This is a genomic window from Moraxella sp. CTOTU46934 (assembly GCF_031979465.1).
GTDB classification, from domain to species: Bacteria; Pseudomonadota; Gammaproteobacteria; order Pseudomonadales; family Moraxellaceae; genus Faucicola; species Faucicola tetraodonis.
On the sequence record NZ_DALZEG010000001.1, the window covers coordinates 519,043 to 566,345 of the forward strand.

Below are 47,303 nucleotides of genomic sequence, written 5' to 3' on the forward strand. Positions count from 1 at the left end.
AAGTGTCGAGGCTAACGGCAGAGTGACGTGCTGGGTCGTCTGAGTGGGGTGCTCTAATAAATCGTCGCTGCGTTCAGATAAATTTTTGTTTTGGTGGGGTGGCGTCATAACCAAAAACCTCGCTATCACGATTTGAAAGAGTTGTATCAGATCGAATAAATGTGTCCAGTCGTTATCAAAGTACTAAAAGGTAGCAACCACAAAACAGCAAGTAAACATCAAAATAGGCAAATGCGCCTGTGTGTTCTTGCTATTTTGTAATTCTCAGTGATTTTTAAACGAATAAAAAAAGAAGTCATGCATTGACAATGCAATCATACGGCTAAAATTAGATGGATAATGATAACAGTGAAAAATGACAATCTCAAGATAATTATACGTGACAAGACCGCTAAAACCTAGTTGAATCTAGTTAACCATGCACTTAGCAACGGGCATTTTTTCACTATCGCCTTAAATAGCGTACTGCTGCAGTATCTCTATATTTACTAACTCTAAGAGGCTCTCATGGCATGCGGCAAGCTTAAGCGGCGGCGCAACCCCTGCATCCAATGCTTCCACCCAGCGCAGGGCGCACACGCACCAAAAATCATTGGGCTGCAGCCCTGGAAAACCAAATTCGGGTAAAGGGGTCACCAAATCATTGCCCTTGGCAACAGAAAATTCCAAGAATTCTCGGGTCATTTTGGCGCAAACCGTGTGTAAACCGACGTCACCAGCGCCGGTATGGCAAAAACCATTTCGATAATAACCTGTTAATGGGTCAAAACAGCAACTCGCTAGTGCGGTACCCAGTACATTGGTTTGGTTTAATTCAGCTTTTGGATGATAGGACATAGTGAGCTCTTTTGACGTTTTGATTGGGTTATATCGATGATTGGCTAAAGTTGAGAGATAGATGTTGGTAGTTTTTCTAAAGCAGTACTCTGAGTTTTTTGCATAAAATCTCGCTGATAGAATTGCTCAAGTGCTGATTTATTGGCCTCACTTACTGCCTTGTCAAACACCTCAGCCAAACGTAATTTTAAATGCCCTAAGGCAATGCCAAAGAAGATTTGGCCGAGCGCATCGCTTTGGGCATCGAGCTGTGGTGCATTGGGAAGTAAATTCGACAATAGACTGGTTGAGCGCTCAATAAATGGATGTGGGGTAGCACTTGATGGCTGAAAGCGCTCGGTAGCAAAGGCGCGAACAGTTTGGTTGATAATGCCGAGGCTCAGGCTTATTAAAGCAGCAGATTTTTCATCAGCGAAAATTTGCGGCATCAGGTGCGCCAAAATCACACTGCTTTCTGTGATGAGTAATTGCTTATCGGTGAGCAGGGCAGGTACTTGGCTAAAAGGGTTGACCGCTAATAATTCTTGTGGGTTTTCCCAAGGCATGACAAATATAAGCTCGGCATCGATTTGCTGGCGTAAACAGGCGACCATCACGAGACGGGCGAAAGGGGAAGTAGTTGAGACAAAGAGTTTCATGGGTGAATTGGATTTCCCTATACTGGTTGCATGGCTGTAAGTTTTAATAAATAAGTTTCAATAAATAAGTTTCAATAAAATTTTATAGGAGTGTAGCATAAAAAATTGGGCAATAAAAAAATGCCTAACCCCAGTGAAGCTATGATACAATGAAAAGGAAAAGTGCCCTTATTTTATTCTTTGCTTATTTTATTTTTGTAAGTGCCCTTCTCATCGATTATTCTATGATTTTACATGGTAATTCATGGTCTATGTTTTCATATGGCCGCTTGTTGTCATGTCTAGTGATATATCATTTAATCATCCTTAGGATTTATTGTGTCAAATTTAGCATCAAATTCCACAAATGTGGCAAATCAGTCTGCTTTTTATCTTAATACAAAAAATACTTGGCTATTACCTGATGGGGTTGTCGATTTACTATCAACCGAAGCGGTAAAGCAAGAAACCCTGCGTTATCAATTGACCCGTATTTTAATCAGCCATGGCTATGAATTTATTAGCCCGCCTATGATTGAATATACCGAAAGCTTGCTCGGCTATGCGTCTGAAGATGTTAAATTACAAACTTTTAAAATCATTGATCAGCTAACCGGTCGGCTCATGGGGGTACGCGCAGATATCACCCCACAAATTGCGCGGATTGATGCGCGTCTTCACAATAATCAAGACACTAGTAACCCATCAAAATCAATTTCTCGCTATTGTTATGCAGGGCATGTAATCTATACCATGCCAAAAGGCTTATTTGGTTCGCGCACCCCACTACAGTTGGGCGCTGAGATTTTTGGTACCGACTCACTAGCCAGTGAAGTGGAACTATTAGATGTGCTATTTACCTTGTTAGATAGCACGGATGTGATTGCACGCTCGCATATTGATATTGGGCATGTGGCGATTTTTCAGCAGCTTTGCCAGCTTGCCAGTGTACCTACGCATCTGCAAGAAAAACTAATTGAGCTTTACGCTAATAAAGCGTTACCTGAGCTGAAACTTTTGACCAGCAAAATGAGCCAGTTTGGCGAACTTGCCAACGATTTTTATGTGCTTGGCGAGGCAGGTAATGACTTGCAAAAACTGAGCGAACGACTCTCAACTCAAGCCAAACACGATGCTATCATTGCCAAAGCCTTGTCTGATTTGACTTATTTGGTGAGCCATCTTGAAGAGCACTGGGATGCCAATGTCAGTGTCGATGTCACAGGATTGGGATATCACTATCATACAGGCGTTGTCTTTAATGTGTACGTGGCAGATGAGTCATTGCCGCTGATTCGTGGTGGTCGTTTTAGCAATCATTTTCATCATGAAGTTGATAATACCGATGCCGTGCGTTCGGGCGTTGGCTTTAGCTGCGAGCTAAACCGTTGGCAAAATCATATCCAGGTACATGAGCAGCCTTTTACCGTGGTGCCTTATAGCCATGTACAAACTATTTTACATGTACCCAATCATCCTGATGCGCCAGCGCTCAAACAAGCGATTGACTCACTACGCCAAGAAGGGCATCGGGTGATGATTGCGCTGGATGAGACCGATGAACCTGAGCAAACCACCCATCGCTTGCAAGTAGCGAATGGGGTTTGGTACTTAGAGCATTTGGCAGAGAATTAATTTTTAAGCTGTTGTAAACTTGTTTTTAGCAATTACTTTGATAAAAGGTGACTTATCATGAAACATACGGGAAAAAACGTCGTTGTCCTTGGTAGCCAGTGGGGCGATGAGGGTAAAGGCAAAATCGTTGACTTATTGACTGAAAAAGCCAGTGCGGTGGCGCGCTATCAAGGCGGTCATAATGCCGGTCACACTTTGGTCGTTGGCGGTAAAAAAACCGTATTACATTTGATTCCATCAGGTATTCTACGTGAAGGGGTTACTTGCTACATCGGTAATGGCGTGGTGCTAGCCCCAGACGCGCTATTAAAAGAAATGCAATCACTGGTTGAAGCAGGCGTGCCTGTGCGTGAGCGACTTCGTATTTCACCCAACTGCCCACTGATCATGCCACAGCATGTAGCGCTTGACCAAGCCCGTGAAGTCAAACGTGGTAACAACAAAATTGGCACAACCGGTCGTGGTATCGGCCCTGCCTACGAAGATAAAGTAGCGCGCCGTGCGTTGCGTTTTGCTGACTTGTTGCGAGCTGACTTTGCCGATAAACTAAAAACTAACCTTGAGTTTCATAACTTTGCCTTGACCCAATATTATGGGGTGGACGCAGTTGATTTTGAGGCGACCTTAAAGCTGGCAGAAGAATGGCGTGATGCGCTAAAAGACTTGGTAGCTGATGTGACGGGCGAGCTTGACAAGCTATGCAAAGAAGGCAAAAACTTAATGTTTGAAGGTGCGCAAGGTACGTTGCTTGACGTTGACCACGGCACTTATCCCTTCGTTACCAGCTCAAACACCACAGCTGGCGGCGTGGCGACGGGCACCGGTCTTGGACCCTTGTACTTTGACTATGTATTGGGCATCACCAAAGCTTACACCACGCGCGTGGGGGCGGGTCCCTTCCCAACTGAGTTATTTGATGATATCGGTGAGCACATCGGTACTGTGGGTCAAGAATTTGGTGCTACCACGGGCCGCGCCCGTCGTTGTGGTTGGTTTGATGCAGCGATTCTACGCCGTGCTGTGGTACTAAACTCCCTATCTGGTATCTGCTTGACCAAGCTTGATGTGTTAGATGACCTTGAACAGCTCAATATCTGCACAGGTTATGAGTTACCAAGTGGGGAAGTTTGCGGCTCTAGCGATGCGGAGTTTTACGAGAATGTCAAACCCATCTACGAAACATTGCCAGGTTGGAAAACTAGCACTGTGGGTGTGACAGAGTATGACAAGCTACCTGAAAATGCCAAAGCTTACATCAAACGCATTGAGCAGCTTATCGAGTGTCCCGTTGACATTATCTCAACAGGTCCTGACCGTGCCGAAACCATCGTACTACGCGACCCGTACGATGCCTAACCCTTATTCATCAAAAAACCCGATGTGACGTCGGGTTTTTTATCGCGCGCTTGGTTTGGTCGGGATGCCTTAGACTTTACCTATTTTTGGCAATTTTTGGTAGGCTCATGGCTTGGTACCCGACTGCGCCATAAAATCCGTTTAGACTGGCTAGAAAAAATCCTGCCGTATCTACTCACCCTCATAGCGCTCAAATTGATTGTCGATATCGCCCGTCGCTATTTTTTTTGAACCGCTAATGCCAAAAAATCTCAGTAATAAGCGCGATGGCAATGATGATAAATATCAAGCCACATAATCGATTGAGCCACATCAAGCGATTGCCCAATTGCAGCCAATCCGACAGTTTTTTGCCGCTCATGGTATAAACCAGCTGCCACGTTATCTCAATCATAAAAAACCCCACCGTGAGCATGAGGTATTGCGGCAATAAAGGCGCGGAAAAATTGATAAATTTGGGGAAAAATGCGGCAAAAAACAAAATCGCCTTGGGGTTGGACAACGACACCCAAACCCCTGTTTTAAAAAGTTGCGCGGGGGGTCGGTATGACCTGTAACTGGTCACTGTGCAATTCGCTGTCAGCTTCGCGCCAAGATTTTATCCCAAGATAGGCTAAATACAGCGCGCCCACGACTTTGATAATGGTCAGCAAAAAAGGCGCATTGGTACTGATAAGTCCTAGCCCTAACAGTGACGTTGTCAGTAATATAAATAAACCCATGCTCAGCCCTGCTAACGTCCACAGGGTTTTTTTGATGCCATAATTGACACCAAATTGGAACGCTAACAGCATATTAGAGCCAGGCGCTGCAGAGATAAGGCAAGTACTGATTAAAAAAAATAAGAAATTTTGCAGGGTCATTAGAATTTTTAGTAAATAAGTGAAAGATAGCCAATCAACGGTTAGTCAGATGCCTTGGCAGACGGTGGAATGACAAACTGCCATTGCGGGTTAAAAAACCGTCGAAACATCAGCAAAGTCGCTATTGTACACCCTAAGGTACTGCTGGTGGCAATTAAAAATAGGGTAATAATTTGATAAAGCACGGCTTGGTGCGGGTCTGCGCCTGCCAAAATTTGTCCTGTCATCATACCCGGCAAGCTCACTACCCCCACCACCATCATGCTGTTAATCGTCGGTGTGATGCCATTTTGAATGGCAGCAATGACGTAGGGTTTTGCAGTTTCCCAAGGCGTGGCGGACAATGCCAAATAAGTATTAATCATACTTTGTTCGCGATGAAAACTGCTGACAAGTTGGTTCATAGAGAGTGAGACAGCGGTCAATGAATTACCTAAAATCAGCCCCAATAACGGTATCATCACTTGCGGGCGAAACCATGTAGCAGCGTTGTCTGACAGCACCCACCCACCACCAAATATAACTACCACCCAACTACTGACAAACACCGCCAATGCCGTATCCCAAAATAAACCTTGATAAGGCTTTTTAACCCGATTTTTGGCAGCGATAGTGGCGACAATCGACATAAAAGTCAAAATCGCCAACACTTCATACCATTGCTCTCTGGCAAAAATCCACGCAAGTACCAGTCCAATTAGGCTTAGTTGAACCATCGTGCGAAAACTTGCAATGAGCAGGGGTTTGACGATACCCAATTTTAACCAAACACTGATTGCCATTACCAGTAATAATGCCAGGCTTGCCAGCGCCACTTGTAGGTAGGAGATAGCGGGCATGGTGCTAGCTAACATCATCATCGCTGATTCCCTTGTGCTACGGATGCGGGTACTTTGCTATCCACCGTTAACTTGTGATTGCTCAATTGACCATTAGCCATCGTCCAGTGGCTAGTGCCAATCGCCAATAAGCGCTGAATTTGGGTCGGTTCATGGCTGATCCACACGACGGTAGCATTGGGGGTGGATTGATACCAGTGGTTAATCAATGTTTCGACTTGGTGGGTGGTGGTGGTATCAAGGGAGGCGGTAGGCTCATCGAGTAATAAAATGGTCGGGTGCAACTGTAGCGTGCGTAATAAATTAACAAGTTGTTTTTCGCCACCCGATAAGCTGCGGCTATCTTGCTGTAAAAACTGGGGTGATTTGCCAAGGTTAACTAGGTGCTGCTCGTGCCAAGATACATCGAATTTTTTGTCTTTATAAAGTGCAAAGCTAAAGGGCAGGCTCAAGTTGTCTAAGACGCTGCCCTCAATCATCTCACTTAGTTGCGCAATATAGGCAACCTGTGAGCGCCAAATAGCCGGCGTCAAATCGGTCAAATTTTTTCCGTTTAACGTGATGTGACCTGCTGACATAGGTAGTAGGCTTGCTAGTAGCTTTAGCAGTAACGATTTGCCACTGCCAGACTGTCCCGTGATTACAATAAAGTCATGGTCATGGATTTCACCTGAAACATGATTGATGAGTGTTCGATTGTCGATTTGATAAGACAGTTGGTCAAATTGTAACATAGCTTTTTAAAGTATAGTTTTTTTAATGGACAGCGTTTTTAAAGTATCGTGATAGAGTTATGACAAGGTGGTTTTATCCCAAAGCACTTCTTGACCGTCATCCAACCGAGCAACGACGCGCGCCAATACAAACAGCCAATCGGACAGACGATTGATAAACTGCAGACTAATTGGTGAGACATTATCATCCCGCGAGTTTAATGCCACGAGTAAGCGCTCAGCGTCTCGGCAATAGCAGCGAGCGATATGCACTTGGCTGGTCACAATGGTGCCTGCAGGCAAAATAAAATCTTTGAGGGGTGGTAAATGGGTGTTCCACTCATCAATTTGATTTTCAAGTTCTATCACATACTCTGCCAAAATCCCGCGGTATTCGGGCATAGCAAGCTCACCCCCTAGATTGAAAAGCTGGTGCTGCAAGCGGCTTAGTTTGGCATCAAATTGGGCATGGTTGAGTTGGGCGTGGTTAGGGTGGGATTGGCTATTTTGAGTATGGTTATCTTGACTAAGATAGCCCCGCAATAAACCGATTTGTGAGTTTAATAAGTCAGTTTTGCCCATGGCGTCAAAGCGTAAGTCTGCCTTAGACACCCGTGAACCATCCGCCATGCCAGTGGTGCCGTCATCGCCCGTTCGGGTGTAAATCTTTGATAATCGATTGCCCATTGTAGAGACCTTAAAGTGTGAAATATGCCAAATCATAGCACTTTTAACAAAATTTCGGTATGATAACCGATTGTCTTTTTTACCCAACTTGCACAGGTGACTATCCCATGACCCAGCTGACACAGCCCATGCCGATTACCATATATGACTCGATGAGTGGGCAAAAACGCCCATTCACGCCCTTAGAAGCAGGCAAGGTTGGCATGTATGTCTGTGGGATGACGGTGTATGATTATTGCCACATTGGTCATGCGCGGGTTATGGTCGGCTTTGATGTGGTGGTGCGCTGGCTGCGTCATATTGGCTATGATGTCAATTATGTGCGTAATATTACTGATATTGATGACAAAATTATTAACCGCGCTAAGGACAATGGCGAAAGTATCTATCAGTTGACAGACCGCTTTATCAAAGCCATGCACGAAGATGCTGATAATCTGGGCTGTGTGCGTCCTAACAGTGAGCCAAAAGCCACGGATTTTATCCCACAGATGCAACATCTAATCCAAACGCTGGAAAGCAAAAATTTAGCCTATCAAGGCGCAACGGGCGATGTCTATTATGCGGTCGAAAATTTTGCTGAGTATGGCAAGCTCTCAAAACGTCGCCTAGCCGATATGCAAGCAGGTGCCAGCGAGCGGGTAAATGTTGAGACAGACAAAAAAAATCCGTTTGACTTTGTATTGTGGAAATCTGCCAAAGAAACAGAGCCGTCTGAGACCAAATGGCAGTCACCTTGGGGTGTGGGTCGCCCAGGTTGGCATATCGAATGTTCGGCGATGAGTACTTGCTGCTTGGGCGATACCTTCGATATCCACGGCGGCGGACATGATTTGCAGTTTCCACACCACGAGAACGAAATTGCCCAATCTGAAGGCGCAACCGGTAAAACCTATGCCAACAACTGGATGCACGTGGGCTTTATCAATGTTGACGGCGAGAAAATGTCAAAATCACTGGGTAATTTCTTTACCATTCGCGATGTGATGGGACAGTTTCATCCAGAGACCATTCGTTTTTTTATTTTATCGAATCATTATCGCAGTCCGGTGAATTTCTCAGATAGCGCGCTTAAAGAAGCCCAAACCAGTCTCACGCGTCTGTATCAAGCATTAAAATCTGTAGAAAGCCTAACCCAACCAGCGGGCGAGATTGATAAAGCTCCGTTTGAAACCCCTTTTAATCAAGCGATGTGCGATGATTTTAACAGTGCAGGGGCGGTGAGTGTATTATTTAGTCTGGCACGTGAAATCAACAAAGCGGTCAATCTCGAAACCGTTGAAGGCAATGCCCAAGCGCTGGCGTTAGCAACATTGCTAAAAGATTTGGCACAACCGCTCAATATTTTACAGCTTAATCCAACCGATTTTTTACAAGCGAAAGTGGGCGAAACGACCGGGTTAAGTGATAGCGAGATTGAAGCATTCATCGAAGCCCGCAAGCAAGCCAAAGCGGATAAAGACTTTGCCAAAGCTGACCAAATTCGTAATCATTTGAAAGCTCAAGGCGTTGAGCTAGAAGACGGTAAAAATGGCACGACTTGGCGCCGTGTTTAAGCTGATTTTAACCTGTCACGGTTTAAATTGCTTGATAATTTAACCGATTTTAGCTAGAATATACGGTTAATCAAAAACTAAACGATGGTGTCAATTGAACATACCAATGACAACACGCTAAATCCAAAGGCTGGGCAGGGAACTGTTCAGCCTTTTGCGGTTTTTTGGCTGTCAAATTTTTCACCACGACAAAATTTTAATTACTATTTAACTACTCTTAACTGCTCCGAGGTCTTTATGTTACGAATCGTTGATGAAGCACTTACCTTTGATGATGTGCTGCTACTACCTGCTTATTCTGAAGTCTTGCCTAAGATGGTAGATTTAAAAACCCGTTTGACGCGCGGTATTGAGCTAAATTTACCCATCGTATCTGCTGCGATGGATACTGTGACTGAATCGCAAATGGCAATTACCATTGCCCAGCTTGGCGGTATGGGGATTTTGCACAAAAACATGGACATTGATTTACAAGCCATGCAAGTACGCCGGGTGAAAAAATTTGAAGCTGGTACGGTTGTTGATCCTATCAGCGTATCACCCGATACCAGTGTAGGCGAATTGCTTCGCATCACCAAAGAAAACAAAATTAGCGGTGTGCCTGTGGTAGAAGGTAACCAAGTGGTCGGTATCGTCACCCACCGTGATATCCGTTTTGAAAATAATCTAAGCCAGCCTGTTCGCAATATCATGACCCCAAAAGAAAAATTGGTGACAGTCAAAGAAGGCGAGCCGACAGAGAATATTAAACGTTTGCTACACGAACACCGCATCGAAAAAGTGATTGTTGTGGATGACAATTTTCAATTAAAAGGCTTGATTACTGTCAATGATTTCACCAAAGCTGAAAACAACCCAAATGCTTGCCGCGATGGTAAAGGTCGCCTACGTGTTGGCGCTGCAGTGGGTACGGGGGCAGATACCGAAGCTCGCGTTGAAGCGCTCATCGCTGCTGATGTGGACGTGATTGTTGTAGATACCGCACATGGTCATTCAAAAGGCGTCATCGATCGCGTGGCTTGGGTGAAAAAGAACTATCCAAACATCCAAGTGATTGGCGGTAATATCGCCACTGCTGATGCGGCACTCGCGTTGCGTGATGCGGGTGCCGATGCGGTCAAAGTGGGTATCGGTCCGGGCTCTATTTGTACCACGCGTATTATCGCAGGGATTGGGGTGCCGCAAATTTCAGCGATTAGCAACGTGGCTGATGCGCTAAAAAATGACATTCCACTGATAGCTGATGGTGGTATCCGTTTTTCAGGCGATATGGCGAAAGCGTTAGCAGCGGGTGCCTCTTCTATCATGGTGGGTTCTCTACTTGCAGGTACTGAAGAAGCGCCAGGGGAAGTGGAGCTATTCCAAGGTCGCTACTACAAAGCCTACCGCGGTATGGGTTCGCTAGGTGCGATGTCAGGACAAAACGGTTCATCCGATCGTTATTTCCAAGACGCCAAAGAAGGGGTAGAAAAATTGGTACCCGAAGGTATCGAAGGTCGCGTCCCTTACAAAGGTCCAATGAACGGTATCATCAACCAATTAGCCGGTGGCTTACGTTCGTCAATGGGCTATACAGGCTGTGCCAATATTGAAGAAATGCGTAGCAAACCACAGTTTGTACGTGTGACTTCGGCCGGTATGAAAGAATCTCACGTACATGACGTACAAATCACCAAAGAAGCCCCCAATTACCGTGTAAACTAAGTAATAGGTTGATTGCGCTAAAACTGGGTTAACTACCCAGTTTTTTTATCGCCCAATTTATCGCCTAAAGTTTTTACAGCCTAAAGTAACAGGCTGTGCCATCACCCATAAAAACAAACAGATGTCGCAACATGCGTGAAATTTTGCTATGCTAAAATTTTATATTTTGATAACAACAACGGGCGACAAAGGAGAATTAAATGAGTTATTTTGGTACTGATGGTATTCGTGGTAAGTTTGGGGAATTTCCGATACATCCGCAGTTTTTAATCAAACTAGGCTATGCCACGGGTAAAGTGCTGCTAGCTAACCAAGCGACCCCAAACGAAAATCATCGTCCCAATGTCGTCATTGGTAAAGATACGCGGCTCTCTGGCTATGTTATTGAAGCCTGTCTGCAAGCAGGATTTAACGCTGCAGGAGTAGATGTGCATATGCTAGGCACTATTCCAACCCCTGCCATCGCGCATTTGACCCGAAGTTTTCACGCTGATGCGGGCGTGGTGATATCCGCATCCCACAATCCGTTTTATGACAACGGTATCAAATTTTTCTCCAATGAAGGCAAAAAGCTGTCAGATGAAATTCAACAAGCCATCAATGAAAAAATTGATGAAATCAAAGATATTAATGTTGTTATTGATACCCCAGAAGCGCTAGGCAAAAGTTATCGTGTGGAAGATGCCAAAGGTCGCTATATCGAGTTTTGTAAGGGCACTTTCCCCTATAATCTAAATTTAAATGCCCTAAAAATCGTCGTTGACTGTGCCAATGGCGCAGGATACAGTGTCGCACCCCGTGTATTACGTGAGTTAGGTGCAACCGTCATTGCCATTGGCGATAAACCCGATGGCATTAATATCAACGACAATGTCGGCTCTACGCATCCGGCAAACTTGCAACAAGCGGTGCTTGACCATGATGCCCAAGTGGGTATTGCTTTAGATGGCGATGGCGACCGTATCATCATGGTCAATGAAAAAGGCGAGTTGGTTGATGGTGATGGCATTTTATATATTTTAGCCACCCAAGCAGCGCAACAAGTCGATGGCGTGGTAGGTACCTTGATGACCAACATGGGTCTGCAATTGGCGTTTGACAAAGCCGGTATTGCCTTTGAGCGCGCCAAAGTCGGCGACCGCTATGTCATGCAAGGACTTGAAAAAAATGGCTGGGTACTGGGCGGTGAGTCATCGGGTCATATTTTAACGCTAGATAAAGCCAGTACGGGCGATGCGATTGTGGCAGGTTTGCAAGTGCTTGCGGTGATGGCGCAGAGCAAACAATCATTATCAGAGCTGATGAAGGGTTATACGCAGCTACCACAAAAATTGGTCAATGTCAGATTGGCGCAAAAACAAGATCCCTATACCTTCCCAGAATTGGCAAATGCGTTTAAAGCTGCCGAAGAAAAATTGACAGGACGCGGTCGTTTACTAATTCGTCAATCAGGTACAGAGCCATTGATTCGGGTAATGGTCGAAAGCGATGATGAGATTGAGTGTGATATGCTAGCCAATGAACTTGCTGAAAAAGTACGCCAAGTGATGGCGTAAAGTTGACATTTGCTAAGGATAAAAAATGAGTATTGATTTTACCAGTCAACGATTATCGTATGAGCAAGGCGAGCTTATCGAATCACACTTGCCAGAGCAGCCGTTTGGCTTACTACAAACTTGGGTGCAACAAGCGATTGATGCCAAGCAAGGGGAAGCGTATGCGTTTTCACTGGCGACTTGTGGACGTGATAAGCAGCCAAGTGTGCGTACCCTACTGATGCGTGAAATTATCCAATTGGAAAACGCGGGCATTGGCCTCGTGTTTTATACCAATTACGACAGTGCCAAAGGCTGTGATTTGGCGATTAACCCCAATGCAGAAGCATTATTTTTTTGGCCGAGCCTAGAAAGACAAATCCGTCTTACCGGCGCGGTGCAAAAAGTTAGCCGTGAACAATCCGCGCAGTATTTTCATAGCCGCCCCCGTGACAGCCAATTAGCGGCTTGGGTCAGCGAGCCACAAAGCAGCGTGGTTGCTAGCCGCGAGGTAATGGAAGACAAATTTGCCCAATTAACTGTGCAGTACGGGGACAACCCAATTCCTTTACCAGAATTTTGGGGAGGCTATCTGCTGACCGTAGAAAAAATCGAATTTTGGCAGGGTAGAGCCAATCGTATGCATGACCGAATTGTCTATTCGCTAGATGGCGACCAATGGGTGATGGAACGCTTATTACCTTAAACTACAAGCCATAAAAAAACACGGTATTTTAAACCGTGTTTTTTTATTTGATAAAAATTAGTTTTGCAGTGAACGCAGTAAACGCACAAACTCAATATACATCCACACCAGTGTTGATAAGATACCAACGCTTAGTACCCACTCATAGCTTTCATCCACCCCTGCGGCATAGGCTCGCTCAACACTATCAAAATCTAATAACAAGCTCAGGGATGCAATCACAATCACCAGCAAGCTAAAACCAATACCCACCACGCCCCCGCTAAACAAATATGGCAGTGAGCTACCAAATAGGCTAAACCCGATTTGTACCAGATACACCAGCATGATAGCAATCACAGCCGACATCATCACAGAACGAAATTTTTGGGTGACTTTAATCACGCCACTGCGATAAAGTGCCAGCATCACGGCAGCGGTTACAAAAGTTGCGACCAACGCCGTCGGAGCTACTGTGGGAAACTTAATACTCGCAAACAGGGAAATCGCGCCAATCACGATGCCCTCTAAAATTGCATAAGGAATTGCCAATGTTTTAGCTATGTGGGGTTTTGAGATAATTACCATACTCAATACAAAAGCCACCAAGATACTGGCTAAAGCAGCTACACTAACAAAACCTGAAGTGACGCCACTAGTTAGGCAATAGCCAAAGAATCCAACACCTGATAAGGTCGTCAAACCTAACAGAAAAGAGGTCTTTCGGATGACCCCTTTGACCGTCATCGGTGTCGTGCTAACCGCAAGTTCAGCACGAGATATAATCGGATTTGCCATAAAAATTTGCTCCCAAGCGTTAAAAAATTTCAAAAGTTAACTAGATGTTAATCACCTTAAATTAGCAAATAGCAATGAGTTTGTATACATTAACTGCACAACGAAGGTTAGCAATTTTGTAATATAAAATACTGATTGGGCATAACGTGAGCCAGTAAGCTGTGATAAAATAGCTTAATCTTTATCAGTTAATTTTCTGCTATGACGTCCACACTTATTCCCAATCCTGCCTTTGGGCGTATCGGCATTATGGGTCGTGCCAACAAGCCAAGTGTCATTCAAAGTATCTACCAAATTTGTGACTTTTTTCATGAGCAAGGGTTGCCTTTATTAATTGACCATCAGACGGCACGGTTGCCGGCATTGGATTTTGCACGTCTGGGTGACATTGCTACTATTGAGCGCAGTTTGCTCGGCGGTGCTTGTGATTTGGTCATTGTGGTCGGTGGTGATGGTTCGCTGCTACATGCGGCGCAAGTACTGGTCAAACACAAAGTGCCCGTAGTGGGGGTAAACCGCGGACGTCTAGGGTTTTTAACTGACATTTATCCTGATGATTTAAACGTAAAATTGACCAGTATTTTACAAGGTCATTATCAGCTTGAAGATCGATTCTTGTTAAAGATGGAAATCCGTCAAGGTGCACATGTGATTTATGAAGATATGGCGCTAAATGACATTGTGCTGCATGCAGGAAAATCAGTGCATATGCTAGATTTTCATTTAAAAATTGATGGGCTTAATGTCTATCGTCAGCACAGTGATGGTCTGATTGCCTCCACACCGACGGGTTCCACCGCTTATGCACTATCAGGTGGCGGGCCGATTATTCATCCTAGTATGGATGCCATTTGTCTGGTGCCCATGCATCCACATACCTTATCAAGCCGCCCGATTGTGGTCAGCGGCAATAGCGAAATAAAAATCCGCATCCATAAAGATAACCGCACCCAGCCGATGGTGAGTGCAGATGGCAAACCGTCGGTGCCGCTCAACCAAAACCAGCGTTTAGTGATTCACAAGCATCCGAACAAACTCACGTTATTACACCCACCTGGGGTGGATTTTTTTGAAGCTTGCCGTACCAAACTCGGCTGGAATAGCTACGCTGAAGAATTTAGTATGGATAATTAAATAAAAAAGCCACCGAATGATTCAGGTGGCTTTTTTATGACAAAATACCTTAATTAATCAGCCCACTTGCCGAGCGTTTTGAGATGAATCCATCTGGGATTTGGTTATGGTCGGCTTGCCAGCGCTGAAATGCCAATTTGGTATTGGTGCCTACGACGCCATCTGACCCTTTGGTATCATAACCCATTGCCGTCAAACGCTGTTGCAGTTGGCGTACTTCATAAGTAGCAAGTGGCTGCTCATAGCGTGGCCAAGATTGCTGTAAACCTGGCTGCCCGATAATAGCTTTGGCAAGTAAGCTCACTCCCATAGCATAATTGGAGGAATTATTGTATACCTTAATCGCATCAAAATTTTTGGTTAATAAAATCGCAGGACCCTCTTTACCCGCAGGGAGCCACAATTCTGCCATCGCATCCATGGGCGCATTTGGGGTAATAAATTGAACACCTAAATTTTGCCAGTCTGCCATGGTTTTTTTGGTACTAACCTGGCGATAATCAAAACCATTTGGTAATCGTACTTCATAGTACGAGCCCATGCCACGCTGCCAGCCGGCATTTTTAAGATAGCTTGCGGTAGAAGCTAACGCATCAGCGGTATGCCAAGGGTTACGATGACCATCACCATTGCCATCTACTGCTTCATCTAACCAAGTTTTGGGAATAAATTGGGTATGTCCCATCCCACCTGCCCAAGAGCCGCGCAGTTGCGACCAATCAATATCACCACGCTCAAGCAGCGACAACAGCGCTAGTAGCTGATCCTCTGCAAAACTGCGGCGACGACCATCATATGCCAATGTCGCCAAACTATTGACCAGTGATGAGTTGCCTGTGCCTTGACCGTAAGAAGATTCCATGCCCCAAATGGCAGTCACAATAGAGGCCGGCACACCATACTGATTTTCAATGCGCTCAAGTAGCGCGCTTTGGCTGGCAAAATTGCGCTGACCGCCACTGACACGACCACTCGATGCGGCACCATCGATATATTCCCAAGGCATTTTGGCAAATTCAGGCTGTCCTTTATCCAGTGACACCACTTGCTCACTGTAGTTGGCGCTTGACAGCAAGCGTTCAACATCAGCACGGGGGTAACCTTTTTGCACAGCCCGTTCAATAAAATCCGATTTCCACTGATAAAAGCTGCTGTATTGATTGGTTGGAACAGTCACAGGTGGCACGGGCGTGACTTTAGGGGGTACTGTAATGACCACAGGGGCAGTCGGCAACGTACCTGGTAATTTTTGGGGTTGGGTCTGAACAGGGGCTGATGAACAAGCTGCCAACAATGCCGCTAAGCTGACAGGCAATGCCAGTTTTTGACCAGCAAAACGATGCGACAAGCAGAGCGATAAAGCGACGATAGACGACGAATATTTAACATACATAAAGCAATAACCTCAATTAATACAAGCCAAATGCGTACAAACATAACAACTGTGGTAAAAAAATTGAATATAGCACAAAAATAGGAAATTTTAATTGTTAAGGAATAATTGATATAAAAATACTACAAAAATTGCGGTAAAAGTATTTGCTAGATTTTGGCAGTTTTGCCAGCGTTTTTTGCAAAATAGGATTGATAATTGGTCAAAAAAGTTTATGATAATCGGTTTATACTATAATTTTGAGGAATAACTATGCTAAAAGTCAATCAATATTTTGATGGGAATGTGGCATCAATCGGTTTTCAAACAGCCACCCTACCTGCGACCGTGGGCGTGATGAAAGTAGGGGAATACGAATTTGGCACAAGTCAATTTGAAACCATGACCGTCATTAGCGGGGCTATCTCGGCATTGTTGCCAAACCAAACTGAATGGCAAACTTTTAAAGCCCATGAAACCTTTACCGTCGATGCCAACCAAAAATTCAAGGTAAAAATTGACGAAGAAACGGCTTATCTTTGCACTTACCAAGATAAATAATCAAGATAAATCAGTAATAAAAAAGCGATATCAAATCCATGATATCGCTTTTTTTTAGCCGAAAAATTTATTGAATACCGCCAAATTTTCCTGCATTAAAATCTAAGATGGCTTGACGGATTTCAGCTTGGCTATTCATCACAAAAGGTCCGTAACCCACCACCGGCTCATTAATCGGCTCACCACTCATCAGCAAGATTTTCGCTCCCGCTTTGCCTGCCGTTAAGCGTACAAAATCCTCGCCCTTATCGCCACTTTCAATTTCAAAAGTGATTAATTGATTGGCGTGTGCTTGCTGGTCGTGATCGCCGTTGATGATAACATCGCCTTGCATCGACAATAACAACAAATTGTGAGTGCGAGAAATCGCGACTTCTATTGAGCGATTGGGTTCAATACTGATATCCCACAAGTTAATGGGGGTAAAAGTCGTGCCAATGCCGCGTGCCTTATTGTCACCCTGCTGAGGAGCTTTGGCATTGATAGCAGGGGTAAACTCCCCAGCAATTACCTTAACTTGTCCTGCATGTAGTCCTTCATCATCATGTAGACTGACCACAGGCATATCATCATTGCCAAGATGTTGGTATTTGGCAGGCGTGGTTTTATCTTTGGCAGGTAGATTGACCCAAAGCTGTACCATGCTAAAATCACCGCCTGCTTGGCTAAATTCAGGGGAGTGAAATTCCTCATGAATCACGCCATTGCCCGCCGTCATCCATTGCACGTCACCTGTCTTAATAGTACCGCCACCGCCACTAGAATCACGGTGGGAGACTTCACCTGCATAGGCGATAGTTACCGTTTCAAAGCCTTTGTGCGGATGTTGTCCGACACCGCGAGGGGCTTGAGTATTGGGTTCGAAATACTGTGTTGCCGCATAGTCGAGCATTAAAAAAGGATCGGTGCGTTTATCACCCACCATGTGATTGAACATCGGGTTGACATGAAAACCATCACCCACCCAATGCGGGCGTGGAGCTGCATGGATTTTGTCGACTTGTCGGTAAGTTTTATTGCTATTTTGCTTGCTATTTTGCATGGCCATGATTTTTCTCCTTATTGATAGCTATAATATAGGAGCAAAAAGGCTATTTTCAAGTATAAATTACATAGTATTGTTGATTGTAAATATTAACTAAAATAAAAGATAAAAAAAGGCAAAGTTAATTGCTAACATTGCCTTCATAAATTATTTAATGATTTTAATCATCAAGTTCTGACCATCGTGCCATTTTTTCAAGTAACAAATCATCAATCTCGTTGAGACGTTCACTGGCTTGGGTAGCGGCTGCCATATCACTCACAAACCAGCTGCCATCGGCTAATTTGTCTTGAATTTCAGCTTGCTCTTGCTCGAGTGCCGCGATTTCATCGGGGAGACTATCCAATTCACGCTGCTCTTTGTAGCTCAGTTTCTTCTTCACGGTATCAGTTTTTGGTGCATCAGTGTTAATGGCTTCTTTAGGCTTTACTGTTGTCTTTTCTGATTTGTCCGCTTTGGGTTTAATCGCTTGTTCACGGGATTTTTGCGTCAAATAGTCTTGATAGCCGCCCACATATTCTTTGACAATGCCATTGCCATCGCTATCTTCATCAAAAACCCAAGTTGATGTTACGACATTGTCCATAAAGGTACGGTCATGGCTAATCAGTAAGATGGTGCCATTAAAGCTATCGACGGCTTCTTCTAACAGCTCTAGGGTTGCCATATCTAAGTCGTTGGTCGGCTCATCAAGTACCAAGATATTTGCAGGTTTTAGTAGTTGTTTGGCTAGCAAAACGCGGTTGCGCTCGCCGCCTGACAAGGCTTTGACCGGTGTTCTGGCGCGTTCTGGGGCAAATAAGAAATCTTGCAAATAGCCGATGATATGTTTCTTTTTACCCGCCACTTCTACAAAATCAGAACCTTCTGCGACGTTTTGTACCACGGTCGCTTCTAGATCAAGTTGGTCACGTAATTGGTCAAGAAAGGCGATTTGTAGATTGGTGCCTAATTTGACTGAGCCAGATTTGGTGATATCAGGCTGTGGAATATCCAAAATCGCATGAATGAGCGTGGACTTGCCGACACCGTTTTTACCGATAATACCAATACGGTCACCACGCATGATGCTGGTGTTAAAATCTTTTACCAAGGTTTTATCGCCATAACCTAGATTGAGATGTTTGACATTGGCAACCAATTTGCCGCTGTTTTCGCCATCGTTCATGCTGATGTTAACTTGTCCGACTTGCTCGCGGCGCGCTTTACGTTCTTCACGTAGCGCCTTTAACGCGCGCACGCGACCTTCATTGCGGGTGCGGCGTGCTTTGATACCTTGACGAATCCACACTTCCTCTTCAGCCAGTTTTTTATCAAAATTGGCATTGGCTTTTTCTTCGGCGCTGAGTTGTTGTTCTTTAAGTTCTTGGTATCGGGCATAGCCTTTATTGACATTGCCTGCTTGCTTAGTGACGTCATAACTGCGCAATATACCGCGGTCAAGCTCGACAATGCGGGTGGCGATTTTGTCAATAAACGAGCGGTCATGCGAGATAAACAGCAGGGTTAATCCTTGCGCGTTTAGCAAAAATTGCTCAAGCCATTCGATACTTTCGACATCCAAATGGTTGGTCGGCTCGTCAAGTAGTAGCACATCAGGTTTGGTAATCAGCGCACGGGCAAGCAGCACACGGCGTTTGCGACCGCCCGATAATTCACTAATATCGGCATCGCCGTCCAAGTTCATCATGGACAGCATGGTCTGTACTTCGCGGGTCAAGTCCCAACCATGGGCATCATCAATTTTATGCTGCAAATCTGACATCAATTCACAGGCTTTCATGTCACCACTAGCGCATTTATCACTGGCTTGCTCGTAGGCTGTCAGCCATGTTGCCACATCGCCTGCACCAGCCATAACGATGTCGCTGACTTTGCCCGACGTTTCTGGAATGTCTTGCTCGAGCATGGCAATTTTTAAATTGCCACTGATTTGGAATTCGCCACTGTCAGCCTTGACTTGACCGCTAATGACCTTAAACAAAGTTGATTTACCTTCACCATTGCGCCCAATCAAACACACGCGTTCGCCTTGTTCGATATTAAAATCAATACCGTCCAAAATCGGTGCAATACCAAATGCCAAATGAATATCTCGTAAATGAATCAGTGCCATAACTTTCTCAAAGTTTAGTAAAAATGTTTGTATAATAGGAAAATGCGGCTATTGTAGCAGACTTTATGGCAAAAAATTGTGGGGAAAGTTATGAGGCATTCTAAATGAGCGAAAAAGATCACCAAAAACAGGCAAGCGATGAAAACGGGTTGGTTACCATGGTAGAAAAATTAACCCAAGAGTTGATTGATTTACAAACGCAAGTGCTGTTTATGGAAGATACAGTGGATAAACTTGATAATATCGTCACCGAGCAAAGCCAGCTAATTGCTGACCAACAACGGCAATTACAGCTACTTTATCAAAAATTGGAAACTCAAACGCAAGGCTCACAAATTCAGCCGTTTGATTTGTTGAGCGATAAACCGCCGCATTATTAACCTAGTCTAGTGGTCAATGCATATTGAGAATAAAGGATATCGGCGAACTCGGATTCAGTCACTTCCCCGATAACTAAATCTCGCATCGCATCGGCTAACAAAATGTGGTCAATCGTGATTTCAAAATCATTTAATGACAAATATTCTAAAGCAACCGCAAGACCTGTTCGTTTATTGGCGTCAGATAATGCATGAGCTACAGCGATACTTGTTGCATACTTCGCTGCAATCTCAAAAATATCATTAAGTTCACCATATACAATGGCATTATCAATTCTCGCTAAAGCACCTTGTAATTTGCCAATGTCTGCTTGCCCCTTCATACCTTTTTCTGTTGAAAGGATATAGGCATTTATTTCAATAACCCGCTCAAATGGGAAAAATATTAACTCCATTACATATCTGCTAGGCGTTTAAAGGTTTTGTTATGAGTGCGTAGAACTAGTTTGGTTTCCGATTTGATAATTTGCATACCATAAATACCTGACAAATCAAGTTTTTTAGTGGGCTTAATGGCCGGACGTTCTACGATTTTGACGCCATATTTTTCCAATTTTTCGCTCATGTTTAGACCCTAATTTCATCAACAAAAAAACCGCTACAAATTCATTATAGCGGTTAATTAAATTTATTCAAATGCTAAAGGCTTAATCATTCAACTGGCGAGTGGGTAATACATCTTTAATGGTGTCACGTAAATCATGCATCGCTTTGACCGTGGTATCCCAATCGATGCAGCCATCGGTAATAGACTTGCCATATTCAAGTTGGCTCAAATCCGCAGTCAAGTCTTGACGACCGCCTTTGAGATGACTTTCAACCATCATCCCAATAATCGAGCGATTACCGTGTTTGATTTGCTCAGCGATATTTTGAATGACCATCGGTTGTAGGTAAGGGTCTTTATTTGAATTGGCATGGCTTGAGTCAATCATGATTTTGCCTGAGACTTTACCTTTAGCAAGTTCATTTTCTGCTTGGGCAACGGCAGTGGCATCATAATTGGGTTTGCCATTACCGCCACGAAGCACCACATGACCGTATGGATTACCTTTTGATTGAATGATAGACACCAGACCATCGGCAGATAAACCTAAAAAGCTATGACCAGATTTCACCGCTTGCATGGCATTGACAGCCACTGTCATACCGCCATCTGTACCGTTCTTAAAGCCGACTGGACAAGACAGACCTGAAGACATCTCGCGGTGAGTCTGACTCTCAGTGGTACGTGCGCCAATCGCTGACCAACTAATTAAATCTTGGATATACTGCGGTGTATTGGGATCAAGCGCTTCGGTTGCACAAGGTAAGCCTTTTTCATTCAAATCAAGCAGCAGTTTGCGCGCAACACGCAAGCCCTTATTAATATCAAAGCTATCATTCATGTCTGGGTCATTGATTAAGCCTTTCCAGCCCACTGTGGTACGGGGTTTTTCAAAATACACACGCATCACCACATAAATACTGTCTTCAATTTCTTTGGATAAAGCCAACAGTTTATCGGCGTATTCATGCGCAGCGTTGACGTCATGAATCGAGCAGGGGCCAATCACCATCAATAAACGTTTGTCTTTACCGTCTAAAATATTACGCACGGTTTCGCGACCTTTGGTCACAGTCTCGATAGCTTTGGGGCTCAATGGTAGTGCGTTTTTTAATTCCGCAGGCGTCACTAGCGGTAAAATTGCTTCAATATTCACATTATCTACATCAGCGATATCAGTTTTGGCAAAAGTTGTCATAATTCTCACAGGCTGTTGGAAAAAATTTAAAAAATCACTATAAACCAAAAAATTTATAATGTCATTACTTCCGTGAGTAGGAAAGCCTACTTTTAGTTTGGCAGTTGATAAAATATTTTGTCAATGTTTAAAGACTGTTTGGTCAAAGTTTTTTTGGATGCTTGGGTAAGCTGCATATCCTACCACAACAGTATAACAATTATTGTATCAGCATACTAGTACAAAATAACAAATAACTGTCATTTAAATTTTTTGATGGTTTTACTTTTCATCTGTTTACCCCTAAAATATTTTTTCAAAATGATAACCAAACAAGGCTGTTTATTCTCATGTACGCTAACGCCCCTGCACAAACCACTTCAGACCTTGCTGCAAATGCCACACTCTCAACCGATATTGCTAACCCAAGCGCAGCCAGCTTTTCTAACGTCAGTGAAGCGAGCTTTTCTAACCTAAGTGGAGAGAACTTGCCGCAAAACGTTGCTAAAAATAAATTTCAGCCGATTGTCATTGGTATCGTAGCAGGCGAGGTCTCAGGCGATGCGCTGGGTGCAGACTTCATGCGCCAGATGAATAATTTGCGTGATGACATTGTGTGGGTGGGCGTGGGTGGTGCACAGATGCAAGCGCAGGGGCTTAACTCAGTGATTGAGATGTCTCGTTTGTCGGTGATGGGCTTGGTGGAAGTGGTTAAGCATTTGCCAGATTTATTTAAAGCACGCGATGAGATTTTGGCGGCGTTTAAACAAAACGCCATCGATATTTTTGTCGGCATTGATGCGCCTGATTTTAATTTACGATTGGGGGAGCGGTTAAAATCAGCCGGTATTTATTGTGTGCAATATGTCAGCCCATCGATATGGGCATGGCGGGAAGGGCGAATTGAGAAAATCAAACGAGCCACCAATTTGGTGCTGTGTTTGTTTCCGTTTGAGTTGTCTGTGTACCAAAAACATAATCATCCCGCCGTGTGTGTCGGGCATTCACTCCTCAAGACCATTGATGACAATTTACTTACAACGCCCATGGACAAGCTGCGCCGTGAGTTGATTTGGGATAATCCCACCTATCATCAGTTTTTTGTTAAAATGGGCGAGATGGAAATGAGCCATCTCATTGCAGTGATGCCAGGCTCAAGACGCAGTGAAATCGATGCGATTTTTCCAAAAATGCTTAAAGCGATTCATCAACTGTTGATTATGGATGATAAGCTATGCTTTATCGTACCAACGGTCAACGAGCATCTACTGACTATCGTAGAGCAATATCTAGAAGCCCAATCAGCGCAGGTGCGCCATCATGTCACAGTGAGCTGTGATGAAACACAAGCGGATTTTAGCCAACGGGTGATGGCGGCGTCAGACTTAGTGCTGCTCGCATCGGGTACCGCCACGCTTGAAGCCATGCTACTGGGTAAACCGATGGTAGTGGTATATTCACTCAATAAAATGACCTTTTGGCTGGCAAAACGGCTGGTCAAAGTGCCGTATGTGGCACTGCCTAATATTTTGGCAGGTCGAGAAATCGTACCAGAATTGCTACAAGAAGACGCCAACCCAGACAATATTTGCCGTGTGGTACAGCAATCATTAAAAGTTAAAAATTATAACGAACAGCTGCGAGATTTGCGGCAAACGTCAGAATGGCTGCGTGAGCAAAGCAACATCAATCCCGCCAATGCGGTGATTGATAATTGGCTGACGTGGAAAAAACAGTAAAAATCCCATACGAAATTTGACGCTTTATCAAGTTGGGCGTGGTGATATTGACGGCAAATTTACGTCCAATCTTCTGAGGTGAATTTTGCAATCAAATCATGGGCTTTGGTTCTGGCATCAAGCACCGTCATAAAGGTATAAGCGCCAATGAATTTACGGCTAATAAACATCAGCTCTTTAGGCGGCACGCTAAAGGATTTTGAGGTCGCTGATTTACTGGCAAGCTTAATGACGCGGTTATGTAAATCACTTTGTGCCCAAATATAATTGCCATGTACATCCAGTACATTCGGTGGAATCGTCGGATTACGACTTGGCAAACTAAAGGGTTCACTGGCAAGCAAACATAGCTCTACCATATCATTTTTTACCGAATCGCTAAGATTAGCAAAGAATTCAAAATGCTTGCCTGCTTGATCAATCGCTTGGCGCATTTTGCTACGGTCGTGAAAAACCCCTGCCAACAGCAAATTACGGGCGATGAGTAGCAGATTGTCATCAAACTGACGAATCGCGCCAAAATCCAATAACACCAATTGGTCAAGCTGTGTATCAGGCTTTTGTGCAAGGCGAATCAGATAGTTGCCAAAATTGGGGTCGGTCTGCATATCCCCCCATTCAAAAATCTCACGCAGCATAATTTCAATCGACGCCTGCCCAATCGCATTACGTCTTTCTTGTGGCAGCGCAAATACTTGCTCATCCAAAATCGACACGCCATCTTCATAGGTCATACATAGCAGCCGATCGGTGCTATAAGCTTTGAGGATGCGCGGCACCACATAGCGACGATCCCCAACAAAACGCTGAAAAAATAGCTCAGTGGTATCTGCTTCGAGGAGGTAGTTGACTTCATGATGCAGCAGGTCACGGATTTCTTCAAACCAATCATCGAGTTGACGGGTTTGTGGGACAACATTGGTGACTCTAAGCAGTTGGCGAAACAAATCCAAGTCACTGTCTACGGCATCAGCGATATTGGGATATTGCACCTTAAACACCACTTGTTCGCCCGTGGCTTTATGAACTGCTCTATGTACTTGCGAAAGTGAGGCGGTGCCAATGGGGGTATGGTCGATATCAAATTCATGGATTTTATCGCCCAATTCCGTTCGTAGCGCTGATTCGATAATTGACCATGAAAAAGCAGTCGTCTGGCTGTTCAAGGTTTGTAAAGCTTCTGTGATTTCGGGGGGCAAAAAATGCTCCCCGTACAGGGCTAACATTTGACCAATTTTGACCACCGAGCCTTTGAGTTTACCCAGCTCATCCACCAAATACTGGGCTTGCTCGCGCATAAAAGCTTGTTTTTGTACCGCTTTTTCTTCTTTTGACTTAAATAATCCAAAGGCACTATTGGTCGCCCATCGTCTGCCGATATTGAGCGATGCTTTGGCAATCGATAACCGTCGGTCAAGCGCCGAGGTTTTGAGCTGTTCAAGCGGTTGGTTATCGTAATTTTGCGGATTTGCCATACAGGGTGCCTAATGTTTTTGAAAGAAAAAGCCAAATAAAAAGCAAATCATTTTAACACATGATTTGCTTTGATTGTTGTTACCGATTTTTAATAAAGCCGATTAACACTTAGCGTAACCACTTGGCGTAAGGACAGTGGCTAGATGTCTAAATGCCATATCATTGGTTACTGGTTATTCGGCGCTAGATTGAATAGCGCGCCAACCGATATCACGGCGATATTGCATACCATCGAAGCTAATAGCGCCACAAACTGCTAAGGCTTTGGTTTGGGCATCCAAAATATCGTCACCGAGCGCCGTCACGCAAACCACACGACCGCCATTGGTGATAATTTCACCATTGTCAAAGGCTTTGGTACCTGCGTGGAAAACTTTGACATCCATATCCGTTTGCCCATACTGAGACTCAAGCGTTGGTAACCCATGGATGACATCGCCGTTGCTCGTGCTTTCTGGATAGCCTTTGCTAGCCAGTACCACACCCAAGGCAGGACGCTCATCCCACTCGGTTTGTTTGGGAAGATTGCCATCCAACCCTGATGTTATCAAGTCAACCATTGAGCCTTTTAGGCGCATCATAATGGGCTGTGTTTCTGGGTCACCAAAACGGCAGTTAAATTCAATCACATAGGGGTCATTGTGGTCATCAATCATCAAGCCTGCGTACAAAAATCCTGTATAAGGCGTGCCATTGGCGTTCATGGCATCGACCACTGGCTGAATCACACGGTCAATCACCTTGTCATGTACTTGCTGTGTCACCACGGGGGCAGGTGAGTAAGCACCCATACCGCCTGTATTAAGACCGGTATCACCTTCGCCAATACGTTTGTGATCTTGGCTGGTTGCCATCGGTAAAATATTGTTGCCATCTATCATACAGATGAAGCTGGCTTCTTCGCCTTGCAAGAACTGCTCAATCACCACACGGCTGCCCGCATCACCAAATTTGTTGCCCGATAACATATCATTGATAGCGTCAATGGCTTCTTGTTCGCTCATCGCCACAATCACGCCTTTACCTGCGGCTAAACCATCGGCTTTGATGACAATCGGCGCGCCTTCGGCTTTCACATACGCAATCGCTTGCTCGGCATCGCTAAAAGTTTGATATTTGGCGGTAGGGATATGGTATTTTATCATAAAATCTTTGGCAAAGGCCTTTGACCCTTCAAGCTGTGCGCAATACGCCGTGGGTCCCCAAGCTTTGATACCTGCTTTTGTTAAGTCATCGACTATACCTGCCACAAGTGGTGCTTCAGGACCAACCAGCACAAAGGCAATGTCATTGTCTTGGCAAAATTGAATCACCGCCGCATGGTCTTTGACGTTTAAATCGACATTTTGTAGTTTGTGTTCAAGCGCTGTGCCCGCGTTGCCGTTGGCAACAAAAACTGTGCTCACTTTGCTATCTTTGGCGCATTGCCATGCCAATGCGTGCTCACGTCCACCTGTGCCAATTACTAAAATATTCATATTGTTTCCTTAAAAATGTAAAATAGCCGTATAGCAGCCATTGTAACAAATTTTGGGATCTAAATTAAATGACAAAGCATTTTATTATTGGCGTGGATGAGGTCGGGCGAGGGCCGTTATTGGGCGATGTGGTGGTTTGTGCGCTCATCTTCGATAAAGCAATTTTATCTATCAAAGAAGATAGTCTAAGCACTGATTTACCCACCGCTGATAGTGTGAGTATTAGCCACAATCATCCGCTAAGCGCGCTAACTGACTCCAAAAAACTGTCAGAGAAAAAACGAGAAGCGTTATTTTCCTTGATTGAACAAACGGCAAGCGCGCATCAGGTTGTCAAAATTTCTGCCAGCTTAATAGACCAGCTCAACATCTTACAAGCGACATTACTAGGGATGAAACAAGCGGTAGCAGGCGTGATGGCGCAAATGTTAGCGCAATACCCAACGGCAACCTTTAGCGTCATGGTGGATGGCAATAAACTGCCCGTGTTGTTTGACTTGCCCAATTATCAGCAAATTACCCATGAGCAAGCGATTGTAAAAGGGGACGGCAAACATGCGTGTATCAGTGGCGCCAGCGTGATTGCCAAAGTGACGCGTGACCGAGATATGGTGGCGTTGTCAAAGTTATATCCTGATTATGGCATTGAGCAGCACAAAGGCTATCCCACCGCCGCCCATATCCAAGCGATAGAGCATTACGGTATTTTGCCCATGCACCGTAAAAGTTTTGCCCCCATCAAACAAAGGATTTTAGACAAAAAAGGTGAACATACAGTCAATATCCGGTAGTAATGAGTGCAGGTCTAAAGTCGCCTTGTGAGCGAGTTTAACCAGTAAGGTGTGCTGAGCATGACGAGTAAAAGGATGGTCTTGCTCGCAGACCTGCAAGCTGTGCCCGATTTGTTTTCAACCTCTCGGTGGACAGCGCGCCAAACAAGGTCTGATAGTCGCCCTGTATGTTCAAATCCATCATAGCAAATTGTAGACTTTTTTCAAACTAGCTTATACTAAATCAATCTGCCAATTAGCGGCTTGCAATTGGATATTTAAGTTTCTAAGTTTCACCGCTATGTCATCTGCTTGTTTTTGCAGTCTGACCGGTTCAATGACTTTTTGCCATTTGATTTCTCGGTAGCTATAACGATCGCCTTCCGTCTTAGCATTATCAATCGCGGTTTGCAGCAGGCGATGGCGTTCGGCAAGTTCATCACGCTTGACTAAAGTGCTGAGCATGGTTGCACCATCGGGCATGACAGCGATGGCATTGGTGCGATGAATATGGTCGATTAACGCATACAGCTCGCTCATGATTTGATTGGCTTGCAGCAACAGTTCATTCGGGTTTTCACTTGGGGTATCGCCGTCTTGGACTTTGACGTTTTCAGCAATGCGCGATTTCAAGCTGGCGAGCTTTTTTTGCATATCGGCACGCCGTAACAAAGCTTCTGCAAGTTTCATGGTTATCTCCCTATTGGTCAATTTAGTGGGTCAATTTAAACGTTAAACTCATATAATTGGGTTAAAAATTGGGTAGGATAATCTGTAATCACACAATCGACGCCCATCTCAATCAAGCGTTTCGCCACCTCAACCTCATTTACCGTCCAAGCGCTGACTGTTAAGCCATAAATTTTGGCAATTTCCAACAGGGTCGGGGTGATAAGCGGATAATAAATGCCCACTTGGCTACAGCCTAAGGCACAAGCGCGATTAAAGGTTTGTAATATTAAATTTTTACCCGCTGCATCAGGCGTCGGTAAAAAAGCAATTTGGCTTGCCATCGTGGTTTTGGGCTCCAGCAATAAGCCTGTATGAAGCTTAAGTGATAGTGATTGCTGTTGGTTTTGAATTTGGTACAAAATATCGGTATCAAAACTGGTCAAAGTGATGGGTAAAGCTTGCCATATTTCTTGTGATAATAGCCTAAGCAGATTTTTAACCAACAAGGCTGGCTGGGTTTTGGCATGGGTTTTGATTTCCAGTTCAATATGGCAAAAGTGTTGCAGATAGGGTGGTAAATCGTCTAGCAACAATACGTGATGTTTTAAAAACCCTAGTTCAAAACGTTGGGAAAACCGCCCATAGTCCGATTGCACAATGGCGTCTAATTCAGCCCATGTTTTATCAGCAATCCACGATTGTTGTCTTGCAAGCCGATTTAAGGTTTCATCATGGACCACCACAAATTTGCCATCGGCGGTCATTTGGACATCAAATTCCACCCCATCAAGCTGCTTACCATGTTTTTGTAATTGCTGCACGTAGACAAATCCGTCTTGACAGTTTTCTAGCCGTTCAGCCCGAGCCGCACGATGACCGAGTAAATAATAGGTTTGATTTGGATGGCGCATACCATGGCTCGCAATAGACAATAAAATTTTATGACTACTAAAAATTATTACAACTAAATTTTATTATAAATAATAGTGAACAACTACCCAATTTGCAAAACTTTGCTTTATAATGGCATGGTAATAAATTCTGCGTGAAGGTGCCTTATGTCTATGATTTTCCCACAAAATACGTTGTCAAAAAAAATGCGTACGCCGTTATTATTGGCGTGTTTTGCCTTAACCGTCGTGGGATGTAGTCGCAATGAGCAAAAAGACGAGCAAACTGGCAGTGCTGCAAGCAGTGAGCAAAAGACAATTGAAACGTCTGATATTGCCTGTAACAATGAGAAGGCAACCAGTGCCATTCACAGTTATCTTGTCAATCGCATCGACCAGCAAGCCAAAAAGCAGTCTGACATCATTCAGCAGCAAGCAGGTACGATTGTTGATATGTCTATCTTGCAAAATGGCTTGTCGCAAGTAGCAATCAATCTAGAAAGCGTGAATGGTAGCAATGGTAAATGCCAAGCGACGGTGTCGTTTAATATGCCCCAAGCGCAGCTCGATAACGCCGATAAAATTTATACCCGTCTAAAAATGCCAGTCGCCGCCGAGCAAATCACGTCGCGTGGTTATCAACTGCAAAATAGCACTTTAGTGGCAAACAATGTTGGGTTTGGTCTATCAGCCAGTGGCGCCAATTACCAAGTCAATAGCACCACAGGCGACGATGTGATTGGGCTAGTCGGTGAGATTATGGCAAATTCGGCATTAGCGCAAACGCTGACCCAGCCATCTAATACGCCCTTAGCCGGTTCTTCGGCAGGCGCCATACCCGTTGTACCAACAGTGACTAGCAAACCCAGTGTCGCTGCCAACAACAGCCAAAATTCAACGACCAAACCTGTCAAGAAACAAACCACAGAAGAACCAAAAACAGACAGTGAAAAAAACGACAGCGAAAAAACCAAGACTGACGTGACCACCACATCAGACAAGAAAAACACAGCATCAGATAGCGCAGATAAAATATCGGATAAAAAATCTGAGTCAACCACCGCAAATGCTGATACCAAATCAACCGCTACTAAGTCAGCGGCTAGCACAAGTACAGACAAATCGACCAAGTCAGTATCGCATGAAAAAGTCCCAACCGACACCAATGTCAAATTAACCATTGAAGAAAAAAACGAGCAATACTAACGTAAACCACTGTTAGATGATGTGTTTAACGTATATCACCCAGTCATCAATTTGTTTTAGCATGTTTTGATGTAGTAATGTGACTAAACATAAAACAAATTGATGCGTCAATTCTCTGCCTGCCACCATAAGGATATGAACATGGCCCATTTTGCCCCACAAATCGCTGTTAAAGCTACCTATATGCGCGGTGGTACGTCAAAAGGTACTTTTTTCAAGCTTGATGACTTACCTGAACGCTGCCAAACCCCAGGGCAAGCCCGAGATAGTTTTTTACTGCGGGTGGTGGGTAGTCCAGATCCGTATGGTAAGCAAATTGACGGTTTGGGAAATGGCTCATCATCAACCTCCAAAGTGGTAATTTTGTCAAAAACAGACGTTGCCAATCATGATGTGAATTATTTATTCGGTCAGGTCGCCATTGACAAAGCGATGATTGATTGGTCAGGTAACTGTGGAAACTTAACCGCTGCGGTCGGTTCATTTGCGATTGCCAATGGGTTGGTGGATGCCAGTAAAGTGCCCCAAAATGGCATTTGTGAAGTCCGAATTTGGCAGCAGAATATTAGCAAAACCATCATCGCGCATGTACCCATGACTGATGGTCAGGTGCAAGAAACGGGCGATTTTGAGCTAGATGGTGTGACTTTCCCAGCAGCCGAAGTCAAAATTGAATTTATCGACCCTGTGGATAGCGATGGCGATATGTTCCCGACGGGCAACTTGATTGACAAACTGGATGTACCTGAAATCGGTGAATTTGACGTCACGATGATCAATGCAGGTATCCCAACGATTTTTTTAAATGCCAAAGACTTAGGTTTTACGGGCGCTGAGCTGCAAAAAGACATCAACAGTAACCAAGAAATTTTGGCGAAGCTTGAAAAAATCCGTGCCCATGGCGCAGTTAAAATGGGACTAATTGCAGCGTTAACAGAAGCTCAAACCCGTCAGCATACCCCAAAAATTGCTTGGGTTGCGCCACCCGCTGATTATACCGCCTCTAGTGGCAAAGCAGTCAAGGCAGGCGATATTGATTTGCTTGCACGCGCGATGAGCATGGGTCAACTGCACCATGCCATGATGGGTACAGCCTCGGTTGCGATTGGCACCGCAGCGACCATTAAAGGTACGCTAGTCAACCAAGCGGCCGGTGGCAAAGCGTTGTCTGAAGTACGCTTTGGTCACCCATCAGGCACGCTACTGGTCGGGGGTGAGTCCTCGCAAGTGGATGGCAAATGGCAAGCCAAAAAAGTGTCTATGAGCCGTTCAGCGCGCCGTCTAATGGTGGGTGAGGTGTATGTGCCGGGCGATGCGTTTTAATCGACAAATCATTCACAAGCCAACTTATAGCCTAATACCTAAGTCCCCAATACCTAAGAGCCCAATAATGACAGATAAGCACTCACACTGGATTGAACTGACGCACGCACCTAGCCAAGGGGTAACCGTGGTTCAAACCCTATCTGGCTGTGAGTCTATGCCAACCAAGTCAAACAATGATGCAGTGGGGCAGTCTAGTTTGAATGCTATATATGGTCAATTTAATCTAGGCTTGCATGTAGGGGATGATAGCATGCAGGTGCATAAAAATCGTGCGCACTTACTGCAATCCTTGCAACAATATCATCCCACATTAAACAGCATTCATTGGCTTAATCAAATCCATGGTAATGACGTTTATCAGGTTACCGATAAAATTGGCACAGCAGCGATATCTGCTGATGCGCATATCACGCGTTTGCCTAATGTTGCCTTAGCGATTATGACAGCAGATTGTGTACCTGTCATGATAGCGACCGATGCAGCAGATGATAACAAGCTGATTGCCGCGATTCACGCTGGCTGGCAAGGTCTTAGTAAAAATATTATTGCAAAAACAGTGCAAAAAATGGTACACCAGTTTGATTTTGCAGCGGGGGACAATGCGACTGCCGAAATGCAGAAGGTCACTCGTGGGTGGCACGCTTGGATAGGCGCTAGCATCGCACAATCAAGCTATGAAGTGGACAGACGTGTCAAAGATGCGGTGTTATCAGTGTTAAACGTATCTGAGGTTGTCGCTACTCAGTTGTTTCAGCCAAATGCTGATAAGGTCGGTCATTATTTTGCCGATTTGCCTGCAATAGCAGAATTACAGCTCAAGGCTTGTGGCATTCATCAGGTGCATAAAAGTGGTTTAGATAGCCATGGTGATGCACGATTTTATTCGTATCGTCGGCAAACCCAGCATCAACTACCTGCAACAGGTAGAATGGCAACGCTGATCTTCATGGATTAATTCTCATAAAAAAAGGCAGTGTGTTAATCAATCATACTGCCTTTTTTATGCAAGCTAAATTATTGCATAATTTTAACGTAAGCTTGGGCTCTTAATTCCTGCATCCAATCGTCTAGCGCTTGTGGTGCCATACGTTGGTATAGGATTTCGCGCGCCATGTTTTTACGATAGACATCACTCACGTCTTTTTGGCGTTTTTCATCGACTTTAAGAATATGCCAGCCAAATTGTGATTGAAAGGGCACAGAATAGTCATTTACCGACGTTTTTTTCATCATTGCTTCAAAGCTTGGTACCATATCACCTTCACTGACCCAGCCCAAATCGCCACCGTTACTGGCGCTTCCCGGGTCTTTTGAATAGGTGCTCGCTAAAGTAGCGAAGTCCGCACCTTGACGCAGTTTTTCATAGATAGTGTCGATCTGCTGTTTCGCCATGTCAGCGGGCAGGGCAGTCGATGGGCTGATTAAAATATGGCGGGTATGCCATTGATCGATGATTTTTTGTTGACCGCCGCGTTTATCGACCAATTTAATCACGTTATAACCTTCTGCCGTGGCAATGGGGTTGGTGACTTGCCCGACTTCAAGGGCGGTGATGTTTTTTGACAGTTCTGTCGGTAACTCTGCCGCGACGTGGTAGCCCATATCGCCCCCTTGAATTTGCGCGTTATAGTTGGCTTGCGCGTCAGTCATGATTTGCTCAATATTGGCATTCTCAGCTTGCAAGTTTTTGGCAATTTGGGTGGCTACGGTCAGCGCTTGTTTTTTTTGTTTGTCGCTGGTTTTACCTGCGGCATCGGCTACAAAAGGCACGCGAATATGTAAGGTGCGATATTGTGATTTTTCTAAAGCGTTGCTCTCTGGTGATTTTAAGAAGTTGTTAATATCTTGATCTGAGATTTTGATACGGCTGGCAAGTTGCTGCTGCTGCAAGGTTTGTATCGCCAAGTCTTCACTGACTTTTTGACGCAATGCTTGGTAACTACCTGCGCGCTGGGCGTCAAGTTTTTGCTGGAATTCAGCAAGGCTTGCGACCCCATTTTGTTGTGCCAAATTGGTCAACGCAGCATTCACTGCATTCTCTTCAGCCTGCAGTCCTTGGCGTTTGATTAAATCAAGCTGAATTTGCTTAGTAATTAGCTGATCCAATACTTGCGGATAAAGTTGCTGTGCGGGTGGTACAGGTTTGTTTTGCGCTTGAAGCTGTGCAGAAGCTTGAGCAACCGCGCGATCTAACTGGCTGCGTAAAATAGGGGTATCGTTGACAATAGCAATCACGCCATCAATAACCTGATCTTGTGAGCTGCTAGTGACGACAGGCGCTGGCTTGGCTGATGAGTTGGCGACCTCTGGTGCTATGGGCGCAGTTTGAGAGACAGCTTTTGCAGTTTTTTGAGTGGTAGGTTTTGAGCCGCTGGCTTTGGTGTCAGCTTTGACTGATTTGGCAGCGTTGGTGGTTTTGTTTGCTGTCACAGCTTTGGTTGATTTGCTTGTGGTTTGTGTCGCAGGTTTTGTACTAGATTTTTTACTAGATTCCACCGTCGTTTTGCTGCTGGTTGTGTTGGTTTTAGCGGTTACCGCTGTTGCAGTCACGGCTTGCGCGCTCAATGTTGGCATGACCAATAGGGTGCCATATATCAAAGCGCTAGTGAGAGCAGATAGGGCGTTACGGTGAAAATTGGGTAAATTATGCATGACAGCATGGTTCATGGCATGTATCCTTAAAAAAAATAAAAACCAAAAAATAAAAAAAGTAAATTTGATCACTCAAAAATCGTGGCAAAACCATTTAGCTCAAATGACGGGTCTTTGACCAAGTGGCTTAGATGTTGCTAAATGATATTGCTAAGTGATGTTATAAAGTTTGGGTCATTTTATACAATAATATTTGCTAGCGTATGTCTGTATCATAATAAATCCTAAAAAATGTCAAGTTTTAGCCAGTTTTTTGCGTAAAAGGCGTTTAGTATTTAGGGTCATAACCCAATACCCGATTACGCATCAAGCTAGCCAGTCGACCGTCACCTTTGTTGGATAACCCATTTAAGCTAATTTCTGCCATGATGGCGTGGTCAGCACTGTCTTTATCACTTAATTCATCATAATAACGGCGAGCATAAATCGATAAGCCGTAACAACAGCTATCATAAGTAAAGCCCGCTAACACATCACTAAAACGACTTTTCTCATTGTCGTATTGCACAGCCCCTAAAAACTGCCAATTATCATTAATAGGTAAAACAGTAGAGCCTGTGAAAGCAGAGAGGGCTTTTTGTCCAAATCTACTCTCATTGCGTTTGATATAACCTAAGTTATAAAGGCTATTGAAAGTTGGCGCATAACGAAATTGGGTGTTGATATAGTTTAAATCAGCGTTGTCATCAACCGAGCCATCTAAATCTACCCAAAAATCTTGACGCGGTTGGGTGCTTACCTCAAAGACGGTACCGGTATTGTCAATTTTTAACCCATCATCGGTATTGTCAAGATGTACCCGAATATCACTCAAATAAATTTGTTTACCCACGCTAGCATCCAAGCGAGTCAAACCATTGCCATCAATATAGCGATAATTTAATGATGGGGTTAGATGATTGTTGTCGGGCAGACGATCATATCCCAAAAACCATGAATCTTCATACAATTGCGAAAAATTGAGCGATGCCAAACGGGTATTAAAGTTGGGTACGTCAGTCTGGTCTTTATAGGGCGAGTACACATATTTTAGGCGCGGGCTTAATAACTGATAGCCGCCCAAGGAGTCATCAAATTTACCAAATGGGGTGCCTGTTTTAAAGAAATTTAAGCCACTGTCAATACTAAACTGCGGTACAAAAATAGATTGGCTTTTGCTATTTTCATCCAGTCCATTGGCATCAGCTGATTCTTGGTCAAATTGGGTATAAAGGTGCTGTAAACTCACTGATGGGGTCACGTATCCCCAAGTTCGCGTCATTGGATAGGCGGCAGTGAGTTTGTTATACAGTCTGCCACCGCTTTGCTCAGGCGCAGAGCCATCATTGATTGGGCGTTTAAAATAGGCAAAATCGCTGATACCCGTCAAATCAAATTGGGTCACCCAAGGCACACGATATTTGACCGATAACTGCGGCAGACGGTCATACGGTTTGTCTTTATCCAAGATTTTGTCTGAATCGGTTAAATTTCGATCCAGTGTTTGAAAGGTCTCAATCTTGGCAAGGGCAGTCAAATAGTCATTGTAATAATTGGCTTGAATGCGGCGCGGTAAATTTAATTGAACGGTTTCATCACCCAAGGTCTCAAAATCGTTTAAGAATTTAGGATCTGAGACATACTGGTATAGCGCGTCAATGGATAGGTTAGGGATATCTTTTGACTGCCAATGATGATTATAATAAAAGCGGGTACGGTCTTCATCATTATATTGTTTGTCGTTTGGTAGATAAGAGCCTAACACACTACCATAACCCAATTTTTCTGTCAGATAGCGAAACTCACCTGTCAACATCGGATTGCGGTCCGTAAAAATGGTCGGCGTGACAGTGGCATCGTAATTTGGCGCTAGATTAAAGTAATAAGGTAACTGTACATTAAAACTCCCTTCCGTACTAAAGCCGCCGCGTGGTAACAAAAAACCACTGGTGCGGCGATCGTCAATCGGAAAGTTAAAATACGGCAGGTACAATACTGGGGTATTTTTGACTTTTAACGTGGCATTATAGGCTTCACCGCGGCCCGTGTCGGTATTGATATCGATGTTTTTGGCATTGATTTGCCATGTCGGATTGTCAGGCGCGCAGGTGGTAAACATGACATCGTCAATTTCAACGCGGCTTTCATCGACCTTATTAAGCCGTTTGGCATAACCATATGCTTGTAGCGGTACGCTGGCAAACGCCACATCTTTGGCGGTTGCTTTGCTGCTATCCGTTTGGTACGCCAGTTCATCAGCAACGGTAATCAGCCCCCCTTTTGGGCTATCTTTAAGGCTTACACGTGGGTTGCCGTCTGTCGATTGGAGACTTTGCGCGGCATCGACCAACAAGACATTACCTTGAGCGGCTGCAATGCCATCTTGCACGTTAACGACCACTTTATCGGCAGAGATTTGCTGACGACCTTGGTTGATTTGCACATCGCCCGACAATTCAGCGTAGTTTTCATTGTCATAATAGCCATAGTCAGCCGAGGCATAAATTGGGAAGCTGCTATTGGGTTGGTCGGTAGCAGCTGCTGCTAATGCCTGTTGTTGATAGATGGTGGAAGTGGGATATACCCAGTTGCCATGACACATGGCGTCTTTTCGGGTGGCTGCTTTTGATTGCGTATTTGCTTGAGCACCTAACTGTTGACTATCAGGCGCGAGCGGGTTCAGCAAATTTGGATTAGGATTTGAATTAGCAACCGTGGCGTTAGTATCGTCCGTGGTTTGCGGGGTTTTGGGTTGATAAAAGGTTTTGAGCTTTTCTAGACTGGCTTGCTGCTGTTGATTTGGGGTAAAGTTGGGACGAGTACGCGCAGAGTTTGGTTTGATTTGAGGCGCGCTAATCGGCGTGATACCTTGATTGGTGGTTACATCGACAGTAGTGGTGCTGTCTGCTGTGGTGGCGATACTACTATCGGTATCGGGCTTTGCAGCTGAGGTATCAAGGTTTTGTTTTTCAATACTCTGTGATTCAGTGGTTTGTGCCTCAATACTTTGTGACTCAATGTTTTTAGCTGCTGTGCTTTGTGCTGCCGCTGTATCAGTCGATTCCGTAACGGCGGCTGTCGGCAACACCGCAAGCGCTGAGGTTGAATACAAAGTAGTAAACATTGCCCCAAGCGTCATCGCTAAAACGTTGGTGTGTCGATAAATTTGGTGTAATGATTGATGCAAGCATGTAGGCTGGGTTGGCAAAGACGAATGTGAAGTTAAACGATTAGAAGTTGACGAAATAGGCGACAATTTCACAGATTTTTTCATTAGACATTTACCAAAGACGCAATATAAAAACCTTCACATCATATCACTAGCGTCATCAATATACTATTGCAAAAGATGTTTAAAATTGCAAACATAATAGACGCCACTTGAGAGATACGCAGATTTTCGGTAGCATAACTTATTTTTATTGAGTAAGCCCACCTTATGAACCATCCTGCCGCACAACTTGCCAACCAAGACCCTTCTGATAGCACAGCTTCGCCATCAAATACCGAGCCATGTGAACAACAATCACTTGAACAACAGCCACTTAAGCAACAGTCACGAGAACAACAGCCACGGGAACAACAGCTGCACACTTGGTTGACCGAAGTTTTTCCAAATCGGTCATTGCAGCATGAAAAAATACCTGGTGATGCCAGCTTTCGCAGCTATCATCGCTTAACCGTCGACAATCAACACTATATCGTGATGGATGCGCCACCAGAAAAAGAATCGGTGAAAGAATTTATCGCCGTGGACAACTTAATGGCAGGGCATGTGCATGTGCCAAAAATGATTGCCACGGATGAACAGCAAGGTTTTATCGTCCTTGAGGATTTGGGAAACACGGATTTTGCCGATGTCATTGCCAAGGATTTAACGGATGCAGGCGAGCTGGCAAAAACTGCGCGCTATTATCAGCAGGCAATGCAGGAAATTTTGGCGATTCAAAAGATTGACGTCAATGACGCCAAAGCCGTTATCCCAAGTTACGATGATGCCTTGCTGCGCCGAGAAATGGGCTTGTTTAGCGAGTGGTTTTTACCCTATATCGGCGTGACGATGCCCCCAGACTTAGAGGCGCTGTGGCAAGATTTGCAGTCTAATATTATCCAGCAAGTCATCGCGCAGCCTCAAGTGGTGGTGCACCGTGATTTTCACAGCCGTAATTTGATGGTATTAAATCACAGCGATGAGTTGGGCGTGATTGATTTTCAAGATGCTGTCATCGGTGCCTATACCTATGATTTGGCGTCTTTACTGCGAGATGCCTATATCAATTATGATGAAACATGGGTCAACACGCATCTGGCTCATTATCACCAATTGGCGCAAATTGACAAAAGCTTGGCAGAGTTTACCGTGGATTTTAATATCATGAGTATGCAGCGCCATCTTAAGGTATTGGGAATTTTTGTACGTTTGTTTGAGCGAGATGGCAAAGACCGTTATTTGACAAATTTGCCTAAAGTTTTCAATGATTTATTAACTTGTCTAAAAGCTATCACCCAAAGGGATGAGCGTCCTACTTTTGATAAGTTTGCTGATTGGATGACCGCCGTTGTTGAACCTGCTTTTCATCAAAAAATCCAAGGATAAAACCCCATGTCAACCACCATCACCCAAGCCATGATTTTATCCGCGGGTAAAGGCACTCGGCTGCGCCCTTTAACCTTGACCACGCCAAAACCGCTTGTCGAAGTCGGTGGGCAGCCGCTTATCGTATGGCATATCAAAGCACTCAAACAAGCGGGTATCACCGATATCACCATCAATGTATCATGGCTTGCGGACAAACTGCTAAATGCAATCGGCGATGGCAGTCAATACGGTGTCACCATTCATTGGTCGATTGAGCCAGAAGAACCGCTTGAGACAGCAGGCGGTATCAAGCTGGCTTTGGCTACTGGTAAATTAAAAGACCAGCCATTTATCTTGGTCAATGGGGATGTGTGGACGCCTTTTGATTTTGCTCAACTAAGCCATCTTAAGCTAAACGATTCGCAGGCTTATTTGCTACTCACCGACCAAGCGACGCACAACCCAACTGGCGATTTTGCCTTAGAAAATGGCAAGGTCAAGGTAGAAGGCACGCCAAAATATACTTTTGCAGGGATTAGTGTGATGTCACCAAGATTATTGGATACGGTCAAGGTAGGTGAAACTGCGCCGCTTGCGCCACTACTCAAACAAGCCATGCAAGCCGGTTTGGTCATGGGGGATTTGCTGAGCGATGCGTGGGTCGATGTAGGCACGCTTGAGCGTTTAGAAAATTTGAACCAAAAATTGTCGGCTAAAAAGTAATTTGGCAGAAAATTTCATCTTTTGCCATTTTGCTTTTATTTGAAAGCCGAGCAAACTAAACGGTTAAAGCTAAAAAAATGACCCAAAACTGTGATAAAATTTGTCACAGTTTTATTTTTAGCATGTTACATACGACAAAATTTAATTCTGCAATTAATTCTGTAATATAGGAAAGCCAATGACCACCCCAATTTCTGAACGTCGTCTTGCCAACGCCATCCGTACCCTAGCTTTTGAAGCGGTGCAAAAAGCCAATTCTGGACATCCAGGCGCGCCGATGGGCATGGCAGATATCGCTGAAGTGTTATGGCGTAAGTTTTTAAAGCACAATCCAACCGACCCAAATTGGCTAAATCGCGACCGTTTTGTCCTTTCAAATGGTCATGGCTCAATGTTGCAGTACGCTTTGCTGCACTTGACAGGGTATGACGTTAGCATTGAGGATATCAAAAATTTCCGCCAATTGCACTCTAAAACCCCCGGTCACCCTGAATATGGCTATACCGCAGGTGTGGAAACTACCACAGGTCCGTTGGGTCAAGGGATTGCCAACGCCGTAGGTTTTGCGATTGCAGAAAAAACCCTAGCCGCGCAATTTAACCGAGATGGTCACCAAGTCATCGACCACCAAACCTATTGCTTTTTAGGTGATGGCTGTTTGATGGAAGGTATTAGCCATGAAGTTTGCTCATTAGCCGGTACGCTGCAGCTGGGCAAATTGGTTGTCTACTATGATGACAATGGTATTTCGATTGATGGTGACGTCGAAGGCTGGTTCTCAGATGACACCCAAAAACGTTTTGAAGCCTATGGCTGGCAAGTGCAAAAAGTTGACGGTCACGATACCGATGCCATTACCCAAGCGACCCAAAATGCTATAGCTGAAAAAAATAAACCCTCACTCATCATTTGTAAAACCGTGATTGGCGCAGGTTCACCCAACAAGCAAGGCAAAGAAGATTCACATGGTGCACCCCTTGGCGCGGATGAAATCTTGCTTACCCGTCAAGCCCTCAAGTGGGATCATGAAGCCTTTGAACTGCCAGACGATATTTATGAAGGGTGGGATTGCACAGTTAAAGGTCAAGCGCTACAGCAATCATGGGAAAGTGAGTTTGATGCTTATAAAGACGCTTACCCAGAGCTTGCCAGTGAATTGCTTCGCCGTGTGAATGGTGACTTGCCAGCAAATTTTGAGACACAAGCCCAAGAATTTATCAAGGCGTGTCAAGATAACCCAGAAAACATTGCAACGCGTAAAGCCAGCCAAAATTCAATCAATGCCTTGCAGCCATTATTGCCAGAGCTGCTTGGCGGTTCCGCTGATTTGGCAGGGTCAAATTTAACTTGGTTTAAAAATGCCAAAGCGCTCGAAGATAACGCGGCAGGTAACTATATTCATTACGGTGTGCGTGAATTTGGTATGACGGCGATTGCCAATGGTATTGCCTTATACGGCGGCTTTATTCCCTATGTGGCAACGTTCTTGATGTTTATGGAATATGCGCGCAATGCAGTGCGTATGTCCGCCTTGATGAAACAACGCGTCATTAATGTCTATACGCACGACTCAATCGGTCTGGGTGAAGATGGACCTACTCACCAACCTGTCGAGCAGTTATCAAGTCTGCGTGCCACCCCAAATCTACATACTTGGCGACCATGTGATACGGTCGAGTCAGCTGTGGCATGGGTAGAAGCGTTGAAAGCAAAATCAACGCCATCTGCGCTGATTTTTAGCCGTCAAAACCTACCGCACCAAGCGCGAGATATCGAGCAAGTAGCCAATATTGCCAAAGGTGGTTATGTGCTAGCCAAAGAACAAGGCGAGCTACGTGCCATCATCATCGCCACAGGTTCAGAGATTGAGCTTGCAATGAATGCTTACACTGAGTTGACTGCCGAAGGTTTGGGCGTGCGCGTTGTATCAATGCCCTGTGCTGAAGTGTTTGCCAAACAAGAAATCAATTACCGTGACAGCGTGTTGCCACCGCAAGTGCGTGCGCGTGTGGCGGTTGAAGCCAGCCATATCGATTATTGGTACAAGTTTGTAGGGCTTGATGGTAAAGTCGTGGGTATGACGACCTTTGGTGAGTCTGCCCCTGCCAAAGACTTGTTCCCATACTTTAACATCACCACTGATGCGGTCATTCAAGCCGTGAAAGCGGTTGTTTAAGCAATATCATGGATAGTATATATGCTAAAAGAACAACTTGGGTGGATTTTCCACCCATTTTGGTGTTATATGCTTTAAATACATTGAAAAACCTCGATGAAGACCTGTATATACAAGCTAAATCGGGTAATGAATTATCCGCTATTAAACTCTTAACTCAATTGATGACACAAAAGGATATAGCAAGTATCAAGCATTGCTTACAAGGAAAATCTCCTATTATCGCTCCTGTATTAGCGATAGAATTTTTGGGAAATAATAGACTTCCAATGGTATTTGGTCAAATTCTTGCCAATGAGTTAAATCTGCCCATCACCTTTGACATCGTACAAGCTGTAAAAGCGAACCATACTAAGGCTAGTGCTTATGAGCGAATCGTCAGACAAGCTATTTTTACTGGCGAAGTTGAACGTGGTCGAGAATACTTAATCGTTGATGATACAGTGGCGATGGGTGGTACATTAGCAGGACTTAAAGGCTATATAGAAACAATGGGCGGTAAGGTAATTCAAGCAGTTGTATTAACTGGCTATCAATTACCTTTTTTTGATATTGTTCCAACCCAAAAAATGATACAATTAATTCAGCTTAAACATCCTGATTTAGCTCAATGGTGGCAAAATGAATTTCACTTTCCTCTCGAATACCTCACAAGCGGTGAACTCGGGCATTTCAAAAAACCAAAATCACTTGACGAAATCAGAAATAGACTCATTGAAGCAGGACTTCAAAAGAGCCTCTATTAATAGTCAAAAAATTTTAAAGATGACTAAAGTGGTAATAAGATAATCGAGGTTTCATCAATAAGACAAATTTCAGCAAGTACCTGATTATCTCTAATCCGCCAATCGCCGAGCACCAACCGTTTCTTATCGCCAATTTGATGAACAGCAGGGCGGTGAGTATGCCCATGAATCAGTATATCGGCTTTTTGCAAGGCTTGTCTGACGGCTTGTTCATTGACATCCATGATTTGCAGGGATTTTTTGGCATTATCAGTTTTGCTTTTTTGGCGTAAATCTTGCGCGATTTGTTGGCGTTTTTTGATGGGTAGCGCGAGCAAAATTTTTTTAGTGATAGGATGTTGGATGATTTTGCGAAAGCGTTGGTAACCTTTATCATCGGTGCACAGCGCATCGCCATGTTCTAGGCGAACTTTTTTGCCATTTAATGTCAAATAAAACGGCTCAAAAATCAATTGCCCGCCAAATTTGTCGCAAAATTGCTGCCCAAGCAAAAAATCCCGATTACCATGCATGACAAAAATCTGGCAGTTTTTATCAGATAATGTTTTGAGCTTTGCTATAATCGGCTGAAGCGCATCAGTTAATGTGTCTGTATCGGCAACATCATCCCCTAGCCAAGCTTCAAACCAATCACCCAAAATAAAAAACTGTGTTAAGTTGGGCAATAGAGCCAATTTATCTAAAAAATCTAAAAAAGCCTGCCCTAAAGGATTAGTGGCAGGCTCATTCATGCTCAAATGTAAGTCACTGATAAGAACCTGCGCAATGGCAGAGGGATTATCGATGACCAAATCTGCAAAACTTTGCATACAAAAAAATTATTTCTCAATTACTTTTGCATGGGTGATCACCACAGGCGTGGTTGGTACATCAGCGTGGAAACCGTATTTACCAGTCGGTACACCTTTGATTTTATTGACAATGTCCATGCCTTCAGTCACTTTACCAAACACCGCATAACCCCAGCCTTGTGGGTTTTTGCCCGAGAAGTTTAGGAAGCTATTGTCTTTTACATTGATAAAAAATTGCGCAGTCGCTGAATGTGGGTCAGAAGTACGTGCCATCGCAATCGTGCCGACTTCATTTTTTAAGCCATTATCTGCTTCGTTTTGGATGGGGGCATTGGTAGATTTTTCTGTCATGTTGGCGTCCATACCGCCACCTTGAATCATAAAACCGTCAATGACGCGGTGAAAAATCGTGCCATCATAATGACCTGATTTGACGTATTCTAAGAAGTTTGCCACGGTATTGGGGGCTTTTTCTTGATTGAGTTCGATAACGATGTTACCCATGGTGGTTTCTAATTCTACGTATGGCATATCCATTGTGAGCTCCTAATGGTTTTTATGGTTAAAAAAACGTGTCTTGCAATTGTTGTGGCTATCCTAGCGATTTTCAATCAAAAAGTCAGTATTTAGTTTGCAAAGTTGGCAAAATTAAATGTTTCAATTAAATTCATTTAAGTTTTTTCAATGTCAAAAAACTGCTAGAATGGCAGATTAGTTCACCATTTTTGTAATAGGTAAGGGGCAACCAAATGACGGCGACGACCGACAAAAATACAAAAACCGACGAGACAGCAACCAATAGTGAAAAAAATGACTTTATCCGTGCGATCGTACGCGATGACCTTGCTTCGCAAAAATATAGCCAGATTGTGACCCGTTTTCCACCTGAGCCCAATGGCTACTTACATTTGGGTCATGTCAAATCTATTTGTCTCAACTTTGGGCTGGCCAAGGAGTTTGCAGGGCTATGTAACCTACGGTTTGACGATACCAATCCTGATGCTGAAGATCAGGAGTTTGTAGATAATATCAAAGATGATGTCAAATGGCTCGGGTTTGATTGGGCAGGCGAGGCGCGCTATGCGTCTAGTTATTTTGCTCAATTGTATGATTGGGCGGTAAAATTAATCAAACAAGGTGATGCCTATGTTGATTTACAAAGTCCTGAAGATATTCGTGAAAACCGCGGCAATTTTGGTCAAGCAGGTAAAAATTCACCATACCGTGACGCCAGTGTTGAAGAGAATTTGCAACGCTTTGACGATATGAAACTTGGCAAATATGGCAACGGTGAAGCGGTGCTTCGTGCCAAAATCGACATGGCAAGCCCCAATATGAATATGCGCGATCCGATTTTATATCGTGTTATGCGCCAAGCGCATCACCAAACAGGCGATGATTGGTGCATTTATCCCATGTACGATTATGCTCACCCGTTGTCAGATGCCATCGAAGGTATTACGCATTCGATTTGCACCCTAGAATTTGAAGACCACCGTCCGTTTTATGATTGGGTGGTAGATAAAGTGGGATTTGACAAAGAACCACACCAATATGAATTTGCCCGCCTAAACGTAAACCATATTTTGACCAGTAAACGCAAACTCAAAAAACTGGTCGAAGATGAATTGGTGAGCGGTTGGGACGATCCGCGTATGCCGACCATTGCCGGTATGCGCCGCCGTGGTTATACCCCTGAAGGGTTACGCGACTTTTGTGACCGTGTAGGCGTCAGCAAGTCAGATGGTGTGGTGGATTTTGGCTTACTCGAGTTTAGTATCCGTAACTCATTAGAGCATGTGAATCGTGCCATGGCGGTACTAAGCCCACTAAAAGTGACGATTACCAATTTTGATGAAGCGGTTGCTAATGTTGAAACACTCAAAAAAGACAGTGTAAAAACTAAACTCGACAATGGTGTTTTATGGTTGACCCAGCCTAAAAATAGCCATGATGACAGCCAAGGTATGCGTGACATTCCCTTTACCAAAGAAATTTATATTGATAAAGGGGATTTTGAAATCACACCGCCTGAGGGCTATAAACGTTTGTCACCGCAAAACCCAGAAATCCGCTTACGCAATAGTTATGTGTTAAAGATTGAGGAGCACATCACCGATGACACTGGTGAAGTGGTGGGGTTAACAGCGACTATTGACCCAAAAACGTTGGGCAACAATCCAGAAGGACGTAAGGTTAAAGGTGTGATACATTGGGTTTCAGCCAGTCTAGGTGTACCCGCGAAGGTACGTCTGTATGAGCAGCTGTTTACCCAAGAAGACCCTGCCAAAATTGACATCAATAATTTAGCCGCAGAGATTAATCCCAATTCGCTACGTGAAGTAGATGCCATTGTCGAGCCTTCTTTATCACAAGTCAATGCAGGCGAGCGGTTCCAATTTGAACGCGAAGGGTTTTTTGTGGCAGATAGTAAAGATTATTCACCAGAGCATTTAGTGTTTAACCGTATTGTGACTTTAAAAGATAGTTTCAAACCATAAATTATCTTTAACTTATAGATTAGCTGGCATAGCAATATGTCGGCTTTTTTGTAAAAGGATATCTTAACCTATTGTTACTTAAGGTTTTATTATTGTATTAGCTAAACGGTTTTGTTATTTTTTTACATGCGTAACATATGTACTGTGCTAAACTACTCATCGTAAATTTAAGTCAGTCTTGCGTAATCAATCCGTTATTCTTGTTAGATTTTGTAACTTTTAATGGCTTGATTTTAATGGCTATTGGGCTTAAGGTATTGTTGTTCATCTGTTTTTCGTAAATATATTGGTAGTTTTGGTAACTGTATGCTTTATCCAACAGCAAGTTAACCATGATTTGATTGAGAGTGTTGAAATGAAAACATTGTTAAAGAAAACGTTGTTAGGTGCTGTGCTTGCACTGGTTGGCGTACAAAGTAATGCTGAATTAAATATGCAGACAGGTAGCCAAGCTAAGGTTAGTTGGGGTGGGCAGGGTAGCTTAGATAAAGCCCGTGCCATCATGTATAACAGCACGCCACAGACGACAAGTTTTAATAGTAGCAATTATAATAACTATAACAATGCATACAGTGAGGATGATGGCTACAATCCTGCTTGGTCTCAAGACACCACGCGGGCTTCGGGCAGCTATTTTGCCAATTCTAAAGGCGCTTTGGTAGTGGATGCGTTAACGGGCAATACCATTTATGAAAAAAATGCTGATATCGCCCGTCCGATTGCGTCAATCAGTAAATTGATGACGGCTGTGGTAGTGGCGGAATCAGGCGCTAATATGAGCGAAACATTGACGATTAGTCCATTAGATTTCAAAACCCCAAAACAATCGGGCAGTGACCGTCTAAAAGTTGGCGATCAGCTTAATCGTGCTGAAATGCTACTGATGATGATGATGAAATCAGAGAATCCCGCGGCTAAAGCATTAGCACGTACTGACCCTATGGGCTATGACAATTTTATCAGCCGTATGAACCAAAAAGCGCGTGAATTGGGGATGACGCAAACCCGTTATTATGACCCATCGGGTTTGGATTCTCGGAATGTGGCATCACCGCGTGATTTGGCAATTTTGGCGCGCTATGCTTATAAGCATAATTTAATTAGCCAGTTTAGTACCACGCCTAGCCGCCAATTTGGGGTAAATAATATCAATTCAGGTTACCGCACGGTTGCGGCGCGCAGTACCAATTACATGGTACGCGATGGTCTATACAATATTGGCCTATCAAAAACAGGGTATATTCGTGAAGCCGGCAACTGTGTTTTGTTTGAAACCAATGTCGGTAATCGTCCAGCCATCGTAGTGTTATTGGGCGCCAATGACTCAAAAACCCGTTGGAACGATGCAGAAAATATTATTGCTAATTTAAGCATGCGCCGATTCACCTAGGTTCTGTTGAACATTCAAAGCTTCAGCCAATGATAAGCAAAGGCTAGAGCGA

General features: G+C 44.2%; 43 protein-coding genes. 21 read left to right on the forward strand and 22 right to left on the reverse strand.

Annotation, left to right across the window (positions count from 1 at the left end; all coding sequences use genetic code 11):
* Positions 1–453: 453 nt before the first annotated feature.
* Together RTN07_RS02350 and RTN07_RS02355 are read right to left on the reverse strand one after the other, a co-directional pair.
* Positions 454–837, reverse strand: a complete 384-nt coding sequence (locus tag RTN07_RS02350; RefSeq protein WP_050324360.1) for a DUF2237 family protein — start codon at positions 835–837, stop codon at positions 454–456.
* A gap of 44 nt (positions 838–881) precedes the next feature.
* Positions 882–1,475: a glutathione S-transferase N-terminal domain-containing protein gene (locus tag RTN07_RS02355; RefSeq protein ID WP_312175309.1), complete on the reverse strand. Its 594-nt coding sequence runs from the start codon at positions 1,473–1,475 to the stop codon at positions 882–884.
* A gap of 318 nt (positions 1,476–1,793) precedes the next feature.
* On the opposite strand from RTN07_RS02355, the gene RTN07_RS02360 reads away from it, so the two are divergent.
* Genes RTN07_RS02360 through RTN07_RS02370 form a run of 3 tightly spaced genes read left to right on the forward strand, consistent with a single transcriptional unit; the run spans position 1,794 to position 4,676 of the window.
* A complete protein-coding gene (locus RTN07_RS02360) occupies positions 1,794–3,089 on the forward strand; it encodes an ATP phosphoribosyltransferase regulatory subunit (RefSeq protein WP_312175312.1) in 1,296 nt (431 codons plus the stop codon).
* A gap of 57 nt (positions 3,090–3,146) precedes the next feature.
* Positions 3,147–4,445, forward strand: coding sequence for an adenylosuccinate synthase (locus RTN07_RS02365; protein WP_309595987.1), 1,299 nt, complete (start codon positions 3,147–3,149; stop codon positions 4,443–4,445).
* 24 nt (positions 4,446–4,469) lie between these two features.
* On the forward strand, positions 4,470–4,676 hold the full coding sequence (locus RTN07_RS02370) for a hypothetical protein (RefSeq protein WP_312175315.1): 207 nt from the start codon (positions 4,470–4,472) through the stop codon (positions 4,674–4,676).
* 4 nt (positions 4,677–4,680) lie between these two features.
* Here RTN07_RS02370 and RTN07_RS02375 read toward each other — a convergent pair whose 3' ends face one another.
* From RTN07_RS02375 to RTN07_RS02395, 5 genes are all read right to left on the reverse strand, one after another.
* Positions 4,681–4,953 carry a LysE family translocator gene (locus RTN07_RS02375; RefSeq protein ID WP_312175317.1) on the reverse strand — a complete coding sequence of 91 codons (273 nt, stop codon included), beginning with the start codon at positions 4,951–4,953 and terminating at the stop codon, positions 4,681–4,683.
* A 13-nt stretch (positions 4,954–4,966) separates the two neighbouring features.
* Positions 4,967–5,239, reverse strand: a complete 273-nt coding sequence (locus RTN07_RS02380; protein WP_312175319.1) for a LysE family transporter — start codon at positions 5,237–5,239, stop codon at positions 4,967–4,969.
* 110 nt (positions 5,240–5,349) lie between these two features.
* Positions 5,350–6,168: an ABC transporter permease gene (locus RTN07_RS02385; protein ID WP_312175320.1), complete on the reverse strand. Its 819-nt coding sequence runs from the start codon at positions 6,166–6,168 to the stop codon at positions 5,350–5,352.
* Positions 6,165–6,881: an ABC transporter ATP-binding protein gene (locus tag RTN07_RS02390; protein ID WP_219333230.1), complete on the reverse strand. Its 717-nt coding sequence runs from the start codon at positions 6,879–6,881 to the stop codon at positions 6,165–6,167. Before RTN07_RS02390 ends, RTN07_RS02385 begins: the two co-directional genes overlap by 4 nt.
* Before the next feature lie 57 nt (positions 6,882–6,938).
* Positions 6,939–7,547, reverse strand: coding sequence for a cob(I)yrinic acid a,c-diamide adenosyltransferase (locus RTN07_RS02395; protein WP_312175324.1), 609 nt, complete (start codon positions 7,545–7,547; stop codon positions 6,939–6,941).
* 107 nt (positions 7,548–7,654) lie between these two features.
* Here RTN07_RS02395 and cysS point away from each other — a divergent pair, with 107 nt between their 5' ends.
* From cysS to pdxH, 4 genes are all read left to right on the forward strand, one after another.
* The gene (cysS, locus tag RTN07_RS02400; protein ID WP_312175326.1) at positions 7,655–9,103 is read left to right on the forward strand and encodes a cysteine--tRNA ligase; all 1,449 of its coding nucleotides are present in this window, start codon (positions 7,655–7,657) and stop codon (positions 9,101–9,103) included.
* A gap of 237 nt (positions 9,104–9,340) precedes the next feature.
* Entirely contained in the window at positions 9,341–10,807 is a 1,467-nt protein-coding gene (gene guaB, locus RTN07_RS02405) for an IMP dehydrogenase (RefSeq protein ID WP_076776743.1), read from the forward strand.
* 200 nt (positions 10,808–11,007) lie between these two features.
* Complete coding sequence (gene glmM, locus RTN07_RS02410; protein ID WP_060994978.1) at positions 11,008–12,363, forward strand: phosphoglucosamine mutase; 1,356 nt, start codon at positions 11,008–11,010, stop codon at positions 12,361–12,363.
* Between the two features lie 25 nt (positions 12,364–12,388).
* Positions 12,389–13,048, forward strand: a complete 660-nt coding sequence (gene pdxH, locus RTN07_RS02415) for a pyridoxamine 5'-phosphate oxidase (RefSeq protein ID WP_007116761.1) — start codon at positions 12,389–12,391, stop codon at positions 13,046–13,048.
* 57 nt (positions 13,049–13,105) lie between these two features.
* Here the strand turns inward: pdxH and RTN07_RS02420 are convergent, their stop codons facing one another.
* Positions 13,106–13,825 (reverse strand): Bax inhibitor-1/YccA family protein, encoded by a 720-nt coding sequence (locus RTN07_RS02420; protein WP_065252594.1) that lies wholly within the window; start codon positions 13,823–13,825, stop codon positions 13,106–13,108.
* A 201-nt stretch (positions 13,826–14,026) separates the two neighbouring features.
* Here RTN07_RS02420 and RTN07_RS02425 point away from each other — a divergent pair, with 201 nt between their 5' ends.
* Positions 14,027–14,959, forward strand: coding sequence for an NAD(+) kinase (locus RTN07_RS02425; RefSeq protein ID WP_159769992.1), 933 nt, complete (start codon positions 14,027–14,029; stop codon positions 14,957–14,959).
* 49 nt (positions 14,960–15,008) lie between these two features.
* Here the strand turns inward: RTN07_RS02425 and RTN07_RS02430 are convergent, their stop codons facing one another.
* Positions 15,009–16,352 carry a lytic murein transglycosylase gene (locus RTN07_RS02430; protein WP_144917595.1) on the reverse strand — a complete coding sequence of 448 codons (1,344 nt, stop codon included), beginning with the start codon at positions 16,350–16,352 and terminating at the stop codon, positions 15,009–15,011.
* A 252-nt stretch (positions 16,353–16,604) separates the two neighbouring features.
* Here RTN07_RS02430 and ppnP point away from each other — a divergent pair, with 252 nt between their 5' ends.
* On the forward strand, positions 16,605–16,892 hold the full coding sequence (gene ppnP / locus RTN07_RS02435; RefSeq protein WP_312175331.1) for a pyrimidine/purine nucleoside phosphorylase: 288 nt from the start codon (positions 16,605–16,607) through the stop codon (positions 16,890–16,892).
* A 67-nt stretch (positions 16,893–16,959) separates the two neighbouring features.
* On the opposite strand, the gene RTN07_RS02440 is transcribed toward ppnP, so the two are convergent.
* Positions 16,960–17,940 (reverse strand): pirin family protein, encoded by a 981-nt coding sequence (locus RTN07_RS02440; RefSeq protein ID WP_312175334.1) that lies wholly within the window; start codon positions 17,938–17,940, stop codon positions 16,960–16,962.
* Positions 17,941–18,097: 157 nt separating this feature from the next.
* Positions 18,098–20,053 (reverse strand): ribosomal protection-like ABC-F family protein, encoded by a 1,956-nt coding sequence (gene abc-f, locus RTN07_RS02445; RefSeq protein ID WP_312175336.1) that lies wholly within the window; start codon positions 20,051–20,053, stop codon positions 18,098–18,100.
* Between the two features lie 104 nt (positions 20,054–20,157).
* Between abc-f and RTN07_RS02450 the strand changes: the two genes are divergently transcribed.
* Positions 20,158–20,433: a SlyX family protein gene (locus RTN07_RS02450; protein WP_312175338.1), complete on the forward strand. Its 276-nt coding sequence runs from the start codon at positions 20,158–20,160 to the stop codon at positions 20,431–20,433.
* On the opposite strand, the gene RTN07_RS02455 is transcribed toward RTN07_RS02450, so the two are convergent.
* From RTN07_RS02455 to RTN07_RS02465, 3 genes are all read right to left on the reverse strand, one after another.
* Positions 20,430–20,828, reverse strand: a complete 399-nt coding sequence (locus RTN07_RS02455; protein ID WP_050324379.1) for a type II toxin-antitoxin system death-on-curing family toxin — start codon at positions 20,826–20,828, stop codon at positions 20,430–20,432. The genes RTN07_RS02450 and RTN07_RS02455 overlap by 4 nt on opposite strands.
* Positions 20,828–20,998, reverse strand: coding sequence for a hypothetical protein (locus tag RTN07_RS02460; protein ID WP_007116753.1), 171 nt, complete (start codon positions 20,996–20,998; stop codon positions 20,828–20,830). Before RTN07_RS02460 ends, RTN07_RS02455 begins: the two co-directional genes overlap by 1 nt.
* Positions 20,999–21,080: 82 nt before the next feature.
* Positions 21,081–22,178, reverse strand: a complete 1,098-nt coding sequence (locus RTN07_RS02465) for a 3-deoxy-7-phosphoheptulonate synthase (RefSeq protein ID WP_312175342.1) — start codon at positions 22,176–22,178, stop codon at positions 21,081–21,083.
* 329 nt (positions 22,179–22,507) lie between these two features.
* Here RTN07_RS02465 and lpxB point away from each other — a divergent pair, with 329 nt between their 5' ends.
* Entirely contained in the window at positions 22,508–23,896 is a 1,389-nt protein-coding gene (lpxB, locus tag RTN07_RS02470; RefSeq protein ID WP_312175343.1) for a lipid-A-disaccharide synthase, read from the forward strand.
* Between the two features lie 59 nt (positions 23,897–23,955).
* On the opposite strand, the gene RTN07_RS02475 is transcribed toward lpxB, so the two are convergent.
* Complete coding sequence (locus RTN07_RS02475; protein WP_312175344.1) at positions 23,956–25,371, reverse strand: ABC1 kinase family protein; 1,416 nt, start codon at positions 25,369–25,371, stop codon at positions 23,956–23,958.
* A 174-nt stretch (positions 25,372–25,545) separates the two neighbouring features.
* Positions 25,546–26,850: a phosphoribosylamine--glycine ligase gene (gene purD / locus RTN07_RS02480; RefSeq protein ID WP_312175346.1), complete on the reverse strand. Its 1,305-nt coding sequence runs from the start codon at positions 26,848–26,850 to the stop codon at positions 25,546–25,548.
* Between the two features lie 68 nt (positions 26,851–26,918).
* Between purD and RTN07_RS02485 the strand changes: the two genes are divergently transcribed.
* On the forward strand, positions 26,919–27,641 hold the full coding sequence (locus RTN07_RS02485) for a ribonuclease HII (protein WP_312175347.1): 723 nt from the start codon (positions 26,919–26,921) through the stop codon (positions 27,639–27,641).
* Between the two features lie 213 nt (positions 27,642–27,854).
* Here RTN07_RS02485 and RTN07_RS02490 read toward each other — a convergent pair whose 3' ends face one another.
* Together RTN07_RS02490 and RTN07_RS02495 are read right to left on the reverse strand one after the other, a co-directional pair.
* The gene (locus RTN07_RS02490) at positions 27,855–28,310 is read right to left on the reverse strand and encodes a DIP1984 family protein (RefSeq protein ID WP_312175349.1); all 456 of its coding nucleotides are present in this window, start codon (positions 28,308–28,310) and stop codon (positions 27,855–27,857) included.
* A 35-nt stretch (positions 28,311–28,345) separates the two neighbouring features.
* On the reverse strand, positions 28,346–29,203 hold the full coding sequence (locus tag RTN07_RS02495) for a glycerophosphodiester phosphodiesterase (protein WP_312175352.1): 858 nt from the start codon (positions 29,201–29,203) through the stop codon (positions 28,346–28,348).
* A 147-nt stretch (positions 29,204–29,350) separates the two neighbouring features.
* On the opposite strand from RTN07_RS02495, the gene RTN07_RS02500 reads away from it, so the two are divergent.
* From RTN07_RS02500 to pgeF, 3 genes are all read left to right on the forward strand, one after another.
* A complete protein-coding gene (locus RTN07_RS02500; protein WP_312175355.1) occupies positions 29,351–30,388 on the forward strand; it encodes a hypothetical protein in 1,038 nt (345 codons plus the stop codon).
* Between the two features lie 141 nt (positions 30,389–30,529).
* Entirely contained in the window at positions 30,530–31,711 is a 1,182-nt protein-coding gene (gene prpF / locus RTN07_RS02505; protein ID WP_312175357.1) for a 2-methylaconitate cis-trans isomerase PrpF, read from the forward strand.
* Positions 31,712–31,778: 67 nt separating this feature from the next.
* The gene (gene pgeF, locus RTN07_RS02510; RefSeq protein ID WP_312175359.1) at positions 31,779–32,669 is read left to right on the forward strand and encodes a peptidoglycan editing factor PgeF; all 891 of its coding nucleotides are present in this window, start codon (positions 31,779–31,781) and stop codon (positions 32,667–32,669) included.
* 59 nt (positions 32,670–32,728) lie between these two features.
* Here the strand turns inward: pgeF and RTN07_RS02515 are convergent, their stop codons facing one another.
* Both RTN07_RS02515 and lptD read right to left on the reverse strand, forming a co-directional pair.
* Positions 32,729–34,381 carry a peptidylprolyl isomerase gene (locus RTN07_RS02515; RefSeq protein ID WP_312175361.1) on the reverse strand — a complete coding sequence of 551 codons (1,653 nt, stop codon included), beginning with the start codon at positions 34,379–34,381 and terminating at the stop codon, positions 32,729–32,731.
* 253 nt (positions 34,382–34,634) lie between these two features.
* Complete coding sequence (gene lptD, locus RTN07_RS02520) at positions 34,635–37,619, reverse strand: LPS assembly protein LptD (RefSeq protein WP_312175363.1); 2,985 nt, start codon at positions 37,617–37,619, stop codon at positions 34,635–34,637.
* Between the two features lie 165 nt (positions 37,620–37,784).
* Here lptD and RTN07_RS02525 point away from each other — a divergent pair, with 165 nt between their 5' ends.
* The 4 genes from RTN07_RS02525 to RTN07_RS02540 all read left to right on the forward strand — a co-directional run bounded on the left by RTN07_RS02525 (position 37,785) and on the right by RTN07_RS02540 (position 42,569).
* Positions 37,785–38,942 (forward strand): aminoglycoside phosphotransferase family protein, encoded by a 1,158-nt coding sequence (locus tag RTN07_RS02525; RefSeq protein ID WP_312175365.1) that lies wholly within the window; start codon positions 37,785–37,787, stop codon positions 38,940–38,942.
* Between the two features lie 6 nt (positions 38,943–38,948).
* Positions 38,949–39,647, forward strand: a complete 699-nt coding sequence (murU, locus tag RTN07_RS02530; protein ID WP_312175368.1) for an N-acetylmuramate alpha-1-phosphate uridylyltransferase MurU — start codon at positions 38,949–38,951, stop codon at positions 39,645–39,647.
* 178 nt (positions 39,648–39,825) lie between these two features.
* Positions 39,826–41,823: a transketolase gene (tkt, locus tag RTN07_RS02535; protein ID WP_312175371.1), complete on the forward strand. Its 1,998-nt coding sequence runs from the start codon at positions 39,826–39,828 to the stop codon at positions 41,821–41,823.
* 8 nt (positions 41,824–41,831) lie between these two features.
* The gene (locus tag RTN07_RS02540) at positions 41,832–42,569 is read left to right on the forward strand and encodes a phosphoribosyltransferase (RefSeq protein WP_083106203.1); all 738 of its coding nucleotides are present in this window, start codon (positions 41,832–41,834) and stop codon (positions 42,567–42,569) included.
* Between the two features lie 23 nt (positions 42,570–42,592).
* Here the strand turns inward: RTN07_RS02540 and RTN07_RS02545 are convergent, their stop codons facing one another.
* Positions 42,593–43,378 carry a UDP-2,3-diacylglucosamine diphosphatase gene (locus tag RTN07_RS02545; RefSeq protein ID WP_312175377.1) on the reverse strand — a complete coding sequence of 262 codons (786 nt, stop codon included), beginning with the start codon at positions 43,376–43,378 and terminating at the stop codon, positions 42,593–42,595.
* A 9-nt stretch (positions 43,379–43,387) separates the two neighbouring features.
* Positions 43,388–43,897: a peptidylprolyl isomerase gene (locus RTN07_RS02550; protein WP_060994994.1), complete on the reverse strand. Its 510-nt coding sequence runs from the start codon at positions 43,895–43,897 to the stop codon at positions 43,388–43,390.
* A gap of 212 nt (positions 43,898–44,109) precedes the next feature.
* Here RTN07_RS02550 and RTN07_RS02555 point away from each other — a divergent pair, with 212 nt between their 5' ends.
* Positions 44,110–45,861 carry a glutamine--tRNA ligase/YqeY domain fusion protein gene (locus RTN07_RS02555; RefSeq protein WP_312175379.1) on the forward strand — a complete coding sequence of 584 codons (1,752 nt, stop codon included), beginning with the start codon at positions 44,110–44,112 and terminating at the stop codon, positions 45,859–45,861.
* Positions 45,862–46,216: 355 nt separating this feature from the next.
* Positions 46,217–47,251, forward strand: coding sequence for a D-alanyl-D-alanine carboxypeptidase family protein (locus RTN07_RS02560; RefSeq protein WP_312175381.1), 1,035 nt, complete (start codon positions 46,217–46,219; stop codon positions 47,249–47,251).
* Positions 47,252–47,303: the final 52 nt, after the last annotated feature.

Bases quoted from the DNA above. Each gene is read 5' to 3' on its own strand.
- RTN07_RS02350 (WP_050324360.1), bottom strand. From the start codon at position 837: ATGTCCTATCATCCAAAAGCTGAATTAAACCAAACCAATGTACTGGGT.
- RTN07_RS02355 (WP_312175309.1), bottom strand. From the start codon at position 1,475: ATGAAACTCTTTGTCTCAACTACTTCCCCTTTCGCCCGTCTCGTGATG.
- RTN07_RS02365 (WP_309595987.1), top strand. From the start codon at position 3,147: ATGAAACATACGGGAAAAAACGTCGTTGTCCTTGGTAGCCAGTGGGGC.
- RTN07_RS02380 (WP_312175319.1), bottom strand. From the start codon at position 5,239: ATGCTGTTAGCGTTCCAATTTGGTGTCAATTATGGCATCAAAAAAACC.
- RTN07_RS02385 (WP_312175320.1), bottom strand. From the start codon at position 6,168: ATGATGATGTTAGCTAGCACCATGCCCGCTATCTCCTACCTACAAGTG.
- RTN07_RS02390 (WP_219333230.1), bottom strand. From the start codon at position 6,881: ATGTTACAATTTGACCAACTGTCTTATCAAATCGACAATCGAACACTC.
- RTN07_RS02395 (WP_312175324.1), bottom strand. From the start codon at position 7,547: ATGGGCAATCGATTATCAAAGATTTACACCCGAACGGGCGATGACGGC.
- cysS (WP_312175326.1), top strand. From the start codon at position 7,655: ATGACCCAGCTGACACAGCCCATGCCGATTACCATATATGACTCGATG.
- guaB (WP_076776743.1), top strand. From the start codon at position 9,341: ATGTTACGAATCGTTGATGAAGCACTTACCTTTGATGATGTGCTGCTA.
- glmM (WP_060994978.1), top strand. From the start codon at position 11,008: ATGAGTTATTTTGGTACTGATGGTATTCGTGGTAAGTTTGGGGAATTT.
- pdxH (WP_007116761.1), top strand. From the start codon at position 12,389: ATGAGTATTGATTTTACCAGTCAACGATTATCGTATGAGCAAGGCGAG.
- RTN07_RS02420 (WP_065252594.1), bottom strand. From the start codon at position 13,825: ATGGCAAATCCGATTATATCTCGTGCTGAACTTGCGGTTAGCACGACA.
- RTN07_RS02425 (WP_159769992.1), top strand. From the start codon at position 14,027: ATGACGTCCACACTTATTCCCAATCCTGCCTTTGGGCGTATCGGCATT.
- RTN07_RS02430 (WP_144917595.1), bottom strand. From the start codon at position 16,352: ATGTATGTTAAATATTCGTCGTCTATCGTCGCTTTATCGCTCTGCTTG.
- ppnP (WP_312175331.1), top strand. From the start codon at position 16,605: ATGCTAAAAGTCAATCAATATTTTGATGGGAATGTGGCATCAATCGGT.
- RTN07_RS02440 (WP_312175334.1), bottom strand. From the start codon at position 17,940: ATGGCCATGCAAAATAGCAAGCAAAATAGCAATAAAACTTACCGACAA.
- abc-f (WP_312175336.1), bottom strand. From the start codon at position 20,053: ATGGCACTGATTCATTTACGAGATATTCATTTGGCATTTGGTATTGCA.
- RTN07_RS02450 (WP_312175338.1), top strand. From the start codon at position 20,158: ATGAGCGAAAAAGATCACCAAAAACAGGCAAGCGATGAAAACGGGTTG.
- RTN07_RS02455 (WP_050324379.1), bottom strand. From the start codon at position 20,828: ATGGAGTTAATATTTTTCCCATTTGAGCGGGTTATTGAAATAAATGCC.
- RTN07_RS02460 (WP_007116753.1), bottom strand. From the start codon at position 20,998: ATGAGCGAAAAATTGGAAAAATATGGCGTCAAAATCGTAGAACGTCCG.
- RTN07_RS02465 (WP_312175342.1), bottom strand. From the start codon at position 22,178: ATGACAACTTTTGCCAAAACTGATATCGCTGATGTAGATAATGTGAAT.
- lpxB (WP_312175343.1), top strand. From the start codon at position 22,508: ATGTACGCTAACGCCCCTGCACAAACCACTTCAGACCTTGCTGCAAAT.
- RTN07_RS02475 (WP_312175344.1), bottom strand. From the start codon at position 25,371: ATGGCAAATCCGCAAAATTACGATAACCAACCGCTTGAACAGCTCAAA.
- purD (WP_312175346.1), bottom strand. From the start codon at position 26,850: ATGAATATTTTAGTAATTGGCACAGGTGGACGTGAGCACGCATTGGCA.
- RTN07_RS02485 (WP_312175347.1), top strand. From the start codon at position 26,919: ATGACAAAGCATTTTATTATTGGCGTGGATGAGGTCGGGCGAGGGCCG.
- RTN07_RS02490 (WP_312175349.1), bottom strand. From the start codon at position 28,310: ATGAAACTTGCAGAAGCTTTGTTACGGCGTGCCGATATGCAAAAAAAG.
- RTN07_RS02495 (WP_312175352.1), bottom strand. From the start codon at position 29,203: ATGCGCCATCCAAATCAAACCTATTATTTACTCGGTCATCGTGCGGCT.
- RTN07_RS02500 (WP_312175355.1), top strand. From the start codon at position 29,351: ATGTCTATGATTTTCCCACAAAATACGTTGTCAAAAAAAATGCGTACG.
- prpF (WP_312175357.1), top strand. From the start codon at position 30,530: ATGGCCCATTTTGCCCCACAAATCGCTGTTAAAGCTACCTATATGCGC.
- pgeF (WP_312175359.1), top strand. From the start codon at position 31,779: ATGACAGATAAGCACTCACACTGGATTGAACTGACGCACGCACCTAGC.
- RTN07_RS02515 (WP_312175361.1), bottom strand. From the start codon at position 34,381: ATGAACCATGCTGTCATGCATAATTTACCCAATTTTCACCGTAACGCC.
- lptD (WP_312175363.1), bottom strand. From the start codon at position 37,619: ATGAAAAAATCTGTGAAATTGTCGCCTATTTCGTCAACTTCTAATCGT.
- RTN07_RS02525 (WP_312175365.1), top strand. From the start codon at position 37,785: ATGAACCATCCTGCCGCACAACTTGCCAACCAAGACCCTTCTGATAGC.
- murU (WP_312175368.1), top strand. From the start codon at position 38,949: ATGTCAACCACCATCACCCAAGCCATGATTTTATCCGCGGGTAAAGGC.
- tkt (WP_312175371.1), top strand. From the start codon at position 39,826: ATGACCACCCCAATTTCTGAACGTCGTCTTGCCAACGCCATCCGTACC.
- RTN07_RS02540 (WP_083106203.1), top strand. From the start codon at position 41,832: ATGGATAGTATATATGCTAAAAGAACAACTTGGGTGGATTTTCCACCC.
- RTN07_RS02545 (WP_312175377.1), bottom strand. From the start codon at position 43,378: ATGCAAAGTTTTGCAGATTTGGTCATCGATAATCCCTCTGCCATTGCG.
- RTN07_RS02550 (WP_060994994.1), bottom strand. From the start codon at position 43,897: ATGGATATGCCATACGTAGAATTAGAAACCACCATGGGTAACATCGTT.
- RTN07_RS02555 (WP_312175379.1), top strand. From the start codon at position 44,110: ATGACGGCGACGACCGACAAAAATACAAAAACCGACGAGACAGCAACC.
- RTN07_RS02560 (WP_312175381.1), top strand. From the start codon at position 46,217: ATGAAAACATTGTTAAAGAAAACGTTGTTAGGTGCTGTGCTTGCACTG.